General features: G+C 53.3%; 37 protein-coding genes. 12 read left to right on the forward strand and 25 right to left on the reverse strand.

What is annotated here, in order from left to right:
- Nucleotides 1–281: formylglycine-generating enzyme family protein (locus AACZ40_RS07185; protein ID WP_339673749.1), on the forward strand; the 281-nt coding region annotated here is incomplete at its 5' end.
- 76 nt (nt 282–357) lie between these two features.
- Here AACZ40_RS07185 and AACZ40_RS07190 read toward each other — a convergent pair.
- Nucleotides 358–1,593, reverse strand: coding sequence for an MFS transporter (locus AACZ40_RS07190; RefSeq protein WP_291172248.1), 1,236 nt, complete (start codon nt 1,591–1,593; stop codon nt 358–360).
- Nucleotides 1,594–1,910: 317 nt separating this feature from the next.
- Nucleotides 1,911–2,369, reverse strand: a complete 459-nt coding sequence (locus tag AACZ40_RS07195; RefSeq protein WP_291172251.1) for a hypothetical protein — start codon at nt 2,367–2,369, stop codon at nt 1,911–1,913.
- Between the two features lie 29 nt (nt 2,370–2,398).
- On the opposite strand from AACZ40_RS07195, the gene AACZ40_RS07200 reads away from it, so the two are divergent.
- The 3 genes from AACZ40_RS07200 to AACZ40_RS07210 all read left to right on the forward strand — a co-directional run bounded on the left by AACZ40_RS07200 (nt 2,399) and on the right by AACZ40_RS07210 (nt 6,332).
- Entirely contained in the window at nt 2,399–3,712 is a 1,314-nt protein-coding gene (locus tag AACZ40_RS07200; RefSeq protein ID WP_291172253.1) for an acetyl-CoA hydrolase/transferase C-terminal domain-containing protein, read from the forward strand.
- 8 nt (nt 3,713–3,720) lie between these two features.
- Nucleotides 3,721–4,521 carry a methylmalonyl-CoA decarboxylase gene (gene scpB / locus AACZ40_RS07205; RefSeq protein ID WP_339673757.1) on the forward strand — a complete coding sequence of 267 codons (801 nt, stop codon included), beginning with the start codon at nt 3,721–3,723 and terminating at the stop codon, nt 4,519–4,521.
- Nucleotides 4,522–4,790: 269 nt separating this feature from the next.
- A complete protein-coding gene (locus tag AACZ40_RS07210) occupies nt 4,791–6,332 on the forward strand; it encodes a formylglycine-generating enzyme family protein (RefSeq protein WP_291172258.1) in 1,542 nt (513 codons plus the stop codon).
- 51 nt (nt 6,333–6,383) lie between these two features.
- Here the strand turns inward: AACZ40_RS07210 and AACZ40_RS07215 are convergent, their stop codons facing one another.
- The 6 genes from AACZ40_RS07215 to AACZ40_RS07240 form a co-directional block, all read right to left on the reverse strand.
- Nucleotides 6,384–6,926 carry a hypothetical protein gene (locus AACZ40_RS07215; RefSeq protein ID WP_291172260.1) on the reverse strand — a complete coding sequence of 181 codons (543 nt, stop codon included), beginning with the start codon at nt 6,924–6,926 and terminating at the stop codon, nt 6,384–6,386.
- A 10-nt stretch (nt 6,927–6,936) separates the two neighbouring features.
- Nucleotides 6,937–8,352, reverse strand: a complete 1,416-nt coding sequence (locus tag AACZ40_RS07220) for a sulfatase (protein WP_291172262.1) — start codon at nt 8,350–8,352, stop codon at nt 6,937–6,939.
- A 472-nt stretch (nt 8,353–8,824) separates the two neighbouring features.
- Nucleotides 8,825–9,889, reverse strand: a complete 1,065-nt coding sequence (locus AACZ40_RS07225; protein WP_291172264.1) for an NPCBM/NEW2 domain-containing protein — start codon at nt 9,887–9,889, stop codon at nt 8,825–8,827.
- A gap of 841 nt (nt 9,890–10,730) precedes the next feature.
- Complete coding sequence (locus tag AACZ40_RS07230) at nt 10,731–11,930, reverse strand: NPCBM/NEW2 domain-containing protein (protein WP_291172266.1); 1,200 nt, start codon at nt 11,928–11,930, stop codon at nt 10,731–10,733.
- 339 nt (nt 11,931–12,269) lie between these two features.
- Entirely contained in the window at nt 12,270–12,668 is a 399-nt protein-coding gene (locus AACZ40_RS07235) for a hypothetical protein (RefSeq protein ID WP_291172269.1), read from the reverse strand.
- An 85-nt stretch (nt 12,669–12,753) separates the two neighbouring features.
- On the reverse strand, nt 12,754–13,782 hold the full coding sequence (locus tag AACZ40_RS07240; RefSeq protein ID WP_291172272.1) for a DUF1559 domain-containing protein: 1,029 nt from the start codon (nt 13,780–13,782) through the stop codon (nt 12,754–12,756).
- Between the two features lie 445 nt (nt 13,783–14,227).
- Here AACZ40_RS07240 and AACZ40_RS07245 point away from each other — a divergent pair, with 445 nt between their 5' ends.
- The 3 genes from AACZ40_RS07245 to AACZ40_RS07255 all read left to right on the forward strand — a co-directional run bounded on the left by AACZ40_RS07245 (nt 14,228) and on the right by AACZ40_RS07255 (nt 18,896).
- Entirely contained in the window at nt 14,228–15,961 is a 1,734-nt protein-coding gene (locus AACZ40_RS07245) for a choice-of-anchor I family protein (protein ID WP_291172274.1), read from the forward strand.
- 93 nt (nt 15,962–16,054) lie between these two features.
- Nucleotides 16,055–16,987, forward strand: coding sequence for a DUF1559 domain-containing protein (locus AACZ40_RS07250; protein WP_291172276.1), 933 nt, complete (start codon nt 16,055–16,057; stop codon nt 16,985–16,987).
- 577 nt (nt 16,988–17,564) lie between these two features.
- Complete coding sequence (locus tag AACZ40_RS07255; RefSeq protein WP_291172278.1) at nt 17,565–18,896, forward strand: PQQ-binding-like beta-propeller repeat protein; 1,332 nt, start codon at nt 17,565–17,567, stop codon at nt 18,894–18,896.
- 51 nt (nt 18,897–18,947) lie between these two features.
- Here the strand turns inward: AACZ40_RS07255 and AACZ40_RS07260 are convergent, their stop codons facing one another.
- The 7 genes from AACZ40_RS07260 to AACZ40_RS07290 form a co-directional block, all read right to left on the reverse strand.
- A complete protein-coding gene (locus AACZ40_RS07260) occupies nt 18,948–19,619 on the reverse strand; it encodes a PepSY-associated TM helix domain-containing protein (RefSeq protein WP_291172279.1) in 672 nt (223 codons plus the stop codon).
- A 15-nt stretch (nt 19,620–19,634) separates the two neighbouring features.
- Complete coding sequence (locus AACZ40_RS07265; RefSeq protein ID WP_291172281.1) at nt 19,635–21,158, reverse strand: DUF2271 domain-containing protein; 1,524 nt, start codon at nt 21,156–21,158, stop codon at nt 19,635–19,637.
- 79 nt (nt 21,159–21,237) lie between these two features.
- Nucleotides 21,238–23,622 carry a hypothetical protein gene (locus AACZ40_RS07270; RefSeq protein ID WP_291172285.1) on the reverse strand — a complete coding sequence of 795 codons (2,385 nt, stop codon included), beginning with the start codon at nt 23,620–23,622 and terminating at the stop codon, nt 21,238–21,240.
- Between the two features lie 119 nt (nt 23,623–23,741).
- Nucleotides 23,742–23,939 (reverse strand): hypothetical protein, encoded by a 198-nt coding sequence (locus AACZ40_RS07275; protein WP_291172288.1) that lies wholly within the window; start codon nt 23,937–23,939, stop codon nt 23,742–23,744.
- Nucleotides 23,936–24,184: a hypothetical protein gene (locus AACZ40_RS07280; protein ID WP_291172291.1), complete on the reverse strand. Its 249-nt coding sequence runs from the start codon at nt 24,182–24,184 to the stop codon at nt 23,936–23,938. The genes AACZ40_RS07275 and AACZ40_RS07280 overlap by 4 nt, the downstream gene beginning before the upstream one ends.
- A complete protein-coding gene (locus AACZ40_RS07285) occupies nt 24,171–24,944 on the reverse strand; it encodes a hypothetical protein (protein WP_291172294.1) in 774 nt (257 codons plus the stop codon). The genes AACZ40_RS07280 and AACZ40_RS07285 overlap by 14 nt, the downstream gene beginning before the upstream one ends.
- Nucleotides 24,945–25,406: 462 nt before the next feature.
- Nucleotides 25,407–26,441 (reverse strand): N(4)-(beta-N-acetylglucosaminyl)-L-asparaginase, encoded by a 1,035-nt coding sequence (locus AACZ40_RS07290; RefSeq protein ID WP_291172297.1) that lies wholly within the window; start codon nt 26,439–26,441, stop codon nt 25,407–25,409.
- A gap of 150 nt (nt 26,442–26,591) precedes the next feature.
- Here AACZ40_RS07290 and AACZ40_RS07295 point away from each other — a divergent pair, with 150 nt between their 5' ends.
- Nucleotides 26,592–27,881, forward strand: a complete 1,290-nt coding sequence (locus AACZ40_RS07295; protein ID WP_291172300.1) for an APC family permease — start codon at nt 26,592–26,594, stop codon at nt 27,879–27,881.
- A gap of 66 nt (nt 27,882–27,947) precedes the next feature.
- Here AACZ40_RS07295 and AACZ40_RS07300 read toward each other — a convergent pair whose 3' ends face one another.
- Complete coding sequence (locus AACZ40_RS07300; protein WP_339673781.1) at nt 27,948–29,345, reverse strand: sulfatase-like hydrolase/transferase; 1,398 nt, start codon at nt 29,343–29,345, stop codon at nt 27,948–27,950.
- A gap of 107 nt (nt 29,346–29,452) precedes the next feature.
- A complete protein-coding gene (locus tag AACZ40_RS07305) occupies nt 29,453–29,758 on the reverse strand; it encodes a hypothetical protein (protein ID WP_291172301.1) in 306 nt (101 codons plus the stop codon).
- A gap of 201 nt (nt 29,759–29,959) precedes the next feature.
- Between AACZ40_RS07305 and AACZ40_RS07310 the strand changes: the two genes are divergently transcribed.
- Complete coding sequence (locus AACZ40_RS07310) at nt 29,960–31,450, forward strand: hypothetical protein (RefSeq protein ID WP_291172304.1); 1,491 nt, start codon at nt 29,960–29,962, stop codon at nt 31,448–31,450.
- 125 nt (nt 31,451–31,575) lie between these two features.
- Here AACZ40_RS07310 and AACZ40_RS07315 read toward each other — a convergent pair whose 3' ends face one another.
- Nucleotides 31,576–36,171, reverse strand: coding sequence for an SUMF1/EgtB/PvdO family nonheme iron enzyme (locus AACZ40_RS07315; protein ID WP_291172307.1), 4,596 nt, complete (start codon nt 36,169–36,171; stop codon nt 31,576–31,578).
- Between the two features lie 455 nt (nt 36,172–36,626).
- Between AACZ40_RS07315 and AACZ40_RS07320 the strand changes: the two genes are divergently transcribed.
- The gene (locus AACZ40_RS07320; protein ID WP_291172310.1) at nt 36,627–38,060 is read left to right on the forward strand and encodes a hypothetical protein; all 1,434 of its coding nucleotides are present in this window, start codon (nt 36,627–36,629) and stop codon (nt 38,058–38,060) included.
- 76 nt (nt 38,061–38,136) lie between these two features.
- On the opposite strand, the gene AACZ40_RS07325 is transcribed toward AACZ40_RS07320, so the two are convergent.
- From AACZ40_RS07325 to AACZ40_RS07350, 6 genes are all read right to left on the reverse strand, one after another.
- Entirely contained in the window at nt 38,137–40,293 is a 2,157-nt protein-coding gene (locus AACZ40_RS07325; protein ID WP_291172313.1) for a G8 domain-containing protein, read from the reverse strand.
- 63 nt (nt 40,294–40,356) lie between these two features.
- Complete coding sequence (locus tag AACZ40_RS07330) at nt 40,357–40,851, reverse strand: hypothetical protein (RefSeq protein ID WP_291172316.1); 495 nt, start codon at nt 40,849–40,851, stop codon at nt 40,357–40,359.
- 200 nt (nt 40,852–41,051) lie between these two features.
- On the reverse strand, nt 41,052–42,020 hold the full coding sequence (locus AACZ40_RS07335; RefSeq protein ID WP_291172319.1) for a DUF1559 domain-containing protein: 969 nt from the start codon (nt 42,018–42,020) through the stop codon (nt 41,052–41,054).
- Nucleotides 42,021–42,631: 611 nt separating this feature from the next.
- Nucleotides 42,632–43,090, reverse strand: a complete 459-nt coding sequence (comJ, locus tag AACZ40_RS07340; protein ID WP_291172322.1) for a competence protein ComJ — start codon at nt 43,088–43,090, stop codon at nt 42,632–42,634.
- Between the two features lie 41 nt (nt 43,091–43,131).
- Nucleotides 43,132–43,437 (reverse strand): hypothetical protein, encoded by a 306-nt coding sequence (locus tag AACZ40_RS07345; protein ID WP_291172324.1) that lies wholly within the window; start codon nt 43,435–43,437, stop codon nt 43,132–43,134.
- Between the two features lie 65 nt (nt 43,438–43,502).
- A complete protein-coding gene (locus AACZ40_RS07350; RefSeq protein WP_291172327.1) occupies nt 43,503–44,384 on the reverse strand; it encodes a phytoene/squalene synthase family protein in 882 nt (293 codons plus the stop codon).
- A 488-nt stretch (nt 44,385–44,872) separates the two neighbouring features.
- On the opposite strand from AACZ40_RS07350, the gene AACZ40_RS07355 reads away from it, so the two are divergent.
- Both AACZ40_RS07355 and AACZ40_RS07360 read left to right on the forward strand, forming a co-directional pair.
- Nucleotides 44,873–45,775 carry a DUF1559 domain-containing protein gene (locus tag AACZ40_RS07355; RefSeq protein ID WP_291172329.1) on the forward strand — a complete coding sequence of 301 codons (903 nt, stop codon included), beginning with the start codon at nt 44,873–44,875 and terminating at the stop codon, nt 45,773–45,775.
- Between the two features lie 412 nt (nt 45,776–46,187).
- Nucleotides 46,188–46,448, forward strand: coding sequence for a hypothetical protein (locus tag AACZ40_RS07360; protein ID WP_291172348.1), 261 nt, complete (start codon nt 46,188–46,190; stop codon nt 46,446–46,448).
- Here the strand turns inward: AACZ40_RS07360 and AACZ40_RS07365 are convergent.
- The coding region (locus tag AACZ40_RS07365; protein ID WP_339673778.1) for a CehA/McbA family metallohydrolase at nt 46,449–47,841 on the reverse strand (1,393 nt) is incomplete at its 5' end. It lies immediately after the preceding gene.

The raw sequence follows: 47,841 nt of genomic DNA on the forward strand, positions 1-47,841 counted from the left end.
CTACGACACACCCTGTCGGGCAGAGGGAACCGAATCTCTGGGGAATTTACGACATGCATGGCAATACCTATGAATGGTGTCAGGACTGGTATGAAGTCTATTCGGCTGATCCTGTTACCGATCCCAAAGGGCCCCGTACAGGAGATCATCGCACCATCCGGGGAGGTGGATTCAGTAATGCTCCTGAATATTTGCAATCAGCAAGGCGTTCTTCAGTCAGTCCTGAGTTCAGCAGACATTCCTATGGTTTTCGCGTTGTACGTGATATTGCTTCGCCTTAGATGAGACAGCAAAAATGGACCGCTTTGAGTCAGGTTCTTAATATCTGTATCATCCCAGAGTATTATCGCTCCGCGTTCAATGTGCATACCGTCGTACCGTGAAACCCCAATAGAGGGTGGAGACGACCAGAAACAGGGCGCTGATGATACAGACGCCGGACCAGCCGTAATGCGTCCAGCTCCAGACGCTGCCCGCGGCACCCAGTGATCCGCCGGCGAAGTAGGTGACGATGTAGATCGTTCCCAGGCGATTGCGTTCTTCCGGGGCCAGGCTGTAAATTCGCGACTGATTGCCCACATGAACCGCCTGGATGCCGAGGTCCATCACGACGACGCCGATTCCCAGCCCGATCAGGGTTTCTCCCCAGAGATAAAAGATGCCGAATGAGGAGAGGGTGAAGAGTTGAAACAGACCGATAATTGGGCGGGCGCCGAACCGGTCTGCCAGGCGTCCAATCAGCCCGGCGGTGATGGCGCCGCCGATGGCCAGCAGTCCCAGCATGCCGGCAATGTCGCTGCCGTAATTCAACGGGGGGCGTTCGAGGCGAAAGGCGAGCGTCATCCAGAAGGCACAGAACGCGGCCATACTCATGCTGCCGAACAGACACGATTCCCGCAGCACCGGTTCCGAGCGGAAGATTTTCCACATCGAGGTCAGCAACCGAAAGTATCCCATGCGGATCTGTGGCTGTGTACCAGGCAGAAAACGCCAGAGCAAAGCGAACAGGCAGACGAGCATGCCCGCGGCGAGGAAATAAATGGACTGCCAGTCGATCAGCTTTCCCAGGAACCCGCTGATGGTGCGGCAGAGCAGCAGACCCGTTAAAAGTCCACCCACCACAGTGCCGACGACCTGACCGCGTTGTTCCGGGCTGGCCAGACTGGCGGCGAGGGAAATTGTCATGTGCGTGCCTGTAGTTGCCAGTCCCAGAGCGAGGCAGGCGATCGAAAGCGAAACGACGCCGTGAGCCGTGCCGACCTGCAGCAGTGCGCAGATCGAGAGAAAGACCGAAATCAGGATCAGGGGACGGCGGTTGAAGATATCGCCCAGAGGCAGAATCAGCAGCATGCCCACGGACTGGCCGATCAGACTCAAAGTAGCGGCGCTGCCGACTTCCCCTTCGGTCAGTCCCAGGTCAATGGCGATCAACCCCAGCAGAGGCTGCATGTAGTACATGTTGCCGACCACCATGCCGACCGTGGTCGCCAGAAGCAGCGTCATGCTATTACTTAAGCGTTCGGCGGGAAGAGCGGAAGGTTCCTCGCCATCAGTCTCGGCAGGCGGGTTCTCCTGTGGAGTTGTTTTTGTCATCACACGTCGTATCTATCTGAAAAGCGGTCTTTCAGCAGGGCGCTTAATTAAGTGAAGAATCTGATCCGGAACCGGGGGGCGTCTCGAATGAAGGACACCTGCGCCTGTTCCAGGTTCAGTGTCAGCCGGCGGAAGCAGATGTTTACGAAATCAACTTCCGAGCCTGTATTGGCGTCAGTGAAGATTGTTTCAGATCAGACGGTTTCGTGCCAGTCTGGGCTGGTGGATGATTCGTCTGGTCGGCTGAAATTTTGTAATCAGGACCAGTGATAAAAAGAAGAGTGTCTGTGGCCTGCAACGTCCGGTATGATGGTCCACTATATTTCGAAACTCAGTGCTACCTTTAGACTGGATAAGTCATTCCTTAAACCAAAGGAATTCTTATATTGAGTTGCTGTCACATCTTCATCATAGTCCGGAAACGGAGGCAAAGCCGTTTTTTTTGGTATGCTGAATCCGCTGCCCATTTGAAGATCACATCCGCCGTGTGCCGCTCGTTGGTCAGGGCCGCTGCCGCCCGAGCGATCATCGTTGAAAACGAAACGCTGAATGTCTGCTACCAGCCAGCCGATCAGGACGCCGATTACACCATCGGCCTTGTGAAGAATGGTGACTGGACGCTGATCATCGGAAATGCCGTCGTTCTGCTGTTTTTTTAGCTCTACGGACGTTTGCTGGATCATTCCAAACACGGTCGTTTGTAAATATCTCCCCAAACGCATCTTGACACTCCGGCCCCGAATCGCCAAAGTCATGTCATCGAAAATGCGTTCCAAAATACAGGTTCCCGTAAAAGGGCAGAGGGATGAAGTCGGCTGAACTGTATGCTGCGAAACGAACCACTCCGGCGGAAGCAGTCGCTGCGATTGCCGAGGGAGAAACGGTTTCCGCCGGGATGGCCATCGGTCAGCCCCCCGCATTACTCGCTGCTTTAGGGCAGCGGCTGCGTACCGATGATCTGTCGTCGATCCGCTTTTACTATAAAATCGGCATGCAGCCCATCAGCGAGGCACTCCTGGTGAAAGGCGTCCGTGAAAAAATTGATCCGCACTGTTTCTTTCTCAGCAGCACCGAACACCAGATCATAAAAGATCAGACGCAGTCCGGGCACAAGGTCATGAGTTTTGTTCCCGTCCATTTCAGCGATCTCCCCCGGCTGTTTCGGGAAGTCATCGACCTCGACACCTTTCTGGTGACCGTCAGCCCCATGGACCGGGGCGGCTATTTCTCGTTGGGAACCAATAACGATTTCGCATCCACGGCTGCCCGGCACTGTAAGCGGCTGATTGTCGAGGTCAACGAAAACATGCCCCGCGTGTTTGGTCAGTCGCAGATTCACATCAGCGAAGTGACTTCCATTGTAGAGAACACAGTCCCGCTCATCGAAGCCGGCGTCGCGGAAACCTCTGAAGCAGGGCGCGCGATCGGCGCGCTGATTTCCCCGCTGGTCCCCAATGGCGCTACCATCCAGCTGGGCATCGGCCGTGTTCCCTCTGGCGTCGCTGAGGCGCTGAGCAACCACGAGGACCTGGGCATCCATACCGAACTTTTCTCTCCCAGCATGGCCGATCTGATCCGCAAAGGAGTCATCAACGGGAGCAAAAAGACATTGCATCCGTTCAAGCATGTCTTCACCGTCGCCTTCGGCACCGAAGATTCGTATGCCTTCATGAACGACAATGCCGCCTTTGAGAGTTACCCTTCCTCTTACGTGAATGATATTCGCGTCATCTCGCAGCACGACAACTTCATCTCAATCAACACAGCCATCGAGGTGGACCTGTACGGGCAGGTGAATGCCGAATTCATCGGCGAGCACGAATACAGCGGGTCCGGTGGACAATATGATTTTGTCAAAGGAGCCTCGCTCTCGAAGGGGGGCAAATCGATCATCGCGTTGCAGTCCACGGCTCGTCAGAGGACGCTCTCTACGATTGTTCCCCGCGTCGCCATGGTCACCGACCCGCGGATGGATGTCGAATACATCTGCACCGAGCAGGGAATCGTCAATCTCCGCGGGAAGTCAACCAAGGAACGGGCCGAGGCTCTGATCAGCATTGCCCATCCTGATTTTCGCGATGAACTGACGGCAGCCGCCAAACGTGTGACTCTGATTTAAGGGATACCATGTCATATATCTCCACCGACTGCGACGGGCGTGTTGGCACGATCGCCTTTAACAATTATCAGAAGCGGAATGCGCTGAGTGCCGGCCTGATTGATGAAGTCCTCTCGGCTCTGAACAACATGCAGCAGGATGGGACCCGCATTGTGGTCCTGCGGGCCGCGACTTTTGAAAAGGTCTGGTCTGCTGGACATGACGTGGACGAACTGCCGCAGGCAGACACCGATCCACTGCCGTATAACGACCCGCTCGAAAAGCTGCTGCGAGCGGTAAGAAGTTTTCCCTCCCCCATCATCGCCATGGTGCACGGCTCAGTCTGGGGCGGTGCCTGTGATCTGATCGTCAACTGCGACCTGGTTCTGGCGGATGAAACCTGCGCCTTCGCAATCACCCCAGCCAAGCTGGGGCTGCCTTTCAATGCGTCCGGATTCCAGAGTTTCCTCTCCCGGCTGCCGCTCAATATCGTAAAAGAAATGTTCTTCACGGCTGATCTGCTCAGTGCGGAACGGGCTGAACAGGCCGGGCTGGTCAATCAGTTGATCCCACAAGCGGAACTGGAAAGCCGTACGTACGAACTGGCACGCACCATCGCCTCCCGTTCGGCGGCTTCCATCGCGATCGCCAAGACGACCCTCAATCTGCTCAGTCAAGCTACGCCTCTCAATGCTTCTCAGTTTGAATACATTCATGGTCTGCGGCGGCAGGTCTATTACGGCCCAGACTATCATGAGGGCATCCGGGCTTTTTTAGAGAAGCGGACGCCGGAATTCCACGTTCATCCAAATCTGCAAGATCTTACCTGACTACGGAGACCAGCTTAGAGGCAGCCATCAGATTTCCCAGCGAACTAAGTCGGATGCCCTGCATCATCCGGAAGTCAGGTTGGCGGCATCATTTCCTGCAGCAGCATGAGGTGTGAAACTTTTCGGCAGGAAACTGAAATACACCTGACATTTTTCATTAGCCTTAAGGGTTTCGTCTGCCTGAATTCTGATTCTGGACGATGGTTCAGGTGTCTGTTAAAATACTGCTGCGTTTCGGTTTGAACTCTGTGTCGGGAGTCAGATAAATAATGAGTGATGGTTTTAATCCGTATCACAAGTGGTTAGGAATTCCCGTCGAGAAGTGTCCGCCGACCTATTACGATTTGTTACAGATCGCAGTCGACGAACGGGATCGGGATGTAATCCTGATGGCAGTCGAGCGTCAGAAAACGCATCTGCAACAGTTCCGGGTAGGCAAACAGGCCAAACAGGCGGATCGACTCATCTATGAACTGGATGAGGCCGAGTTGACTCTGCTGAACCGAGAGATGCGCGAAGAATATGATCAGCGCGTTTTGCCTGCTTTGAATCGGAGAAACAGAAACCGATCAGTGACCAGCCCCGGCTTTAATGGGAATCAGGCATCGGTAGGAGAAGGCTCGGGACTGTTACGACGATATAGCGGCATTGTTTCAATTCTGGCAGTCAGTTTCTCGATCATGGCGGCATCGGTGTATCTGAGCCCCTGGAAAAAAGTGGATTTACAAGAACCACGCCCCCTCGAAGCGGGAGGAAAGAAACCGGGGCTGCCACTGGTTGCGAAAGCTGCTGGAGACAGAGAAGCGAAGCTCGAAAAAATGCCCGATAGCACGTCGCGTCCTGCATTGCTTATCAGTCCCTTTACACAACAGGAAGCCGCGGGACGTCAGCAGGAATGGGCTGGTTATCTGAAGCAGGATCTGCTGGAAGAGAGCAGTCTCGGATTCAGGCTGGTTTTGATTCCCCCCGGGGAATTCAAGATGGGAAATACAGAAACGGAAGTGAATCAGGTATTGCAGGTTTTTGCCAGAAATAACATAACGGTATCTGATGCTCACCAGGAAAGAATCAACAGCGGTATGCCTCAGCATGAAGTGCAGATCAGTAAACCATTCAGGATGAGTCAGCAGGAAGTCACGCAATCACAGTTTCGTGAATTTATTGAATCAACAGGCTATCAGACTGATGCGCAGAAGGATGGCAAAGGGGGTTACGCTTTCATTAACGGCAAACTGGTTCAGGCTCCTGATGTGAACTGGCAAACCGATTATCGATTGCAGCAGCCTGATGTCGCCCCGGTGGTAAATGTTTCTTTTAACGATGCGAGTGCCTTTTGCGACTGGCTTTCAGAAAAAGAGGGCAAAAAGTACCGCTTGCCCACGGAGGCCGAGTGGGAATATGCATGTCGCGCCGGGACCACGACAATGTTCAGTTTTGGTGATGCTCTGACCGATGCGGATTCCGAGGCCGTTAAGGAATTTGCCTGGTTTACACTGAATACGATCGATGAGGGAAAGTATTATCCGCAACCAGTGATGACCAGAAAGCCCAATCCGTTTGGTCTATTTGATATGCATGGCAACGTCTATGAATGGTGTCAGGACTTGTATGATAAAGAATATTACAGCAGCCTGGCCGGTAAAAAAACGGTTGATCCCTCCGGAACTGTTGAGTCTGGCTCATCACATCTCATTCGAGGAGGATGCTGGTCCCGCGGGGCGATGGATATACGTTCTGGCTATCGCGACTGGTTGTTTAATTCCAGTCGTAATCTGAATGTCGGTTTTCGCGTTGTAAGTGAAGTGAATTGAGCTGATATTAATCAGTGAATTAAAAATCATCAATTAAAATTCTGCTAAGTACTAAAGGTCTTCACCAAAACCCTCATTCATGATCGCCAACTCTACTTTGACACGGTGTATCAGGTGCAGGATCATGACGAGCGTAATCAGCATGCTCAGTACCAGTACGATAGCCAGAGGGCTCGCGTCAGGTGAGCCTTCCATCGCGAGGGTGAGTAAGAAGGTGACAGCCATGATGGCGACGTAGGCCAGCCGGCGATTTTCCGCTCGCCTGGCCAGGTCCGGTCGTTCTTTTGAGAGTGCAAATTCGCAAATCCCGCCGAGTAGTTGCCAGATCATGGCACAGCTCGTCACCTGCCTCACAAAATTAAAGAGTATCGCAAAACTACCGTCAATGGCGAAATGAATCAGCCAGAGCACGGCGAGGATCAGACACAGCGTTTGCGCCGTCAGGAAGCGAGGCGACAACGATGCGAGGCCATAACAGCCTGCTGCCATAATAAGATAGCCGACACCATCGGGCAGCAGGTCAAAGCCATTGAACGAAAAGTCGAGAATGACAATGAGCAGGCCCCAGAATATTTGTCTTAAACGATTTGCCATGGTCTGGACCTCAATTCGTATAAGGCACGGTCCCTGTTTTCGGGTCAACCTGGTAGCCGAATTTAGCAATGTACTTGTTTCCGGGTAGAAACTGATCACCCTGGGCGGCCAGTTTTTTGTTGAGCAGGGCATCAAGTTCGGCCTGGACCGTGGCGGCTGTTGGTTCGTTGCAGAGGTTTCGCTGCTGAAAGGGATCGGCGTGGTTGTCGTACAGCAGCCAGGGACCTTTGAGATCGCGGACGTAGGTGTATCGCGTGGTTCGCAGGCCCCGGTATTCCTTTCCGCCTCGACTCCGCTGCCATTCACCGAAGGGAGAGGGGCAGGTGATGACGGTTGCGCCGTCCGAGGGACTTTCGCCGCCGCGCAGATAACCGCTGAAGTCCAGGCCTTCAACGCTGGCGGGAATTTTGACTTCGCACAGACCCAGCAGCGTGGGCATCAGATCTTCGGAGTTGATGGGGGGATCAACCGTGCGGCCTTGAGCGTGCTCTGCTCCATTCAAACGGAACAGCATCGGCACCCGCAGCGATTCATCCCAGGGTTTCTGTTTGCGGATCTGTCCGTGGGAATGCAGCATGTCGCCGTGATCGGAGGTGAAGACGACGATCGTGTTGTGATCGACGCCGGTCTCTTTCAACGTTGCCAGCAGATCGCCGACGCAGTCATCCAGTGCACTGCAGTGGGCGTAGTAACCGGCGAGTTCTTTTTTCGCGGCTGCCTGCTGGTCTTTCGGTACATTGGGACGCAGCCGGATGTTCTGAGGCTCATACATGCTCTGGTATTCCGGGGGAGCCGTGTGATAGGGATTGTGTGGCGAACCGTATGACATAACCAGCAGGAATGGCTGACCCGCTTTCGACTGGGTTCTGATAAACTGCCGGGCGACGCGCGTCTGGGCGAAGGCATCGTAGCCTTCCCAGGTCTTTCGCTCGGGCGAGTCGGCATAGTAGAAGGAATTGTTGTAGTTGTGCGTGCATTCCAGGGCCCGCCAGAATTCAAATCCCTGTCGACGTTCCCGCGGCGTGAACGCGGTACGCCCCCGACCATCGAGGTGCCACTTCCCGATGAACCCAGTTTCATAGCCGGCTTGATCCATGACCTCGGCAATCGTGACGGATTTGGCCGGCAGCTGCACATCGTTCAGAAACACACCGTGCGTCAACGGTCGTTGCCCGGTCATCAGCGAACCCCGAAAGGGACAGCAGACGGGACAGCCGGAAACCGCGTTCTTAAAGTTAACGCTGCTTCGTGCCAGTTCATCGATGTTTGGCGTTTTGACCTGCTCATTTCCCGCATAGCCGATCGACTGCGCCCGCCACTGGTCGGTGAGGATGAATAAAATATTCGGCTGTTGCTTTTCCGCCTGAACCCGGGCCGGAGTCATCACAAAGCAGAGTAACAATAAAACAGAAATACGAATCAGCATGGCGAGCGTCCTGATTAAATCCGTCGCACCCGCGATGCAGGCTCGACTGGTCTCTTGAATGATCAATGCGAAATCTCAATTATCCGGTAGAGACTGTACTGCTTGCAACGGCAACGGCATAAACCGATTTAGAACGAGGCATTCGGATGTGTCTCTTATGACCCCCTCGCAGACAAAAGAATTCGAGAAAACAAAGACTTCCGCTACGCCCGAAGGTTTACAGTGGGTGAAAAAAAGAGCGAGGAACAGAAGTGACGGGTGATTGTTTCCAAAGCCCGCAAAACAATCAATGTGAGGCCAGGTGAATGGAATGCAGCGACCGGCTGGACTCACTATTAATGCGAGATCATCAAAGGGTCTCCGCAGAATAGAGATTATGCCTCAGTCGTTATACAGAACCCGCTGGAATACCCTGGCGACCTGAAGACCAGTTATTCCACAGAAGAAAATCGCGAGGTTTAAGTTTCCCATTCTATTTCAAAACGTGTGGGTCAAGCCAGACGGCATTGGCTCCGTAAGCTTGACCCGGTGATTCGGTTCGAATTTCCAGTTTGTTTATATTCCTGACAGAAACATTACAGAAAACCACTTCCCCTCGAACGCGGATGAGCGGTGATTTCCAGAGTACCCTGTCATCTCCGAACACAGTAAATGTGACTGAACGGCGAACTTCAGATGTATGATCCATGAGGGCCACGCCGGTCACAAAGGTTTTATATTGACCATCTAACTGAAAACGCACGCGTGCAAAACCATTATTGGGTGGATGTAATCCCAGTCCATTGGGAAACTCAATCTGATTGACGGTAAACATCCCCTGACTATTTCCACTCTCTCCATTTTTTCCGAAAGGCCACGGACCGGGAAGCACATCCTGTTCTTCCATGTGATTCAGATACCGGAGGGGCATCTCGTTTAACTTCTCATTAATCACCGTTCGACCTGCGCCGATTGAGTGAGGCCACGCCTGGCTATACAGGTCATAAGCGTGCATTTCCAGTTCCTGCTTCCTCAGACCTTTCTCTTGATCAGCCAGCTGATACCAGCCATTGGCCACCATCAGCAGCGCACCTGCATCCTGGGAATTCGCGATTTCCTGCTTTGCCAGGGTTCGATATTCCGCATCATCTCCCCTGGCGAGCCAGAACAGTCCCTCTTTCCAGTTATTCAATTTTAAGGCGACAAACTTTCCATAGAGAGACGCTGCGTTCGCGTCGTTCGGATTCTCTTGCAGATTTTTATGGAATTTTTCCACGCTGCGATATTCGCGCGCCAGGATCGTACTGTTTTGTTTTAAAGTGTTCGCCAGTGTGAAGGCGTGATTGTTACCCGAAGACTTCCCGATTTTGACGGCGAGCGCGGCGACCTTCACTGCGGCCGTATAATCGCCGGCATTGATCGCAGCCTGACTGGCGTCGATCGCGTCAAACGCGACTTCTTTCAAGGTGCCTTTGGAAGGAGCCGATTTGGCTTCCTGTAACAGCTGCTTGTATTTCTCATCGAAATCGATGTTCTCGGCAGGGGGAAACGCCTGCAAATCCTGAGTCCCGCCTGGAAGGAGCAAGACAAACAGGAGAACAAAAAATGCGTAAATAAGAAACTGACTTCTAAGCGGCAACATGACTCAATCCAATCGCGTGTTTTTTTGAACGCCTGCGTAAATAGACAGAAATACAGTTCCTATCCTAAGTGAACCCTTCCGCTATTCCAAGTATTCTCTCAACGGTTTCCGCCGGAATTTCCCATTTGAGTTGCCATTTCTAGCTGGTATCATAGTGCGAATGCTCGAACCACAGGTCACATCGCTGCCTGATGCGAAGTCTCTGGAGAATCCTATGTACGGTTACCGAATGATCCCGGAAAAGTGAGTACAACAACATGTTGTTTATCATGACATTTTCAATTTTGTTAGTGGGACTCTACTATATGACGCTCGTGCTGTCGTACCGCATGGGAGTCTTCGGGATGGTCTTATCGCACATCCTGATCGGGATCTACTTTCTATTTGGCTGGGGTGTTGAGACATTCATTTATGGCAACTATGAACCCATACATGTAGTAGGCATTCTAATCAATGCTTTCATTGCCAACCTCTTACTTATTCCCTTTGCTGTGTTCGCAATCTGGACGGGTAGAAATTATCGGGGTGCTAATAAGGGGTCAGGACTCTTATTTATTGAGTCCTGACCCCTTATTAGCTTTCAACTGATGCCGATGCGATGAAAAAAGGGGCCATGGAGTCATTGCCTGCCATTTACAGCGATCCCGAAAAAACCAGGCTCACAGCAGACGTCTCAAAGGCGGGCGAGCAAGGGACAGAAATCAACTTTGATTTGAAAGCGAAATAACTTGACCAGGCTGCGATCGTATTTCATCAATCAATGATCCAGGCGAAAGGGAACGTGTTCGGCGCGAATCAAATCGGGTTCGCCCCACACTGCGAGGTTATGTAACGGGTTGGATTCAGGATGGGGAATCGTCTGCAAGCCAAGTGTGACGATGTCGGTTTCAGGCAGGGAAACATCGATCACTTCAGGTTTGTCGGCTGGCGTCAGGAATTTCGTTTTCGCCGTTACGACACCATTGACGATGATCGCAAATGCGACTTTCCCCGAGGCGCCGGCGGTCGGATGCAAACCGACTCGACAGGTGAGGCGATCAAATACGCTCCCCGGGCCGATTTTATAATTCAGCGTGTAAGGCGTCCCCATTCCGATACCGTGCGAGATGGTGGTTTCGGTTTCCGGTTCACTGGCGAAGGCGAGGGGATGTAATTTGCGTCCGGCATCCAAAGACTGATTAATCAGAAAAGGAGTCACATAATACGGATGAGAAATCATCTGCATTTTGGTATCCGGTTCCCAGGCGGTAAGAGGCTGGGTTTTCAGCGCTTCCACTTCCTCGATGGCAAAACGCTTTTCCTGCAGACAAAACAGGTTATATAAAATGTCGGCCACATGTTTCGCGTTATACAGGGCTGCGGTTTGCCGATGCAGATCTGCCTGGTCAGCGTTTCCGGCGATCTCTGCCTGAACGAGCGGAATAATCAAGGCAGCCGCATGCGCCCGCAGCAATCGCTGATGTTGATAAATACGGGCCGCTGCCTCGGGAATGGTGGTCCCCAGCAATTGAGGACGATATGGTTCTTCAGGGAGGGTGTATTTGCCAATATCGGCGATCCCCCCATAGCCGAACAGATAGTTTTTGTTGGCCAGGCCAGCCGTCGGAGGCAATAAACGGCGTAACGTCGCTTCGTTAATCGGACTGCTGTGCGCACAAGGGCAACCGGGATCTTCGTTCCAATGGCACAAGACGCCCAGGAATTTCATCGCTTCATCGGTTTCGTTGCGGGCGAGATGGTCGAGGGTCTGCTGGATGTACCACTGCATGTCCGGCAGACTCGCTTCAATACTCCCCACATCATGCAGGCTCAATCGCGCCGGTGGCAAACAGTATTTATCCAGGTGAGGTGATTTTCCACCAGCGTGAGCATCCTGCAGAGAGGTGTAATCGGATTGCAGGTGTTGCCAGTCTTCCGGGCGTAACAACTTTTTTTGCCACGCAGGTAATTGTGACACTGCCCAGGTTCGGATCAGTTTATGTCCCCGTCCCCAACCCCAGCTTTTCTGCAGCGAAACGTCAGTCAGCAAAAGGGGGAAGACCAACAGTAAACTTATAACGCCGCGATATCTATTCTGACGCACAGACGAATTAGTGAGAAAGTGAAACATGCATCGACTCCCGGGCTTTACTGCCAATCGCTGTGAAAAACAGACGTTGCTGGAGGGCTGGACGGCTCCCTTCGTTCGCGCCTCGCAGCAGCTTTTATTTTCAAACAGAGATTGACAGTCAGTAAAGATCAAAATGAAGCTGGTCTCGATTGAGGTGAATCTGTATAAAAACGGTACATCGTCGCGTCAGGGGATCTCAAAATCAGCAATGAGTGGACCAGTCCCCGCTTCCATCTGGATCGTGAGGCCTGAGGTTTGTGGGTCGGCGAATTTCTCGGGAACCCGTTCACTCACAATTGCTACATGATAATTCCCCGCCTTGATCGAATCCATGCTATAACTTCCATTCGCGTCGATTTCAGCGACTATTACTACCGCATCGCTGCTGTGAAGTTCGACTCTTCCGGCGGTCACCGGTTGGCCACTGCGAACCACCGTGCCACCAATCACACCGCTCAAAGCGGGTTCGCTGGAAAAGCATCCCCCGTTGAGCAAACAGAGTAGTAACAGCCCGGTCTGCGGCCAGCGAAACGATCTCCCGATCGGTTGCGGGTTGCGGTTTGTATGTAAGAATTGATACTTCATGTTTTAAACTGTGTCCTGATAATATTGTGACGACTCCAGAACGACTAAACCGATTGAGAGACGCTGAAGTAAAATGTAATGCACTCTAGAAATCACCCAGAACCTGGCCATCGCCGATTGATGCCAGATTCTGCTGAGTAGGAAGGTGAATGTTTTCGCTCAGAAATCGCACAGAGCCATCACCCATCACAGCCTGACAGCCTCCGGTGTGATAGCTGCCAGGTGTACTTCGTCCTGGCCCCTCATTGTGAGTTGTGCACGCCGACTGATTGATACGAAATGATCTGGGTAACAGAAACGTGTATCGCGTGAACTGGCTCCAGTAAGGTCCAAATTCAGGACTGATCCAACTCGCGGCGGCCGCGTTCGAACATTGAAAACTGTTCCATTTTTTCATCCGCGATTCCATCATCAGAATCGTATTGCTGGTTCCATCAGTGATGTCTCGAATGCGTGCTGCCCCGTTGTTTCCGAACGAACATTTTGTTACGCCCGCGGTTTCGCCATACGTATTCTGGCTTTCTGTCTGGGTATGACTGATAAAGCCATAACTGGTCCGCTGATTATTCTGACAGTTGTAATGCCTGGAAGTGCTGGTGTTCGTCCGTGTGAATGTAAATGACCCATAACCGGATCCGCCGTTAGAACCGAAGTCACTGGGGCAGCGAAAATTCGGCACATGTTGATCGGTGATCACTTTGCCGGAGGCGTCGGTTTGCACGCCACCGCCTCCAATGGCTGCTGTATCGGCGGTACCGGTCGCCCGACTGAAATTGATGCTGTTGTATAATGCCGTCTGTTCCACGTAGGGGAGCAGCATCAAATGCCCGGTATGGTTGCGGATTTGATCAGCCGGAATCCAGGCAGAAAAACTGCCTGTCCCCGGATTAATGTTACCCGGCGGAAAAATCCCATGGGTACTGTGATAGTTATTTAACGCCAGGCCGAGTTGCTTCAGATTATTTTTGCAGGCAGACCGTCGTGCCGCTTCGCGCGCCTGCTGAACGGCCGGCAGCAGCAACGCAATCAGAATGGCAATGATGGCGATGACTACCAGTAGTTCAATTAAAGTAAACCCGGAGGACCTTGTCGGCTTGTCGCGTGGAGAGATCATTTCGCTAGAGCTTTCTGTTATTTGTGGGTTGCAGGTGTGAGTAGCAGGTACTTGAGGCAGGTGGCCGCTGCAGTCGCAGAGCTCATTGTTGAGGAGTGAGTTTACGCGTACGACATTAAGATAGAATTAGCAAACCGCAAACTTTGTGAAATAGACGGGGGGCCATCCGCGACAGCAAAAATGGACGGGGCATATCGTGTGAATGGACACAGAACAAACGGCGGTGAGGGTGGGCGCAGAGAGGATTTTCCTCTTCTACCAGACCTCAGACATGAACACTTGCACGCTGGATTGAACTACCCTGCATTCTTCATGTGTTCTTCTCAAATACTTCATAATTGCATGTTAAAAATTGATTAATTCATTTACCCGTCTCGCGCACGGCGGCGGTGATTGATTCAATCAACATCAGAATTTCACCCGGTTCATATTTTGGAAGTACAACATGACTCCCCTCTCATCGCAGACCGCAAGGAGGTCGCGCCTGTACCATCTACCCGTTTTTGCTGCTGTGATTTTCAGCAGCTTTGGCCTGATTGTCTCCGGCTGTTCCAGCGCTGCAGACGATCCTCTGGCCACGGTCGATGTGGCGAAGGGCGGAGCGAACGGTGACGGTGCTGTCGAAAATATTCCGGCTCCCCCCGTAGCGTCCAATGCCGTCAGTCTGAAATATCTCGGACGATATCGTCACGGTGAGCGGAAAAAATCAACGGCAGAAATCTGTGCCTTCGATACTGGCTCCAAGCGGCTGTTTGTCGTTGACGGCGAACGGGCCGCCATCGATATTCTCGACATCACCAACCCGGCTGAACCACAGTTGTTCAAGTCGGTTGATCTGACAGAGTATGGCTCCAAACCGAATTCAATCACTGCGAAAGGGGGCGTGATCGCAGCTGCTGTTGCCGCCGATCCAAAACAGGAGCCGGGCCTGGTCGTTTTTCTCTCACCTGGTGGTAAAGTGCTGAAGACCGTTCACGTGGGCTCCGAGCCGGACATGCTCACCATTTCGCCGGATGGCCACTGGTTGCTGACGGCCAACGAGGGAGAGGCGACAAAAGACTATACGAACAATCCGGAAGGAAGCGTCTCGCTCATCGACCTGAGCGGCGGCGTGGCAGCGGTGACTGATGCTTCCGTCGTTCACCTGGACTTCAAGGCGTACAACGACAAGTCAAAGTTGCCGACCGGCGTGCGCGTGTTCGGGAAGAATGCGACACCCGCCCAGGATTTCGAGCCGGAATACATCGCCGTTTCCCCCGATTCCAAAACCGCATGGGTGTCGCTGCAGGAAGCGAATGCGTTTGCCATCATCAATCTGGAAACGCAGAAACTCGTTGATCTCGTGCCACTGGGCTTCAAAGATCATTCGCTTCCTGAAAACGCCTTCCATGCCAGTAATAAAAGCAAGAGTATTCAGCTTCGCACCTGGCCGGTTAAAGGGATGTACCAGCCCGATGCCATCTACTCCTTTGAGGTCGACGGCACCGCATACGTCATTACGGCCAACGAGGGGGACCACCGTGATTTCGACGGCTTTAGTGAAAAAGCCCGCGTCGGTGATCTGAAACTCAACCCGAAAAATTTTCCCAACGCCGAAGAACTGCAAGCGCCCTCCGCGCTTGGCAAACTTATGGTCACATCCGCCAACGGCGATGACAACGGCGATGGAATCTACGAAGAACTCTATTGTTTCGGCGGACGATCATTTTCCATTCGTAATACGGAGGGCCAGCTGCTGTATGACAGCGGCAACGAATTCGAGCGGATCATAGCAGATCGTCATCCCAAATCGTTCAACGCCGATCACGAGTCGAACGACTTCGCTGACCGCAGTGATAACAAGGGACCGGAGCCGGAAGGGCTGGTCGTGGGAATGATTGAGAGCCGCCCGGTGGCCTTTATCGGTATGGAACGACACAGCGGCATCATGGTCTACGATCTCGCCGATCCCAAAAAACCGGTCTTCTGCGACTACGTCATTACACGCGACTTCGACAAATCGACGAAGAAACCCCAGGCAGGCGACCTGGGACCGGAAGGGCTGACGTTCATTCCCGCCGACGTGAGCCCGACGGACAAGCCGCTGCTCGCCGTCTCGTATGAAATCAGCGGTACAACAGCCCTGTTCGAAGTTGTCACCAACGCTGCTAAGGCCAAACCTGATCAACCGTCTGAGTAATAGAAAATAAAGAGACCACTGAATTTGATTTTCAATCGCAGCTCAACATTTTGCATTCAGCACACTGTTTTACAGAGGAAAGGTATTTTACTAATGCAGCAGAAAAGAGGAAAACACAAACGAGGCTTCACGCTCATCGAATTGCTGGTCGTCATTGCGATCATTGCCATTCTGATTGCGCTGCTGTTGCCGGCCGTTCAGCAGGCGCGCGAAGCGGCGCGCCGCTCCACCTGCAAGAATAATCTCAAGCAGCTCGGCATCGCACTGCACAACTACCACGACACTCACAGAGTCTTGCCGCCGGGCGCCCTGATGTTTGACGATGGCTCGGGCGACCCCGATCCCGACCTGGGTAACTGGGGCTGGAACACCTTCCTCCTCCCCTTCATGGACCAGGCGCCACTGTATAATCAATTGCGTCCCAACGGGGCGAACTTTCCCGCCACCGCGTCTGGCAGTCTGCTTCAGACGGTGATCCCCTCGCTGATCTGCCCCTCCGATGCCAGCGGCGGGATCAATACCTACATCGGATTCACAAATAATGAAGATGGTGTCGGGTTCGGCAAATCGAACTATCCCGGCATTAGTGGCAGCCAGGGCGTTGACGATGACGAGTGGTACGTCCGTAGCGATGATGCGGACGAGCGCGGCATCTTCAATTACAACAGCAGCACACGGATGCGTGACATCACTGACGGCACCAGTAACACGATGGCGTCGGGCGAACGGATGTGGGACGGGATTTCCATTAAAGATGATGATCCGGGCGGATCTCTCAGCAAAGGTTCGGTCTGGGCTGGACGTCCCTACGATGGCGAAAAGTACGCGACGTTACTTCGCACCAACGACTCGGACGCCTTCATCCCCAACGGTGCCAACCAGGCCAGCGCCAGCAGCCGCCACGTCGGTGGCGCACAGTTTCTGTTTTGCGATGGTGCTGTGCGGTTCATATCCGAAAATGTCAACCGCGAGACCTACAAGTTCCTGGGCAATATGTCCGACGGTGAGGTCCTCGGCGAATTCTGATCTGTAACGAACAGTCAGAACACGTGACACCCAGATGACCCCCGGCTGTTTTTGGATCAGACTCTCAGTTTACGAGTCAGTTCTGATCCGGAAATAGCCGGGCTTTGGGTACGGACGAAAAGCTGCGCACTCTCTATCGCACCGGTTTGAAATTGAACGCAACGCAGGCCGATGCAGAACAACTTACCCGCACACAGCGGCAGCCCTTGGCGCCCCTGCTGATAACGGTTCCCATCGCGACAATATTGAAGCCGCCATCAAGCATTACGATTATTCCAAACTGAATATGGCCACCTTCTTCTTCGCCGAATGTGCGGCTTACGCCCTGCCCGCACCGAAGTGAGGACATTCTTTATATCCACATCCGGAACTCATGTAAGCAGCCGCGGTTCAATGTACTATTCTGTCACCGCGTGCTAAGATGCAGTCGTGAGGATCACCGCCTTCAAGCCGGGCAGGCTCCGTGAATCAGTTCCGGAGGAAACCATCCGCGCACTCCGCTGCAACTCTCCGGTCAAACGACTGAATTCTGATCGAGAGCGCTTCCCCTGAATTGAATCAAATGAGGATCGAACGAATGAGTCTGCGTATTGTCGTTTTGCTGTTCCTGTTAATGACGTCTGAATTATCTGCCCAGGATCGCTGGCCCGGCTTTCTGGGTGCGGACGCCTCAGCCATCAAGGCCGATTCCATTCCCACCAGCTGGTCGCCTGAGAAAAACCTGGCATGGAAAACGGATATCCCCGGCTATGGTCAGTCCAGCCCGGTCATCTGGGGAGATCAGGTATATGTTACTTCGGTGGAAGGACCAGAGAAGGAAAAACTGCACGTCGTCTGCTATTCGCTGCAGTCTGGGAAGCAACTCTGGGATCATATTCAGCCTTCGACTTATCCGGAAAAAAACAGTGTGTATATCAGCCGGGCGGCTCCCACGCCGGTTCTGGATGAGAATGGCATCTACGCCTACTTTGAAAGTGGCGACATTGTTGCATTGTCGCATGCTGGGAAACTCAAGTGGGCAGTTTCCCTGACCAAACGTTACGGTGCCCCGCAGAATAAATTCGGTCTGTCTGCCTCTCCCGTTCAATGGCAGGATCGCGTGATGATTCTGATCGACGATGAAGGCCCTTCCTACCTGACCGCGGTCAGCAAGGCAGACGGCAGCGAACTATGGAAAACCGATCGCAAGAGCCGGGTGAGCTGGAGTTCCCCCATGCTCGTTCCGGTGGGCGAGACGTTCCAGGTCGTCTGCAGCTCCGCTGGTTCTATCGACGGCTATGATCCCCGGACCGGCAAACAGCTCTGGACCTGCGAAGAAGTGGGCGGCAACAACAAGACCAGCCCCCTGCCGGCTGGCAACGGGCAATTCCTGATCGGTGCTTCCCCCGGACGCGAAGGTGACAATAACGAACTGGCAAAAAAATCGAACGGCCTGTTTGAGGTCAAGCAGCTTGATCAGGCCTGGCAGCCTCAGTTCGCCTGGACCAACCCGAGCCCGGTCCCTTCCTGGGCGACTCCGATTGTCTATCGTGGAAACGCGTACTGGGTGAATCGGGTCGGCGTAGTTTACTGCCTCGACGCGACCAGCGGCAAGGAAGTTTATACCAGCCGCATCAAGGAATCCTGCTGGGCCACGCCGGTCGGGCTGGGAGATCACATTTACTTCTTCGGCAAAAACGGAGTCACCACTGTCCTGCAGGCGGGCAACGAATTCAAAGTCGTTTCGGAAAACGAACTCTGGACCGAAGACGCACCACCGGTCAACAACATTCCCACTGCCGCCGAAGAATCAGAAGAACGCCGACGTTCCGCCGCCATGTTCTCTCGCCCCACGATGTACGGCGCGGGCATTGTAAACGGCTACCTGCTTCTGAGAACCGGCAGCCAGCTGTATTGTATTCATCAGTGAATTTAAAGGGGTCAGGTCCAATATCATAGACTCCTGACCCCTTTTTTTGAATCAGGGCACCCAGAGTGCCCAGGCGGCGACCAGTAGAATGGTGCCGACGAGGGCTGTCAGCAGGCCTTTAAGACGGCGTTTCTTCAGATAAAACAGCAGGCCGAAACCGGAAACCGACATCAGAATGGTCACGACTGCAGAGACGTCGATGACCCAGCTCCACTGCAGCCCCGAGTCACGGCCTTTGTGCAGATCGTTTAATACCGAAATGACGCCGGTTGTGGTCTCGGTCAACGTGTATTGGTTCGCCGTCGGATCGATGAAAATATCAGCCGAATAGCCGGGGCTTTTGAAAACCACCATGATGTCATATTCATTGACTTCGAATTCGCGGACACGGCCTTTCAGACGGTGTTCGCTACGCAACCACTCGGCGATTCCCAGTTTGTCGACTTCGAACGGGGAGCCGGCTGACTCGGATGCTTCTGCTTCCGCACTCGGTGGACGGGCCACGATCGCGAGTTCGCTCGGCAACTTCCCTGAAGCATCACGGACCGACTGTTCGCTCGCACCGAACCAGGTCGGGTGATTGAGTGTGATGCCGGTCACCGCAAAGAAGATCAACATCGTAAATCCGAGCATGGAGATATAGATATGCAACCAGCGAAACAGAGCGGCGCTGGTTGCATACCATGATCGCTTACGCCGGTGTGGCGCGGAGGGATTGTTCATTGGAGTGATCGACTCTTACTTTGTCGCCCAGGGAATGTATTCGAATGATGCATTGCCGATTTCGGCATTCTCCTCCAGCCCCTGTTTGCTGATCGGATCGGCCCGCAGTTCGACTGGTTTGCGGATGATCTGATAGGTTCCATGTTCGCGTGCGGCCTCGATGTATAATGTGTACTTGCCGTGAGGCAGCGGTTTGCCCTGGTTGTCGGTGCCATCGAAGCGTGCCTGATATTGACCGGGGCCACGCGTTGCAGCCGAGATGGTTCCGATCAGTTCTTTGTCTTCGGCCAGTTTGCGAAAACGGTCATTCCGATACCAGCGCGTCAGGTCACGATGCCAGCGGGGGCCGGGCTGTTTGGTCTGCATCCAGAGCAGCGCGGTTTTGACGGGAAAGCCATCTTCGTCTTCCAGCCAGACAGCCACATAGGGTCGTCGATAGCGACCTCCTTCAGGCCGATTCAATGTGAAGTCCACATTCAATCCGGCGGTCGACTTTTCGCTTACATTACTCTTCACCTCAGCCGCGATCAGGCTCGCCTGCCAGTCCGCATTGCCCGCGGGCCAGCCGGAAGAAGCCTGAACGGTTCCGTTGTTCGTCAGCAGCAGACATTCAAAACCGTCGAGGGATTCGATCAGCGCCAGGCCTGCCGTGGTTCCGAGTACCGAAACGGCCGTGGCTGCGGCGTCAGCATCCATGGCTGTCGCTGCAATCACAGAGGCACTTTGAATCTGCTCGGCGGGAAAGCCCGTGCGCGGATCGATGATATGTGAATAGTGGCGTCCGGCAATTTCGAAGTAACGCTGGTAACCGCCACTGGTTGCCAAAGCGAGTTCGCCGACATGCGAAAAGGACATCAAGGGGGCCGCGTTTTCGGAAGTGTCGGCGGGGTTGGCGATCGCAAACTCCCGGGACGCCGACCCCAGTTTGCGGAGATCGCCACCAATATTAATCACCAGTCCGGTAACATGGGGACAGTCTGCCTGAATCTTCCTGCAGACTGCATCCAGAATATAGCCTTTGCCCAACGCATCCAGACTGATGGCCAGCGTATCGTTTCGTTGAATCGACCCTGAGGCATCGATGTTCCAGGGCGAGTTTGTCAGAGTCACGGCAATCTGACGCCGCTGTTCTTCCGCCGGCAACTGCTGCGCCTGCGCTGACTGCTTCCAGAGTTCTACAAACGCACCGGCTCGAATATCAAAGGCACCGCCGGTCAGCCGTCGCCATTTTTCTGCCCTGGTCAGGACGGTCAGCAAGTCTTGAGAAATGGATTGCTGCCTGGTACTGCTCTGCCACTGCATCAACTCACTGGCCGGATTGTGTCGACTGAGGATTTTCGCCAGCCGATCAATTTCTTTCAGCGCCGTATTTTCGGCCTGTTCTGCCCGTTCAGCAGAGCTCGTATGCACGCGGAGTTCCAGCGAGGTCCCCAGAACATGTTCGTGTTGAAAAAGGTACTCCTCCGCACTCGTCCGGCCCGCAAAAAGCAGGCTGGCAGGCACGATTACCGTCAGCAATAATAGTCTTGAAAAGTTCATTTATCAAAATCTTTCAAAGTATTAACCAGTGTGATTGACCCATGTTGAATTCGAGCGTCATTGATCGGCGTATCGTCGATCAGGGCGTTTTTTTGTCCGCGGCCTCCTGCTTTGTTTTCTTCTCAGCGGTTTTTTTCTCATCGGGTTTATTACTATCGTCCCGGGATGGTCGCCCCGGTCTTTCCTGACGATTTTCAGAAGCCTCGGACTGATTCTCTTTCTCGATGATGGCTGCCGCCTCTTCCGGTGTGACGAAGCCATCAGCGTTCTGATCTGCCTTTTTGATAAAGTCAGCCAGGCGTTCTCCCAGTTCTGCGCTGCTGAGTTTGCCGTCTTTGTCGGTATCTTTTCGCATCAGGCTTATCGCTTCCTGCCTGGCCTGTTGCGCGGGATCTCGACGTCTGCCACCAAAGCTCATCGAAGCCACCTGTTCCGGCTTGCTTTCCGGAGCAGGATCGAGCAGAACAAAGCGTGCCAGACCATCCTCTGTTTTATCAATGCCATAAAACAGCAGGCGACCATTCATGGCGAACATCGTCATGGAAGGATCGACGCCTGCCAGCTCAGCGGCGACCACAGTCCATTCATCCGACTGGGGATCATACATTTCCAGCGATTTGGCAGGAGAAAAATGACCGTCGACATTCGTAAAGCCGCCAGACAGATACAGTTTGTCTCCCGCCGCGACCAGGCTGGGAAAGACGCGCGGCGTGTGGGGAGCCGCTGCGGTTTTCCAGGTCCGTTCTTTGAAGTGGAACACATCCACGGTCTCTGCGATTCCCGAAGACTTTGTCAAACCTCCCACCAGGTAGTATTGATCATTCAATACCGCTCCTCCGAACGAACGACGGGGCGTGGGCAGACTGACGTCAGGCAGGGGAGCCGGTCGGGAATCATCGCCCCACCAGTGCACGATGGTTTTCAACAGTTCGCGATCTTTGCCGACAATACTGCCCCCAAAACTCCAGATGGCATTTTCACAGGTTGCCGCTTGGAACATGGCACGCGGTCGGGGTAACTGCACCGGGCTCTTGCTCCAGGATCTGGATTCCGGTTCATAGCGATAAATCGATTTGAGTGCAGCAAACTCGTTTTCTTCAAAGCCCATGCCGCCGATTACAAAAATCGATTCGTGCTCACTGGTCTGCGACAGGGAGACGGCACTGCCACTCTGCAATGCCTGGGGCAGCGCCGGCAGTTTTTCGAAGGTCTGCCGGGCGATGTCGAATACAAACGCTTCATCGACCAGCGTTTCTTTCGTAAAATTATGTGGTGAGCGACTGTTGTTCCCGCCGAACGCGTACAGCTTGAGACCATTCAGAACCAGCAGCTGGCTCTGCTTTGCCTGTCCGTCAAACTTGACCGACCAGGAAACCTGTTTGGGATATTTGTCTTTGCCCGCATCCACACGCAGCGATTCGACAATACCGATCCGTCCCGCATTCATCGAAGTTCCTCCCAATGCGATCAGGCGTTGTTCCGACAGCGGCAACAGACGTAAAAACATGCGGGGAAACAACAGACGGTCTGCCACTTCCCAGTCCGATTTATCAGCATTCAGGCGATAGACAATGCCCGAACCGCCGGTGTAATAGAGATGTCCGCCGGTGGCAAAGGAACTGGTGGCGAATCCGGCAGTGGAGCTGTCCGCCTTTAATTCGGGACCTGCAGACCAGTTGTCGGTCTGCGGATCGTAGACGGAGACTTTCCGGGAAATGCCCCGTTCCTGGATTCCCCCCAGCAGATAGATCTTGCCATCGAAAGCCGCCAGTGAGAGAGCGCGTGTGTTGTAACCGGGTCCCTTGATCGTCTGCCAGCCCGCTTCAGGCTGATCCAGGTCAAATCGGAGGATGTCTGCATGCCAGGGTGCATCCCGCGAGGATTCTCCCTGCAGATTCCAGCCTCCTGCCACATAAATCGATCGCCCCAGTACGGCGGCATCGAGTGAGGAACGCGGCTCGGGCAACGGTGCCAGTTCCGTCCACGCGTCTGTATCTACGTCATATCGAGAGAAAAACTGTGTGGAATTAAAGTTGGTCTCTTCGCCACTGGAGTTCAAAAATGAAAGACCGCCAATCCGGTAAAGATATTTTCCGTCGGTCACCAGCGCCGTACTTTGGGCGGGATGATGTTTCGCCAGTTCTTCCCAGTGTGCCTGTGGGTCATCCACTTTGATTCGCCGAAAGTGATCCGCCAGCAGGTCGCTGCCTTCGCCGTGGGCATCGCCATCGTGGCCGCTGAAGACGTACAGATAATCTCCCAGCACGGCCGCTCCAAAACTGGTTAAGGGCTCGGGCAATGGTTGATGCAGGACCGCCCGTTTGCTGTCTGTGTCGGCCTGCGGCGCGGAATTGGTTTCCTGCTTTGATTTCTTCTGCAGTGGCTTGCCCGCCTGCGCCAGAGGGGACGCTGCCAGGAACAGGACCAGCGCCAGGATTCCCACGCTGATTCGATAAGTACTCACTGCATTTCCTGAGTCAGTCATAACTTCAAAGCCTTCGATAGTTGAATTTGAACTTGGAAAAGAATCCGTGGTTGATTCTTCTGTTTTGATTTCACTACTGCAGAGAACAGATTCGAATTTCAGTGGCTGGCATGGCTCCTGAAGGGTTGAGGCATTTTTCCCGACAGACTCTGATGTAGTTTCGGTATGGCTTCCGCGCGGCGCCACAAGGCACGGATTCGATACAGGATCTGGTTCAGTGCCAGCAACAGTGCCAACAGCAAACCCACCGCGAAAAACAGAACGACATGAACCACGAACAGTTGCCACAGATTCATAAAATCCTCCCGTCTGTTTCTAAATGGGGCGGCGGACATTCTTCCACAAGATACGCATCCAGACAGACAAGACTCTCTTCGCCGGAACAGGAGAAATCCACTTCCAGGAATCCATCGGCGCGGACTGAGCGGATGAGCCCGGTTTTTCCCTGACACGATTCATAGCCGACCACTCCCTGCTGCAGTTTCACATAATAAGGCTTGCTGACAGGCGCCGACTTGATGGGACTTTCACTCTTCATCATTATTAACACACTTCCTTTTTCTCTGAGCACGTTTTACTTCTTCCACTCTGTCCATGCAGGCGAGCAGACGCCGGTGATCGCCGCCGGCATGAAAGACTTTAACCAGCCGCTCGAGACAACATTCACACTCCAGGCGTGAAATTTCTCTTAACGACAGACTGGCGACATACTGATAACCTTCTTCGGCCCGATGTATCTGGCTGAGAAAGCCTGCCAGGCCGATGCGGTATTCCAGGCAGTCCGGCGCCAGTTCAATCGCACGCAGGATTTCCTGTTCGACGCATTCCGGGGGATAACCCAGAAAGCCCATCGAATGCGCCAGGTTATAATGATGCTCGGCAGTCAGCTGCGGGCGGGGTACTTCTGCCTGATCCTGATATTCTCTCTGATGCGCTCTGTCAGAGAGTTTCTGCAGACGAGATCTGACTGCAGCACGCAATTGGGGAGACGTGTTCTCTTTCTCATGCAGAAATTGAAACATCTCTTCCGCCAGCTGTCTCTGATCGAAGTGCAGATAACAGTCGGCCAGTGCCAGCTGCGCGCGGTCTGACAGAGGAATTAAAGTCGTGGCTGTCTCCAGTGCGCTCTGCGCCAGTTTGAAGCTGGTCAGTTCGCGAAACAGCAGTCCGCTCAATTCCCACACGCGACCATCGTGCGGAAACTGTTTCAGCAGCGATTGAGACAGGCAGAGCCCTTCATCCCAGCGTTCTGTTTCGTAACAACGCGTCAGTTTGTCCAAATTTTCATCGGTAGCATACATGATTCAGATCCCCCTGATTAAATTTGGGAATGCAGGAGGCATGTCGATTCAAAACGCTGCAGGAAAGCTGCTTTGAAATGTACCGGGAATGAAATTCGGGAAACGCATGCCCGACCGTTTTTTCCAGCAGAAGACATCGGGTGAAGAAAGCAATATGCCATCAAAATACCTCTTTACTGTAAGGATTGAATGAGGTGCTTGCTGGCAAAGTGGCTGGCTGGCGTAGAGAATTCATTGAGATTGAGTCTCAGCATCTGCATTATCAGCGCAAAATGCAATTCTAATTGAAGGCAAAAATCAATTTTTTGCACTTTTTGAAAACGGGTCACCATCGAGACATAACTGTGACAAGATGACCTTTAAATCACTAATCGAGCGAGGAACCGGGAAACAGGGCATTTACTGAGAGACTGACTGAAACTGCACACTGCAGCCGATCGATGGAAAATTTCCGTCAATGAATTAACTGACTTCGATCAGGTAGGTTCCTTCGATGATTTCTATCCCCGCTGCGGTAATGATGGCGGCCTGGGGGGGCTTGTTTTTCGAGCCACGAATGGCCGCACAGCCGGCTTCGCCGTTTTTATTGATGGCCACAATCTTGTCGTTGAAGTCGATCTTGTCCGCGCCGCCGTTGATCTTCACAATTCGCTGGCAGAGCGCCTCGCACGCTTCACGGGGACTTTTTCCCGCCCGCATCTGTTCGACAACAAAAAAGCTGCCACAGGTCCGCAGGATTTCTTCACCCCGCCCCGTTGCGCCCGCCGCTCCGACTTCGTTATCAACGTACAGCCCCGCGCCGATGATGGGGGAATCACCAATCCGGCCCGGCAGTTTCCCGAACAGGCCCGAGGTCGTCGTGCAGCCCGCCAGGTCGCCCTTGCTGTCCAGTGCCAGAATATTGATGGTGCCGGTCGGCCGTTTCTCCAGATCGTAATCCCCGTCTTTCGGTGGCAGCCAGTCGTCTTTGTCGCTCAGGTTCTCCTTCCAGCGGAGCCACATCTTTCGCGATTTTTCAGTGAGCAGATTCTCTTCCTTAAAGCCGTGCGCCCGGGCAAACTGGCGGGCGCCTTCGCCAACGAGGTGAATGTGATCGGTACGCTCCATCACGAGTCGCGCCACCGATGACGGCGTCTTGATATTCTCCAGTGCCCCGACCGACCCACAGTTGTGCGTTCGGCCATCCATGAAGGACGCATCGAGTTGCACCACCCCGTTTTCGTTCGGCAGTCCGCCATACCCGACGGACTGATCTTCGGGATCCAGTTCGGTCACCTGGGCTGATTTCTCGACCGCATCGAGAATATCGCCTCCCGCTTCCAGCACATCCCAGCCGGGCCGGAGCACCTTCTCGGCCCACGCCTCTCCGCGGCTGCAGAGGATCAGGGGGCGACGGGCTGCGGGTCTCTCCTGCGCACGCGCCTTGAAGTGAGCGAACAGTGAAAGCGAAGCACCCAGCCCCGCTGCCGATTTGATGAAGGTTCTGCGATTTGTCATTGCTCGATTATACGGACCCGCGGATTCAGAGATCAAACACTTCCTGAACAGATTATGAGAATTCGTGTGCCGGATCGAATCTGTCTACAGCCCGATAAATAGAAAAAAATCGTGTACTTCATGCGTTTCGTCGTTTAAAAATGAGTATCAATGCTGAGTTCCGCGAAAACGGACGGAAAATCTGACATGGAAGAAAACGCCGATTCACCTCACAACATGGTCACCCTGAAACGTTCCCTCAGTCTGTGGAAGCTTGTCCTGTATGGCGTGGGGACGATGTTGGGGGCCGGCATCTATGTGCTGATCAGCAAGATTGCCGGGTCGGCAGGGATGTACGCGCCGCTGGCATTTCTGGTTTCCGCAATCATTGTGAGCTTCAGCGCCCTTTCCTATGCGGAACTGTCGAGCCGACTGCCGGTCAGTGCCGGGGAAGTCGCTTATGTCAACGCGGCCTTCCACCGGAAATCCCTTTCGATCCTGATGGGAATCGCGGTTTTGACAACGGGAATTGTTTCAGCCGCGACGATCTCCAGAGGCTTCGCAGGTTACCTTAACGAGTTTATCGAAATTCAAAGTGTGTGGTCGATCACCATACTTGTGCTGTCAGTGGGAGTGCTGGCGGCTCTGGGAGTGGATGCAGCCGTGGGAGTTGTCGTTGCCATCACGTTCGTTGAACTGGCCGGCGTCGTATTCGTCATTGTCGGCGGTGCCGGTGAACTGATCTCCGCTCCCCGGCAGCTTTCGGAACTCGTACCTCCCTTTGATCCGGGAGTCATGATCACTATTGTCTCTGGCAGCTTCCTGGCCTTTTATGCCTTCATTGGTTTTGAAGACATGGTGAATATGGCCGAGGAAGTCAGGGACGTAGAAAAAACACTGCCGAAGGCGATTATCCTGGCACTGGTGATTACCACCACGCTCTATCTTCTGGTAGCACTGGTAGCCGTGTTGACGCTGCCAATGGAAAAGCTGATCAACAGTCAGGCGCCCTTTACCGATATCGTCAGGCATCACGGCCTGATCCCCGCCTGGCTGATCAGTCTCATCAGTCTGGTGGCGGTACTTAATGGCGTGATGGTTCAAGTGGTCATGGCCTCGCGCGTCCTGTACGGAATGGGACGACAGGGATTCGCGCCGAAAATCCTGGGAGCCGTCCATCTCCGAACACAGACCCCACTCTGGGCCACGGGAGTCACCACGGTGACAGTGCTGGTTCTGGCGTTAGGATTCCCGATCGAATCCCTGGCACGCGGCACCAGCTTTGTAATGCTGTGCGTGTTTATCATGGTGAATGCCGCGTTAATCAAGCTGAAACGCAACGCAAACCCATCTCAGACGGCGGGAGTACAATATCCCCTCTACATACCCGTTCTGGGAGTCATCCTGAGTGCCCTGTTGTTACTGATGGAATGCTTGCGTTTTACAGGCTGGTACGACTGAATTTCAATTACTGCCGGAGTCAGCAAATGATTTGTGCTTTTCGTGGCAGCAGCAAATCAACGGCGACTACTGCTTCGTTTTCCGCTTCCTCTTCTGCTGTTTTCCCTCTCCCGGAATGCCCGGTTTCTGGTCCCACTTTTGAGGCGGGTTCTTTTTGTAAATCGGCGCCCCGTCTTTCGCGGGAAATTGTGCTGCAATCGCAGTCAGCCGTTCCAGCGCTGTCTGGTCTTTCGGGTTGGATGAATTAATCAGGTTCTGCTCTTCCCACTGGTCTCCGGTGATCTTAAACAGTTTGCTCGGCTTTCGGTTTGAGTCGATCCACAGTTTATAGTATTTGTCGCGGATCACGCGATCATCGTAATCCAGCGCAGGTTGCACGCGCCCATTACGCAAAGCAGCCGGGCCGCCTCCCATCGAGAGAATCCACTCCCGTGGTCCCTCTTGTGTATTGCCCAGGATCAGCGGCACGAACGACTTTCCATCCACCACGCGACTGGCAGGCAGCTTGCCACCTCCCAGTTCCGCAAACGTGGGAAGAATGTCGGTGAAGTCAATCAGCGCGTCGGTCTCCACGCCGCCGGGAACGGTTCCCGGACAATTGACTATAAACGGCATCGCGGTCCCGTTGTGTTCCGTCATTTTCGTTTTGCCACCCCGCACAAAGCGGCCGCGAAATTTAATGTTGCTCTGGCCGGCGGTACCGTTGTCTGTGGTGAAGACGATGATCGTGTTCTCGCGGATACCCGCTTCGTCCAGTGCTGTAATCAGTCGGCCCACCAGTTTGTCGGCATAGCGTACCATCACCGGTAACAGGCTCGACTTGTCTTTTTTGTCTTTGTAGTCAGGCGTCGTTGTAAAAGGAGTGTGCGTCAAAACCATCGGGTAATACAGCAGCATCGGTTCGTCTTTGTGTTTGCCGATGAAGTCGATCAGGTAGTCGCAGAAAATATCGGGGCCGAACTGGCCGGGGTAGCTCTGGCTCCCCTTCCCTTTGATGTTGATATAAGGGTCCCAGTAGCGATTCGCACTCGGCGGGTTCTGTGTTTCATAGCCGGTCCACATGCACCAGTCATCAAAGCCGGCCTCCTGCATCGCATTGGGTTCCACGCGAAAATCATCGATCTGCCACTTCCCCGCGGCACACGTTTTGTAACCCGCATCACGCAGCACATTCGCAAACGTCGTGTTCTGCTGCGGATCGAAATGAGCGCCCGCCCCCCAGCGCGGCACATCCCAGTGATTGGTCCAACCATGCCGAAACGGGTACTGCCCGGTCAGCAGCGTCACTCGCGTCGGCGTGCATTGGGGCATGCACCACGCGTTATTGAATTTCATCCCGGTCGCCGCCAACTCGTCAATCGCGGGAAGCTGCATCCACTCTTCGCCGTAGCACCCCATCCATTCCTTGCCCAGATCATCGACCAGAATGAACAGGATGTTCGGTTTTTTAAGCTCGGCAGAAATAGCCGGCTACACGATCAGAAGGAACATGATCACAGACAGCAGGGCACGCAACATGGCAGAAACCTCTTTGATGAGTCTCGTTCAGGAATGGGAAAGCGTCTTTAATTCTAGCTTTTTCGTTGCTTGATCTCAACGAGCAGCAGGCCAGCACCGCCTCCAAGGAGTCCCAAGATCGGAGCCACAATCAATAACAATGCCCAGGGGAGGAGTAATGGCATCCCACACACTGCGGTTCCGGGAGGTAAAGTGGCAGTGTAGGCTGAGAATTGTTGAAAAAGATAGACGGCCAGTGTGATCGGAATGGAAGCACCCACCGCCGCTCCTGCCAGAAACCATCTGAGCCTGGACAAACCAATTTCAGTTGTCTCTGTCGAACTCTCATCATTCGAAGCATCTGGTGAGGAATCATTCATCGGATTTCTGCCTGATTACAAGAGACTTGAACCGTGAAATACCGGACAGCATTTCTGATTTTAACCTGTCTGCCAGGCCATCACAACGGCGAATGCACAGACACACAAGTCACACGTTGCAATCTGCCAGTGGTCAGGCTAACCTGAAGAGTGTCCTCAATCCGCCATACAAAGCCCTCAACACACCCGGAAACCAGACTGATGAATTTGATGAGAGCATGCTTCCTCTTGATCCTGTCTGTCACTTTCGCCACCACCTCCGCTTTCGCAGCCGATGACTGGCTCATCGATTCCCAGGACGATTGGACGGACGCGACGGAGAAACAGACGCAGTTGGAAATCAAAGAAGGGACCGCGATACCAACTGATAAAGTCGCCACCTTCACCAGCAGAATCAAACGCTTTAAACAGAAACAGAAAGCGCAATCGATCACCGTCGATCAATCCCCGGTCTGGCAGAACTGGGAACCGGTTGCCAACCTGGGTCCGGTCAACCTGCAGGACGCCCCCGTCTTTCTGGCGATCGGACCTCACAATTACTGGGTCTTCGGTCGCTATGGCGGCGTCAAGAAAAAGCAGGGTTTCAAAGCAGAACCCGCAACGCTCGACGGTTTTGACGTGAAACTGCAGACCACTCCCTGGAAACATCAGTTCGATGCGACGGGTGGGCTGGAAAAGGGGCGCGGCGGATATCATGCCTGGCAGAGCCGCGACATGGTCAACTGGGTGCATCATGGTCCGGTCACTGAAGATTTTTCCCGCTGGGTGACCAGTGCCGAGTATAAAGACGGCAAGGTCTATATCTACTACGACTACCCCAACGACCAGGACCCGCATGTCTACATCGACGAAGATCTCACCGACGGCAAACCCGGCAAGAACATGGGGCTGGCGGTCAAAGATCCTTCGCACGGCTCCGACGCCGGCTTCATCCGTGACAAAGAAGGTCGCTTCCACGTGATCCTCGAAGACTGGAGCCCCATCAATGCCAGTAAACGCGCGTGGGATTCCCCCCTCGCCGCGCATGCTGTCAGCGAGGATGGCGTCAAAGACTGGAAGTTCCTCGCGCCTCCGGTCGACAATCGTACGAAAGACACCGGCAAGATCGCCGAATACAAACACCCGCACTGGCTGCAGCATCCCGACTGGAATACCAACATCGGCAAGTACAACGTGCACGAACCCGAGCAGGAAGCGTATGGCGACTGGGCCCCCATCTGTGTCGGCTCACAATACTACCTGTTCGGCGATTACGATCCCGCGGGTGGCGGACACATGAGCGTTGGCTGGTTCACGAGTCCGAACATTGATGGACCTTACTCCTGGTGCGACAAGATCGGGGAAGGACACCCGGACCCCGACATCGGCTTCGCGGAAGGTCGCTTCTACCTGTTCACACAGCAGCAGACTGACTATGTCAGCCCCGGCCCGTGGGTAGAACAGGTGGAAGTCCGCGCCGGCGTCGATACCGACAACGACGGCAAACTCGACCAGTGGACCGACTGGACCGAAGTCAAAGAGACCTATGATTACACGCCAGGGCTTTCGAAGCACGTCAAAAATACGCTTGCGAAGCTCGACCTGAAAGACCTGCCCGCCGGCACTGGATTCGGATTCGAACTGAAGCTGAAAGACACTACCGCCAACAAGTCGAAGCCAATGATTGACAAAGTCACGCTGACGTTTGAGTAAGGAGAATCAGCCGCATGACGTTAGCCGCGGTTTCTACGATCGCATCAATAACCGAGGCTAATGCTCTGCAGCTGATGAAGGATGCTCAACAGTAAGAACATACACCCGGCAGCGAATGACTGTGCCTACTTTGGCTTCGTTTTCTCAATCTCTATTGCCGCAAGGGGATCGATGCCGACAACAGCCCGGCGAAATTCCAGTTGAAGTTGGTTGTGGCCGGTTCCCGCGAACTTGACATGGACTGGATCTGGTTTGACCCATTTGGGAAACGAAATGCGCGAACGAAGTCCAGAGAATTGACCGACGCGGACTCCGTCCAGGGCAACATCGATGCTGACGTTTTCCCCCTGGTGGCGGACTTTCGCAGTCAATCTCTGCCAGACGTCTCTTTTCAATTTGGCGTCCTTGTTGCTGTGCTGTGGAGCAGCGTCTCGATCTTCCTTTCCATCGATTACCATGAGCGCACTGCCGAGTCCGCCTAGATGCAGGCGGATCGCCTGCTTATCGCCCAGCGGTAAGTCAATCTGCAACGGAGCGAAGCCCGATTGCTTCAACTCCAGTTCGAAGTCAAAATCACCGCCGATTTCCTGTGGAAACTTCGCACCGACCCAATCCTTTCTCTTCCTGGATGCAGTGCTGCTGCCGGTAAGGATTCCATCCTGCATCTGCCATTTCATGTCCTCCGAATTCCATGTCGTTGGTACGAGATCAGCCAGCAGGTCGATTGTCTGACTCGAATCGTGGTCCACTTTCGCCGACTTCGCCATGTCGATCGTCATTGCCGCCCGAAATCCGATGATAGGAAAACTGCGATCCTGCAGTTCGAAATTGCGATGCGCTGATCGCTGGCGAGATGTAGAGAGGATATAAGCTCCGCCACGATTCACGCGACCAGGTCCCGAAGCGACACCGACTGGATCATCGATAGATGAGTTTATGGAGTAATCGTCCCTACTTCTCTGAAACTTGTCACTACACCACTCGAGCACGTTTCCATGCATATCGTACAGTCCGAACGCATTTGGTTTCAGCTGCCCTGTCGGCTGTGTTATTGAGCGGCTGTTTTTGGAATACCACGCAAACTGCGACAGGTCCTCATCATCGTCACCACAATACCACAGGGTTGCCGTTCCCGCGCGACAGGCGTATTCCCATTGTGCTTCTGTGGGTAAAGCAAATTTCAGGGACTGGTCGGTTGAGTCCTTGTTCAATTTGGCGAAAAACAACTGAGTGTCATCCCAGCTCACCGTTTCAACAGGATGAGTCGGATTACCGGCAAACTTCGAAGGATTGGTGCCGACTACCGTCTGCCACTGCGACTGCGTTACCTCGGAAGCTCCCAGGTAGAATGGTCGCGTAATTCGAACTCGATGCAGCGGTCCTTCCAAGGGAATTCGCTGGATAGAGAATTTATCATCTGATGCAATCGCTTCTTCGAGGAATCTGGTTTTCTCTTGTTCGCCTGCCCCCATCATGAATTCACCAGGTGGAATGAGCACGAAAGCCATCTTCTCGCCGCCAGGCAGTTCGATTTCTTTCTCAATCGGCAGACCAAGATAGTCCGCCCATGCTTCTTGATGTGCCTTGGCCTGCACCGCATCGAACGGAGCGACGGCGGGTGGCGGGATGCTTTTCTTATCCTGCCCCTGTCGCGGCACGCGGCGGCTCATCCACAGATCCAGCCCTCCCAGCCCAGCGGCACGCCTGCTGTCAAAAATGAGGGTCTTGCCGTCGGTACTCAGGCAGAAGGAGATCTTGCCGAAGATCCTGCCGATCGGAGACTCGAGGGCTTGCACGTGAAAACTTCCGTCTGCAACTGGCTGGGCGAGCATCAGCTGGCACTTCCTGCCATCACAGCTTATGTACATCAATGATTTTCCATCAGCCAACAGCTGCGGAGACTTTTCTTCCCCTGCCAGATTAATCTCTCGTCCCAGAAGCAGCGGCTCCTGCCAGGGAGCATCCAGAGCAGCTCGCCGGGCTCGGTACAGATCACGGAATTGAGCGCCTGGACGCTTCGAAGACAGGTACATCGTCAGTCCGTCGGGCGTTAGCGCTCCGCCTCCATCCACTTTGTCTGAATTGAGGGGGGAGCCGAGATCAATCGGCGTATCCCAGGGAGCATCGCGTGTGGCCCGCCGCGTCTGGAAGATGTTGACGTTATCGCTGTCAACGGGCTTATTACCAAACAGCAGCGTCAGACCATCAGTACTGAGCCAGGGTGAAATCTGATCGTGTTGACTGATATAGGTTTCGACCAGTGCTTCGGGCGGGCCCCAGGCATCATTGACACTCGCACGGCGGCACATATACAGTCTTTCGTTTTTGACGCGCGCGGAGGTAAATATCAGAGACAGTCCATCGGCCGAGAGGGTTGGATAGACGTCGTTTTTTTCGCTATTGACATTGGGCCCCAGGTTGACCGGTTCGGTCCATTCATACTCGTCGGAAGTCAGCATTTCGGCAAGCGGCTTTTCCGCAGAGTTGTTCTTGATTCGTACCCACTTCGCATCGATGATTTTCCCGTCGTGCCCGTTGCCGGAAGAATCTTTCAGGATGTCGCCGGAGCCTTCATTAAAGTGGTATAAGGAGAGGGTGTGTTGATCATTGGTAAATTCGTCTGGTGGTGTAAATTCCGTATTGTATCGCAGTGTGTTTGAGATGCGGATTTCATCGATTTTGCCTTTAAACCGAGAACCATTATGACCACCAATTTCGAGTATCCCCTGCGGAGAAAAGCTCCCCGTGTTATCCTTCCGTTTGACAGGTTTCCCATCGATGAAGAGTTGGAGTGATTTGCCATCCCATTGGCCTGCAACGTGCGTTCGCGTTTCCCACTCTTTGATCTGCGGGCCAAAAACTTCGACCCGGCGATTGGTGCTTGCCTGCCTGCCACCAAATTCCCAGCGGCGAATCCCGCCCACTTGAATGGTCAAAGAATCTAACGTGCCGCCATAGAACAAAATGGCATTGGATGTCGACTTTGCAGAAGGCGTCAGCCATCCTTCAAGTGTCAGCGGTGGGGAGCCGGAAAGTTGGAAGCCAGGAACTTCGACTCGACTCGTTCTTCCATTGAAGTACAGTGCATCATTTCTCTCGGGGTTCTGCTTCGCCACAGCTGAATCAAAAGGGGCATCTGCCAGAGGCGGAGGAGAGGAAGACTTTGTCTTTACCACTGTCTCAACAGGAGCCTGGACTTCCTTATCGGCTGCGCTTACCGAATCGGCGGCTGCAATTTGCTCATCCTGTTTGCCGGGAAGGATGAAAGAAACAACTACCAGCAGCAACAACAGTCCTCCAATTCCGCCAGCGATCAGCAGTTTCTTGGACGGCCCGGATGATTTTGATTTTGAAACCGCAGTTGCCTTGCCAGTTGACGATGACTTCTTCCCCTGCTTCGTACGCAGCCTGTCCGCCGAGGATTTGGAGCGGTCAATCGAGATCAGAGCCGGGTTCGATTCTTCTTTTGCCATGGGAAGTGATTTCGGCTTCGGCCCTTTTTTTCCGGCCTGTGCCTGCCGGTGTCTTTCGTCCGGGTTGCGGAGAACCTCCTGTAAATCAGTCGCGACCTCCGTCATGGACAGGTAACGCTGCGCCTGGTCACCGGCGATCATTTTCAGACAGATGGCCTCCAGACGCGGATCAATATCGGGACGCAATTCGGAAGGCTTCGTCGGGTTGTTGAGCGCAATCTGTTGCAGCAGCGCCATCAGGTTGCCCTTGAACGGCATCTCGCCGGTAATCAGTTCATACATGATGATGCCCAGGGCATAGATATCGACCCGTTGATCAATGGCTGCCTGGTCACCCTCCACCTGCTCGGGGGCCATGTATGCTGGTGTCCCGATGATGGCTCCACTTTGTGTGACCTGCACATCATCACTGGAACTGCGACGCGCGAGACCAAAGTCCATGACGACCGGCTCGCCTTTCAGATCGACCATGATATTGGCGGGTTTCAGATCGCGGTGAATCACACCAATTTCGTGTGCTTCTGCCAGCCCCAGAGCGAGCTTGCGAATCGTGGTGATTATCTGCTTTTCGGAATGAGTTTTCTTCGACTTCGTATAATCCTTCAGCGGTCGGCCTTCAATGAACGCCATCGTGATATAGTGCTGACCGTCGATTTCGCCGACATCATAGACCGGACAGATATTGGGACTGCGCAGCGTCGCTGCTGCGCGGGCCTCGCGATAGAAGCGTGCGAGCAGTTCTTCTTCATCAACACCGTTCCCGTCACCGAACTTGGGGATTTTCAGAGCCACATCACGATCCAGCTGCGTATCTTTCGCAAGATAGACAGCGCCCATCGCTCCCTGCCCGAGCACCTTTTGAATCGCGTAACGACCAAAAGATTCGGAGACCTCAACGCTGGTCGCTGAGGCATTTTCTGACTGATCATAAGCCTGGGTCAACGACGATTCGGAATCACCTGTCACCTGGACCATCGTATGAGCGGTCGCATCTTCGAATGAGAGTTTGACGGGCTCGCTGGTTCCCGCTGACGACTCCTCGGCTCCCGCTTTGTCAGGCTGCGGGGAAGCTTCCAACTCATTCCACTGTTTGAAATACTGTGTGAGTTCATCCGTATGCTCGGGATGCGCCGCGATCAATTTCTCAAAGGGGAACGGTTCACCAGCGTCGGTGCGAGCTTTGAAATCAGCGATCAACTGATCGATATTCAAACTCTGGCCGTCAGCATCCAAAGGTTTGTCACTCATATCCGCAGCCCGATTTCCTGTTGTCGTTGATGCTCAATGATGCGCTGATTGACTCTAATCTGGAATTTCGCTGCGTTCACAGCCACCCCATACGATCTCCAACCTGACGGCGAAATCACAACATCGGCATGGACGAACCAGTGTGTGAATCACGAAAATTCTCCTCAGAATCACATTCTGACCATGTTCACTACCTATCACAAGCCTAAAACAGCCCACAGAGGAACGGTGACAGGTCAAACATCGAAAATCCGCTGCCGAGGTATTCGCGACAGACGCTGCTGATGGCCGTTCGTTTCCCGGTGATTCCGAGCTGGAATTTTCCAGATGATGATCGGTAAAATAACAGACATCTCTTTCCCCCGCTTCCCGGAGAATGACTCGCTGAGACACCGACTGAGAACGCGATCGCGAAAGTTTACCGATCCAGAATCACCTGTTGGAGTACCTGTGATATGCGAGTCCCCCGTCTCAGTTCCGTTATTGGATTTGGCCTGGTCTTAATCCTCGTCATAAACGGAGTCGGCTGTTCGTCAGCTGCGCCCGCCAAACCTCCCGAGAAGACTGCGAAACAGGAAACAGAAACAGCCGCTGTCCCAGGGACAGAACAGGCCGCCGCGCAGGATACAAAACAGGTCACGGCGAAAACCGAATCCAAACCGTCCGCCAAAGCAGTCACCCCGGCGACGCTGGCAGAAGCAGAAAAGGTTCTCGACCTGGAGACCTTTCCCTTACCCGCCGGCGCCAAATCACAGGGGCCGCGCCGCATGGCGACTCTGAGTTACGCTGTCGAAAAACCTTCGCAAGAAATTCTTGACTTCAACGTGCAGGAACTGACGAAACGAGGCTGGAAAGAAGTGGCCGGCAGCCGCCGCGAAGGACAGTTCGCCGGCGCCGATTTCACACACGGCGATTTTCATTTGAATCTGTCGCTCATGCAACCTGCTCCCGATTCACCACTCAGCGTCACCTTTGCCCGATTCGGCAATGTAGCTTTAACGTCCCTGCCGGTCCCTGAGGGAGCGAAACAGGTCTTTGCCTTTCCGGCGACCGTGATGTACACCACCGATGCCCCCGTGAAAGAGACCGCGGAACAGTGTCGGGCGCTGATGTTAAAAGCAGGCTGGATGCCATATGGCGGGGCGGGCACCACAGCCTACTATCGACAGAATGCGGTGCAGGTTCTGGTCAACATCATGAGTGCGCCAGGCCAGGGAGGAAAAACAGCAATCACGTTTACGAGCAATCTGCTGTCCCTCGATCTGCCCGCGTTCCCCGACGCCATCGATTTTCGCTACACGGATATGACGACCGAAGTGACGTTCGATACGAAATCCAGTCCCCAGGATGTGGCCGGTTTTTATCGCAAGGCGCTGGCCGCTGCAGGCTGGAAAGCAACCACCGACGAGCCGCTTACCATCGACTGGAAAAAAGTCACGATCTTTCGGAAACCGGACCAGGAGATGATCACAGTCACCACGAGCGAATTTGAGGGACTCACACGTGCGCGGATCGACCATCAGACCGCAGCAGAAGTCGCCGAAGTCGATCTGCGTGACTATGCGGAAGCAGGGAGAAAAGCGACATATCGACCGGGGGATAAACCGGAAGTGCCTGTCGTGACGGCAAACAGTCTCGCCGTTCAGCAGGACAAACCTTATACTCTGCGGATGCAGGTCAAGCGTGGCACGGCAAACGCGATTGCCGGCGCGGCGGTGGAAGCACTCATCGCGACTGGCTGGAGCGTCGTGCCACCGATCGAAGCGCCGGTGTTCCGTACCTGGATGCTGAAAAAGGGAGAGGCACAAATCTGGGTGATCGCAACAGAACCAACCAGGGCCGATTCCTGGGTCGCCGTGACCGGCGCTGGCGTGACTCTCAAACCTTAACAGCACTGAAAGCAACGGACAGATTTGATTAATAGGTGTCGGGACTTTTTTATCAGTTCCCGACACCTGTATCGCCTCATTTTTTACTGAGCTGGCTTCCTGGAGAAACCGTGTCGTGAAAATAGTCCACTTGATGCGGCATCAATTCTTTGTTTCCATTCACATCTTCTGCTGAGGTTATCAGACGCGAGTGGCCGGAAGCGGGACCGGGGAGAACGACTTCCCACTCTTGAAAGTTGTCTGCGGTGGGACTTACTGGTTGATCGTTGACGAGAACCTGTTTCACGTCGTAATTATCCGAGGTCACACCGCGAACACGAATTTGTCCGGATGGCATTGTTTCAACCCTGGTGATGACCGAAACGGGCGGCAGATCATCTTTGGGCTCCAGGTCGAAATAATCTTTAAGGGAATACGAATAGTTCGAATCACCGGCGGCACGGGGGAAGAAGACCGTGGTATTAACTTCGGAAAATGACAAGCGACGATGCTCATGACGGTGCATGACACAACGCCACAATCCATAAGCACAATCATGCATGTCGAAATCTTCCAGCCGCACACAGGGTGACCCGCAATGAAAGGCCCAGTGCGCGTCCCAGACCTTTGTGTTTCGCAACAGGAACGGATGCTGATAATCGGGCCCAATGCCTTCCACATCGCTGTCTTCCTTGTTGAATTTCCCGCCGGCAAACCCACCCAGATTGATGGCAAACAGTCGCTGGCAGTGCGCTTCGTTTCCATCGAATCGAACGAATGGCAGGGTGCGGATATCGACCTCTTTTGTTGATCCGTCTTTTTGCAGAATCGGCAGTAACGGGTTGAAATCTTTCCGCTCGACCACTTCAAAGCGGAAGCCGTCCTCATCGCATTCTGCCGCGACATTCCGGGTGAAGGTGTTCAAACTGTTGGCCCACCAGAACCCGGAACCAAGATTCATATCATAAGGCAACACCTGCTTGGGAAGCGGCTTGCCGCCCAACGCCTGGACCGCCAGATTCCGGTCAAAAATATTATAGACCTCGGTTCCATCTTCCAGAAAATATCCGTGGCCGACGCTTTTGTAGCCAACACAATCTTTTACCACGAGATACTGCGTGCCATGCACGGTGATCCAGCGATTGTGACTGTCCCAGACAGACAGGCCGACCAGGCTGCTGCCCCGCATTGTATCGCCGACCAGGTGGTAATGAATCGGGTACTTGCCGAGTGTATCTCGCTTGCCCAGATGCCGAAACTCCGCGTAGCTGATGCTTCCCGCTGAGTCGGCGTGATACATCGTATGCCCGCGAACCCCGTCCGGATCGGCAGATTCGACAATCACATTGCGGGAAAGATTGGCGACTTCTGCCCGATATTCACCACTTCCCAGATGATCAAACTTAAGCGGTTTATCGAAACTTACGATCTGCAATTTTGAATCAAAGCCACCCCAGTGACGCATTTTTGTGATCACTCTTTCTTCCGTCGCCGGATTATCAGAAACGCTGTTGTCGTCCCCGTCTTTTCGATGGCGGGTACCGATGTAACCAAACTGTCTGGTGGTTCCCGAGAGAATGATGCGGTCGCCGACTTTCCAGCCGGGCAGTGGATAAGGCATCACGATCCGCGCTTCTCCGACTTTCGCGGTTTGATAAGGCAGCTTGACCCAGGTACGTTCGAGCGGTGCGCCATGGAAATCCATACGTCCGCCGCAGCACACGATTGCCGGACAGGTTTCTTTATTCATACCCTCAATGTAGTGCAGGCGAATGAGTGCCGTATATTTAGCAGGCAGTGGAGAATCAGGTTGTCCCACTTCCAGAGTCGGCAGACGCTTTGCTGCTGAAAGTTTTTCCCCTGTGTTTTCCGCATCCGACTCGACCACCATCTGGCAATCGAAACCATCTTCACAGTAGTGATCGAGTTGTTCAATCCGAATTAAACCAACTTCGAGCCGTGTATTCCGATCGGAAGCGAATGTCAGTTTCCCTGAAATCTGAATTCCACGAATCACCTCTTTTGAATCCAGGTCATAGACGATCTGGTGATCTCGCTGAACTAAAACCTGAGCACCAGCACCAGGAACTTTGCCGCTTTCCCAGGTTTCAGGAGAGGACCAAAGCCCGTTCTGGGCAGATCGGATGACCTGATGCTCCGCATGGTCATGCGCTGCAAGAGACGAACTTCCTGTGATCAGGCAGGCAAGCCCAATAACAAAATGAAAAAGTGAATCTGAAATTAAGTCTCGCATGGAATATCTTCTTATATAAATTTGATAATTGCGGATAACAGCCGCCTCAGTAAGCAGCCTGAGTTACTCACCCACTTGATCAGCGTCTTGCGATTTACGCCGTCGCACAGGTCGCTTGAGAATGCGAACATCTTCGAGTTCGATTGGTGTCAGCTGATTATTTCCTTCTTCGACCGTAACGGTGATATCCGATTCCCGGGGGTTTGCGTATCGTTTTCCCAGTTTATTCCAGGGCGTACTGGAATCCGGATTATCGAACCATAAGATTCCCACCTGATAATCACCTGCCGGCGCACCATCGCCACTTTGATAGGTCGTGACTTGAAAATTACCATTTTCCTCAACCTTGGCCCGGGGCCGACTTCCCCGTGAATCAAACTCCTCACCTTGAGCAGGATAAAACACCAGCATGGCTCCTGCAGCAGGTTCTCCATTGATGGTCAGTCTTCCTTCGACAGTCTGCAAGTCAGGCCGAACATCGCTGTTCCCACAACCACAGAATAGAAACAGGTTGAAAAAAGTGATGCAACAGGAAACTCTGAATGCAGACGACTTCACAAAATCACTCCAGAAAACACAATGGAAAAGAATTACTGAAAGAGGAATATAAAAGTGCGTCACTGAAATCACTGCGGACGCCTTGTACGAATCACGAATCAACGCGTTCTAGACTGTGTCCAGTTTTACTGTATCGTCTCCTGGGCCTTTTGGATCGAGTATCATAAATCGGGAGACGCTATGGTTAAATGTGACGCGTTCTAGAACTCACCTACAACTTCTCCACCGGCATACGTGCAGAGAGCAATAAAAGTCAGGTTACTCATGTTTTCGCTGAGAAAACGGACCGAGCCATCTGCGAGCGCGACCTGCACTCCCCCCGTGTGGAAGGAGAGTGGATTGGCCCACTTATTCGTCGAATTGATAAAGTTCGGCCCGTAGCGTGTGACACCATCGTCTTCAAAACCATACATCCAGCCGGCACAGGGACCAGCCCAGTAATCAAACCACCCACCAAACTCGGGAGGATTCGTGACGAACGTTCCCGTGGTCCGATCCTTCGCAATCCATTGTGATCGACCAGCAGATTCATGCACCACAATCGTGTTCGAGGTGCCGTCGAGGATATCTCGAAATCGCTTGCCTGTCCCACCGCCTCCAAAGATACCAAGATTGGTGCCGGAAGCGGCCCCTGGTACATAAACCTGGTGAGAGTTGCTATGAATGCCCCGCTGCCCCGCATAGTCGGATGTAAATGCTCCTCGATCGGAGTCAATCGACCAGCCGCTTGAAAGACGCATTCGTAATTCCGGTGTCATCTGAGTTCCTCCAGGTGTGGAGGGACATTCAAAGAGTGTGAGTTTTTTTTCAATCGCATCCTGGTTATTGAGATCCCAGAATGAGGAATCATGATCATAGAGATTCCCCAGTGCTGCCTGATCGAAATAACTCAGAATCTGAGGAATCCAGCTGCTGTAGTGATAAGAACCATCGGCGCGTTGTCCGTAATAGGTTTCCAGAGGAAAAGTACGATGGGTGCCCACGTAGTTGTGTAAAGCCAACCCAATCTGTTTGAGATTGTTCTTACACTGCGTTCGCCGAGCCGCTTCACGCGCCTGCTGGACCGCGGGAAGCAATAAAGCAATCAGAATAGCAATAATCGCGATCACCACCAGCAGTTCAATCAGTGTGAACCCTCGGCGCGTACGAAATGAATGGGAACAGGGCATTGATACCTCCGGATGATGATTTAAAAAATCGACAACGCAGACTCAGACCAGCTTTGGTCAGAGGGTCGTCAGGAAGCAATTCCGGTGATGCTTGCGCTGCGGGAGGCTGGCAGGGAATTACAAATTGGGAATGAGATTCAATCTCACTACGGTGAGCTTAAGGGGTCATCAGCCTAATTCAAGGGACTTCCGGCGAAAATTTCTCAAAAAAAGCCATCCCATCCAGATACTTAGGAGGCCAGACAGAAATTTTATTGAGTCCAGTAATGCCTGCTATCCCCCAACTCAACCCCGCTCTTTTTACTAAGCCGTGCAGAAAACAGGCTTTATTGACCAGGGATTTATCTAACATTCAACCCACGGCGAACGATTGTGGAAAGCACCAAATGTGTCAGTTTGAACATGCAATGAACTCGACATCTTTACTCTTCTGAATCGAATTAATTGCCACCAGTTATCTCGAGTCAGACCTGGCATGACGCGTTGCACGAGAGGAACCGCACGTTCGTTGCCGTGCTCGCCTGGCATCGATTGAATTCCTATCTGGAGACGGGAGTCGATTTAGAATTTTCAAGCTTCAACATGATCGCTCATTGAATTGACTGCTGACCTCATGCCTGTTCTGCATGCATGATCAATTCATTAGTCGCATCGATTTCGGCATCCGCAATTAATATTTTCGGTATTTGCGATCCGTGTGGTATAAACGTAAATCGACTCCAGCATTCATCATCAGAGTAACCTGCCTCAAACACAAGTTGATATATACCTCCCTCAATACCGACGACATGCCCTTGTGCAATGGAAGCAATCTCGATCTTCTTTCCAGTTGGACAATAAAATGGTACTGTGATCGCTCTGATACCATCTAGAATTGGCAGCTCTGCTGATTTTCGAACTTCCACTGTCATCGGTCCCGCATCGATCAGCGTTTTGAAAGAAACAGATTCTTCACGCCAGCTGAAACCTTGAAGTACGTGCTGGTCGGTCCAGTCATTGAAAGGATTCTCCAATTCGCTATTGAACACAGCGATCTGTGAATATGACACATCTATAATGAACTTTTCCATGAAGCCTGTTTCCTGCTCTCTTCCGACATGATGAAAAAATGTCAGTCAAAACAAACCTCCCCTGAGATCACTCCTTCACCCACGATTCTACCACCCTCGTTTAATTTGAACCTGTTTCCATACTGGTACCATTCAACAGAGATATTCTTTCCCAGAGGAATGACTACATCAACGTCATATTCTTTCTCGAGATGAAAATACTCTTCTATTGATTCTATAATACAACCCATTAATGTTTCATCAAAATTGATTTGAGGTGAATATCCTGAGGACGCAGGATGCAGTCTGCCTTTTTGATGCTCTGCCCTTTTTTGAAATAATTGAATTCTGGCTTTAAAAAGCACCATGGTATTCGCCCTTGGAGATTAAAGGAGGCCCCTTTATGCATCACCTGAAAGTAGCTAAGGACTCGCTACGAAAACCAGCGGGCGGCGACGATGGCTTCGCCGGCGATCAGGAGTTTGCGCCAGCGGGGCAGGCCGAAACGGGTGGCGTAGACGTTATAGTCCATGCGTTCCATTTCCGTGAGGATGCCGCCGTAAATGCGATGCATTGCTTTGAGGATGCGTTGCCCCTCCGGCGAGAGATAATCAAACAGCCGTTCCGAACTCTGATAATAACTGCGGGCACGTTCCACCTGGAACTGCATCAGTTCGCGGAAACGCTGATCATAAACCTGTGCCTCGATATCGGATCGCGAATATCCGAAGCGGTCTAAATCTTCCCGGGGTAAATAGACGCGGCCCATCTGAATGTCTTCTGCCAGATCGCGGAGAATATTCGTCAATTGAAACGCGAGGCCACATTCGACACCGGCTGCGGGTGCCCGTTCATCGTGAAAACCCCAGATATGAATGCAGCATAATCCGACCACTCCCGCCACGTGGTAACAGTACTCCTGCAATTGTTCAAAGGTCGCGAACGTGACCGGCTGCAGGTCAGACTCCACGCCGATGATCACCGCGAAGAAATACTCACGGGGGATGCGGTAACGTTCTATCACATCCCGCAGCGCCGGAAAACAGGGATGGTAGGGCGGCGCGTCCGGATCGCTTTGATATTCGAGCAGCTGATGCAATGCCTCCCGCCAGCTTCGCAATGCGTCTCCGCGGTCGACGGAACTCAACTCCGACTGATCTCCCAGATCGTCCACCGTGCGCATGTAGGCGTACAGCACGCACATCGCCTGGAACTGCTCTTTCTGCAGCGCCAGAAATGAATAGTAGAAATTCCCCGCAGTCTGTTTTGCCAGCTGCTGGCAATAAGCATACGACTCGGACAGGCGTGTATTCATCGAATCTCTGGGAACGGTTACAAACAGGGAACAGGCGATTACGGTCATCCATCTTAACTGCACCCACTTCAATTTGAAATCCGACTCCCCGCCTCGACCGGATATCCCTTCATAAATTTTTCACAATGCACGCCATCGGCACGGGAAGCTCACACATCTGTCACCAGACCACCCCGGGCAGGTGTTCTCCTGCTGGCAACTTACTGGTTACTCAGGAAATGCTTTCCCCTTGATTTTGCTTGAAACCTGCGAAAAACAGACAAATCCGCTTCGGTTTCCGTTCTTTCCAGCAGTTCCCTTTCTGACGACGTAGATCTTAATATTCCATTCCGGCTGTGAAGATACGTGAAAAAGGTCCAGTCGCGCACACAATACTCTTTTGCAATTTACTTGCATTAGACATTGACTTCTGCAACTGTTATGTAATAATGACTGCATTGTCAATTTCTCACAGATTATCTACCCGTTAAAAAACCTGGAGTCGCGTGATGAAGAGCATCAAGCCGGCACGACGTGGATTTACCCTGATTGAACTTCTGGTGGTGATCGCCATTATTGCGATTCTGATTGCCTTACTGCTGCCGGCTGTCCAGCAGGCACGCGAAGCGGCCCGTCGCAGTACCTGCAAAAACAATCTGAAACAGATTGGACTGGCGCTGCATAATTACAACGAGACTCACAGCGTTCTTCCCTCCGGCTGGATTGGTGTGGAACCCGGTGTCGGCGCCAATGTGGAGTATGGAAGTGGCTGGGGCTGGGGAACGATGATCCTGCCCTTCATGGACCAGAGTCCGTTATACAATCAGATCAACTTCAGCCGGGATATTAACGACCCGATACAAACCACGGGCCTGGTTGAAACCGTGCTTCCTGCCTTTCGATGCCCTTCTGATCCTGCTGACAACACATTCGAACTGGAAGAAGAAGGCAGCCCGGGCACGGTTCTGATCCGTCTGGCAACCGCCAACTACATCGGCGTGTTCGGCAGTGAAGAACTGGACGATTGCGAAATTGTGGCACCGGGAACGAACTGTCAGAGTTCCGGAACATTTTATCAAAACAGCAATACCAGATTTCGCGACGTGACTGACGGCTTGTCTCAGACCCTGTTTGTCGGTGAGCGCAAAACCGATGCCACCGCTGACTGGTATTCCACCTGGGTGGGTGCGGTTCCTGAAGGCGCAGAAACCTTTGCCCGCGTGCTGGGTGCCACCGACCATGTTCCCAACGATCCGGCTTCCCATTTTGATGACTTCAGCAGCCATCATACGGGGGGCGCGCAGTTTCTGTTCGGGGATGGACGCGTGCGGTTTATTTCAGAAAACATTGACAAGACCGTCTACCAGTCCCTGTCGAGTATCCGTGGAGGCGAGCTGACCAGCTTCGAATAATCTCACATCATAGTTTGCTACGCGAACAGCAGGCTCTGCCAGCGACGACCAGTCATTTCCTGATTTGACTGGTCGTTTTTTATTGTCAAACCATGCGATCGGTCTGTCCCGTCGTCAGCGTTTCAGCCAATCTGCCGAGATTTTTTTCTTTTTCTGAGACAGACTGTACGCCGCTGAATCATCTGATCTCTGTGCACTCATTTACCAGAATCAAGCCTGTTCCACGGATTGAAGCTGGTTAACCGGAGCGGGAGGATTATACCGATGCCGTCGAAATACTCACTCGACAATGAAAAACTGAGCCGCCAGTTCCGACTTCGGCACTTGAGTCTGAGACTGGTTTCTCCTAGAATAAGCGGCCGGGCAGTCCGCGTGAAACACTGCCATCTCTGTATTCAGAAAGAGTTTTGAAATGAACCGATTCAAACTGACACTGGTAATGCTGTTCACCCTGGTCCAGTGCCCGCAATTGTTTGCTCATCCGGGACACGGAGCCCGGGAAACTGTCAACCCTAACGGAATCCTGCATTATCTGACAGAACCGGTTCACGTGATGCCCTTCATCATTATCGCCGTTATCATGAGCATGCTGATTGGCGGAAAAAAATTCCTGCAGCGGTTACGTGATCAACGTCAGAAAGTCGTCGTACGCGTGCAGAATCGTCGCAAGTAATCAGCGATGATCCACTGCTTCTTCCGCGCGCTGCTGATACACTTTTATGGCGCGCTGATAAGTCTGTTCGGCAGCCTTCCTCTCCGGCTCGGCAATTTTCAGATGTCGATTTTTCCAGAGCAGCTTAATGGTCTCGGCGCACCACAGCGCGCTTTCGCGTGAGACCCGAATCGGCTGTTCCGCCACGATGACATTCACCGGGTTGGTATGCAGCTGAGGAAACTGCCGTAACGCAATCCAGCTGCTGGTTTCTACGGGCACTTCAAACTGCAGCGCATGAATTTCCCCGTCAGCGGGAACACTCTGCTGCCCCACCACCGCGCCATTCATCACGATTTCCACGAGGCGATTACCGGAAGTTACATATTCGGAATTACGCGGCGCATGCAGCACGCGCGTATCACCCGATGCCCGGCGGCCTTCAGGCGGATCAAGCAGACCATAGGCGACCGCCCTGGGAGTTTCGGCAGCGAAGGCGACTTTGGCTGTGATCTTCACCCTGCCTGGCTGCTTCAGTTGAATGTCTTCAAAACCAGGTGCTACATCATTGACCTGGAATTCCAGCGCATGCGCATAACCGTCAGAGACATAAGCACGCCCCTGCCGAATCCCGTGGCACCACTGTGTGAAATCCAGTTCATCCTGCTGTCCCAGTTGCACATAGACGCGTCCCTGGCCGACACGCCGACTGCTCATGCAGGGAAAATCGGTTTCGCCGCTCACCTTCAGCGGAAAACCACAGTTTAAAATATGATACCAGGTGTTCCATTCCGGAATCCGTTCGGTGTCCATCGCACTGATAAAGTCACAAACCCCTTCCGCCGTACTGACACAGATTTCCATCGCACCGCCCCCGTTCATTTCGGGAACCGCCAGGTTCGGCAGCTGATCGGCGGCCTGCTCCAGGGCCTGCGTTAATTCATCCCCTGTCAGCTGGCTGTTGCCATCTGCGTCGATCGTTTCAAATGCAGCCGGCAGGAGTCCTGATGCCGCCTCCTGTGCGCTTAATGAACCTGACTTGTCCTGATCCAAGTCTTCAATCAACCGCTGCGCGGCGAAGGGGGGATTCACTTTTAATGCGGAATGAGGAAAGCCGGTCACTCCCCCCTGCTGTTTGGCCCACCGCATCACGGGCACAGTCCAGGTGGGCCAGCCAGTGGTTGTTCCCAGGGTGCCCGGATAAGTCTGATTCTGCAGGTTGAGCAGACAGACATGCCCCAGAGCCGCAGAACCGAAACCGCTGATTTCCAGATCGTATTTCAGCAGCGTCAGAGGTTCGCTCACCCGATCAGCCGTGGAAGAAAAAAACTGACGTTGCACATCAAAGCAGGGCCCCCAGGTTAAAACGCAGCCGACATTCATGCCTTCTCCTTTGACCAGGTTGAACATGTCC

It is taken from the genome of uncultured Gimesia sp. (assembly GCF_963972345.1).
Classification (GTDB): Bacteria; Planctomycetota; Planctomycetia; order Planctomycetales; family Planctomycetaceae; genus Gimesia.

Excerpts from the sequence above, each read along its gene's own strand:
- AACZ40_RS07190 (WP_291172248.1), bottom strand. The coding sequence starts at position 1,593 with ATGACAAAAACAACTCCACAGGAGAACCCGCCTGCCGAGACTGATGGC.
- AACZ40_RS07200 (WP_291172253.1), top strand. The coding sequence starts at position 2,399 with ATGAAGTCGGCTGAACTGTATGCTGCGAAACGAACCACTCCGGCGGAA.
- scpB (WP_339673757.1), top strand. The coding sequence starts at position 3,721 with ATGTCATATATCTCCACCGACTGCGACGGGCGTGTTGGCACGATCGCC.
- AACZ40_RS07210 (WP_291172258.1), top strand. The coding sequence starts at position 4,791 with ATGAGTGATGGTTTTAATCCGTATCACAAGTGGTTAGGAATTCCCGTC.
- AACZ40_RS07215 (WP_291172260.1), bottom strand. The coding sequence starts at position 6,926 with ATGGCAAATCGTTTAAGACAAATATTCTGGGGCCTGCTCATTGTCATT.
- AACZ40_RS07220 (WP_291172262.1), bottom strand. The coding sequence starts at position 8,352 with ATGCTGATTCGTATTTCTGTTTTATTGTTACTCTGCTTTGTGATGACT.
- AACZ40_RS07235 (WP_291172269.1), bottom strand. The coding sequence starts at position 12,668 with ATGAAGTATCAATTCTTACATACAAACCGCAACCCGCAACCGATCGGG.
- AACZ40_RS07240 (WP_291172272.1), bottom strand. The coding sequence starts at position 13,782 with ATGATCTCTCCACGCGACAAGCCGACAAGGTCCTCCGGGTTTACTTTA.
- AACZ40_RS07245 (WP_291172274.1), top strand. The coding sequence starts at position 14,228 with ATGACTCCCCTCTCATCGCAGACCGCAAGGAGGTCGCGCCTGTACCAT.
- AACZ40_RS07250 (WP_291172276.1), top strand. The coding sequence starts at position 16,055 with ATGCAGCAGAAAAGAGGAAAACACAAACGAGGCTTCACGCTCATCGAA.
- AACZ40_RS07255 (WP_291172278.1), top strand. The coding sequence starts at position 17,565 with ATGAGTCTGCGTATTGTCGTTTTGCTGTTCCTGTTAATGACGTCTGAA.
- AACZ40_RS07260 (WP_291172279.1), bottom strand. The coding sequence starts at position 19,619 with ATGAACAATCCCTCCGCGCCACACCGGCGTAAGCGATCATGGTATGCA.
- AACZ40_RS07265 (WP_291172281.1), bottom strand. The coding sequence starts at position 21,158 with ATGAACTTTTCAAGACTATTATTGCTGACGGTAATCGTGCCTGCCAGC.
- AACZ40_RS07275 (WP_291172288.1), bottom strand. The coding sequence starts at position 23,939 with ATGAATCTGTGGCAACTGTTCGTGGTTCATGTCGTTCTGTTTTTCGCG.
- AACZ40_RS07280 (WP_291172291.1), bottom strand. The coding sequence starts at position 24,184 with ATGATGAAGAGTGAAAGTCCCATCAAGTCGGCGCCTGTCAGCAAGCCT.
- AACZ40_RS07285 (WP_291172294.1), bottom strand. The coding sequence starts at position 24,944 with ATGTATGCTACCGATGAAAATTTGGACAAACTGACGCGTTGTTACGAA.
- AACZ40_RS07290 (WP_291172297.1), bottom strand. The coding sequence starts at position 26,441 with ATGACAAATCGCAGAACCTTCATCAAATCGGCAGCGGGGCTGGGTGCT.
- AACZ40_RS07295 (WP_291172300.1), top strand. The coding sequence starts at position 26,592 with ATGCTGAGTTCCGCGAAAACGGACGGAAAATCTGACATGGAAGAAAAC.
- AACZ40_RS07305 (WP_291172301.1), bottom strand. The coding sequence starts at position 29,758 with ATGAATGATTCCTCACCAGATGCTTCGAATGATGAGAGTTCGACAGAG.
- AACZ40_RS07310 (WP_291172304.1), top strand. The coding sequence starts at position 29,960 with ATGAATTTGATGAGAGCATGCTTCCTCTTGATCCTGTCTGTCACTTTC.
- AACZ40_RS07315 (WP_291172307.1), bottom strand. The coding sequence starts at position 36,171 with ATGAGTGACAAACCTTTGGATGCTGACGGCCAGAGTTTGAATATCGAT.
- AACZ40_RS07320 (WP_291172310.1), top strand. The coding sequence starts at position 36,627 with ATGCGAGTCCCCCGTCTCAGTTCCGTTATTGGATTTGGCCTGGTCTTA.
- AACZ40_RS07325 (WP_291172313.1), bottom strand. The coding sequence starts at position 40,293 with ATGCGAGACTTAATTTCAGATTCACTTTTTCATTTTGTTATTGGGCTT.
- AACZ40_RS07335 (WP_291172319.1), bottom strand. The coding sequence starts at position 42,020 with ATGCCCTGTTCCCATTCATTTCGTACGCGCCGAGGGTTCACACTGATT.
- comJ (WP_291172322.1), bottom strand. The coding sequence starts at position 43,090 with ATGGAAAAGTTCATTATAGATGTGTCATATTCACAGATCGCTGTGTTC.
- AACZ40_RS07345 (WP_291172324.1), bottom strand. The coding sequence starts at position 43,437 with ATGGTGCTTTTTAAAGCCAGAATTCAATTATTTCAAAAAAGGGCAGAG.
- AACZ40_RS07350 (WP_291172327.1), bottom strand. The coding sequence starts at position 44,384 with ATGAATACACGCCTGTCCGAGTCGTATGCTTATTGCCAGCAGCTGGCA.
- AACZ40_RS07355 (WP_291172329.1), top strand. The coding sequence starts at position 44,873 with ATGAAGAGCATCAAGCCGGCACGACGTGGATTTACCCTGATTGAACTT.
- AACZ40_RS07360 (WP_291172348.1), top strand. The coding sequence starts at position 46,188 with ATGAACCGATTCAAACTGACACTGGTAATGCTGTTCACCCTGGTCCAG.